We start from the raw sequence: 56,133 nt of genomic DNA on the forward strand, positions 1-56,133 counted from the left end.
GGGCGAGTTCGACGCCTACACGATCGGCTGGATCGCCGACTTCCCGGACGCGGACAACTTCCTCGCCCCGCTCGTCGGCCGCGACTCCTCCATGAACAACGGCTTCTCCGACAAGGCCGTCGACGACCTCATCACCCGCACCCAGTCCTTCTCCGACCGGGGCGCCGCGGCGAACGACTTCCGCGAGCTGCAGAAGCTGGTCGCCCAGCAGGTCCCGATGCTGCCGATCTGGCAGAAGAAGGACTACGTGATGTCCCGCGAGGCCGTCACCGGAGCGCAGTACCTCTCGGACGGCACCGGCGTGTGGCGCCTGTGGGAACTCAACTGGCTCTGAGCCCGACCGCGCGGCCCGGCCGGCGTCAGGAAGGGTCCGGGTCGGGGTCCGAGGCGCGCTTCTTGGAGACCGCCGTCTGGGCCATGCCCGGCAGGAAGTCCGCGAACAGCTCGTGGACCTCCCGCACCAGCGGCCGCAGCACCCGGAACCGGGCCAGGACGATGCCCCGGGTCGTCAGTTGCGCGCCGCGGTCGGCGAGCCGGCGGGTCTTCTCGCTGTTCGGGGAGCGGTCGAAGACCCAGTAGAGGACCAGGCCCATCTGCGAGAGCCACATCAGCTCCGGCAGTACGTCGGCCAGTTCCTCGGGGACCTTGGTCTTCGCTCCCGCCAGCACCTCGCGGTGCATGTCGATCGCCTGCTTGCGGGCCGGCTCCGACTCCTGTGAGAAGGGGCTGAGCGGGCTCTCGGGGTCCGCGGCGTTCTTGAAGAACTGCGAGGCGAACTCGTGGTACGGCTCGGCGATGTCGAGCCAGCTGGTGAGCACGCCCGCGAGCCGCTTCTGCAGATCGCTCTCGCTGTCCAAGATCGGCCGGACGGCCGCCAGGTGCGCGGCGCCGATCCGGTCGTAGAACCCCTGGACCAGGTGTTCCTTGGACTCGAAGTAGTAGTAGGCGTTGCCGACCGATACCCCGGCCTCCTTGGCGATACCGCGCATCGTCGTCTTGTCGAAGCCGCGCTCCTGGAAGAGGCGGAGCGCGGTCTCGAGGATGAGCGTGCGGGTCTGCTCGCTCTTTGGAGCCTTCTGATCAGTCACGGTGCATGAGCCTATCGGGGTGCCGGGCAGTGGTCGTCACAGGCCGGTTCCTCCGGCCCGTCCGAACCGTCCCGCACGGCCGCCCGCCACTTGGCGGCGGTGTACATGGCGGCCCGGGCGAAGGGCCGGCCGGCCGGTGTGGCCAGCCAGTTCGCCTTCGGCCGGTGCTCGGCCAGCGCCCACAGGCAGACGATGAAGGCGTCCGTTCCGGTCCACACCTGACCGGCGTCCCCGATGACGGTGATCTCCCGCAGCGTCGAGGCGTGGTCGAGCCGCGGGTAGCGGCGCTGCGCCTCGAAGGAGGCCGCGGGCAGGAGCCGTAGGGGCACCAGCCAGCGCTGGGCGAGGAGCCAGTGCCGGATGTGGACACAGAGCGGGCACCTCGCGTCGTAGAGCACCGTCAGGTGCCGCGTCACCGCGGTGGTCACGGTGATCAGGCCCCGGCGGGCGCGGTCCACCCCTGGGGGGCGACCGGCGGGGTCTGCTGGCGCTCCATGATGGTGCGCCGGCGCATCTTGTTCAGGACCCAGACGTTGCCGAGGTGCATGACGCCGAGCACCAGGAGCACGACGCCGATCTTGACCGAGAGCGCCTCGAAGAGCCCGCGGGCCTCGAGGATGGTCTCGCCGGCCCGCAGGTACAGGGTCACGAAGCCGATGTTGACGAGGTAGAACCCGACCACCAGGAGGTGGTTGACGGCGTCCGCGAGCTTCTCGTTGCCCTGCAGGACGTCGGCGATGAAGATGCGGCCGTTGCGGCTGAGCGTGCGGGCCACCCAGATGGTGAGTCCGATGCTGATGACCAGGTAGATGACGTACGCGACCACGGTGAGGTCCATTGCCCTCGCCCCCTTTGAACATGTTCAACTGCTGACAGCGCTGACTGTAGCCCCATTTTTGAACAGGTTCAAGCAAACGTCGCGGTCCGTCTCCCGGGCATCCGGGCAGCGCCGCACGCCTGCGCGTCAGGAGCTCGCCAGGAACTCCAGCAGCAGCCCGTTGGTCTCCTCCGGGCGCTCCAGGGACGGGAGGTGGCCCGCCCAGTCCAGCTCGACGTGGACGGCGCCGGGCACCAGGGAGGGGAGCGCGGCGGCGAAGTCCCGGAAGTCGGGGATGTCGTGCGCGCCGCCGACCGCGAGGACGGGGGCGGTGATGGCGGCCAGGTCGACCGGCGGCTCGGGGAGCTCGTGGTCCCCGGTGGCCGCGGGCTCGGACCGGAAGTTGCCCAGCTGCATGTCCCGTACGAGGCGGTGGGCCTCGGGGGCGGCCTCCGGGCCGAGCCACTGGCGGGCGTTGAGCTCGGCCGCGCCCTCCAGGTCGCCGGCGTCCAGCAGGGCGCCCTCGGCGGCGTTGAAGGCGAGCAGTTCGGGCCCGCGCCGCTGCGCGGGCCGGGCCGGGCAGAGCAGCGCCAGCGCGCTCACCCGGTCCGGATGCAGGGCGGCCAGCGTCAGCGCGACCCGCCCGCCGTAGGAGGCTCCGACGAACGCGGCCCGCCGGATCGAGAGGTGGTCCATCAACTCCCGGACGTCCCCGTAGTCGCTGTACGGGGCTTCGGCGGCGGGGGAGTCGCCGCAGGTCCGGAAGTCCGCCCGGACCACCCGGAACCCGGCATCGGCCAGGGGCCGCCACTGCGGCTCCCACATCCGCCGGTCGCATACGGAGGAGTGCAGCAGTACGACGGCCGGCGCGCCCGCGGGCCCGTCCACATCATGAGAAAGGATCATGCGCCGATAGTGCGCGACCGGCCCCCGACCCGCCACCGGGTTCCGGACCCGACCGCGTCACATGCTCAGCGCGCGGGCCTGGTTGAGCTGGCTCATGACCCACATGTACGTGCCCTGGTCGACGGCCGGGATCATCGTCGAGTGGTGGCGGCCGCCGCTGTTGACCGTGATCTGGATGTAGCCCGTGGTGCGGCGCTCCTTCATCAGGAGGAAGAACAGGCCGAGCAGGCAGAACAGGAAGAAGATGACCGCGAGGACGATCGCGTGCGCCGGGATCTTCTCCTCCGTCCGGGAGAAGTCGGTGGCGTTCCAGACCGCGCCCCTGAGCGGCATCGTGCCCGACGGGGTGATGATCTGGTCCCCCGCGATGGTGATGTCGCCGAGGGACAGTCCGGCCGGGTGCCCCGAGGGCGCCGCCGCGGGCATCGGGGCGGGCATCGGGGCGGGAAGGCCCGCGCCGCCGATGGTCGGCTGGTAGGCCGGGGGCTGCGGGTAGCCGTAGCCGGCCTGGGCCGGTCCCGGCTGCGGATAGCCGTAGCCGGGCTGTGCGGGGTAGCCGTAACTCGGCTGGCCCGGGATGGAGTTGTGGTCACCGTAGCCGCCGGGGCCGGGACCGCTCGTGTAGGGATTGGGCTGCTGCTCACTCATGCAGCCGATAATTCCACAGGCGTCCGCAGGCCAGTAGGCAGATTGTCGGTGCCCGGCCCTAATCTCCGGGCATGGGAAGTGTGATCTTCGTCGACGAGACGACTGCCGGGGGCCGTACCGACGGCTGGGGAATGGAAGTCGCCGAAGAGCGGCTGGCGCTGCGCGAGTTGATCCGCAGGCGGATATTCCAGGAAGTGGCCGAGTCCGAGGCCTCCGGCAGCCGCCTGGTGCGGCCCGCCGAGGAGGGCGGCCGGGTGGATCCGCAGGCGCAGACCGAAGCGGCGCTCGCCGCGTTCGGGCGCAACGGGTTCCTCGTCCTGGTGGGGGACCGTCAGATCACCGAGCCGGACGAGGAGATCGACCTCCCGCTCGGCACCGAGGTCACCGGAGAGGATGCCTCAGCCTTCAGGCCGAGGAGGAATCCGGCTTCCCGCCTGGTGGGGTAGGGGTAGCCGAGAGCGGCTGGTGCCGAGGCCGGCGATCGCCGGCCGCTGCACGATCGAGGTCCGACGGCGGCCCCGGGGCCGCTCCCCGGACGCGGGCTACCTGCCGTTCGAGGGTGACCGGACCCTGGCGGTCATCCTCAGCAAGGCGATGCTGCTGGCCGACGACACCGCCATCACGGACCCGACCATCACCAGCCAGATCCGCGGGGGCTGACACGCCGAAGGCCCCGCCCCCACGGATCGGATCCGGGGGAGCGGGGCCTTCGGCGTCCACCGGCCTCAGCCGAGGCCGGCGGACGGAGTCCGGCGCAGCGCCTCGAAGTGCGGGAGGCCCGCCAGGGCCGAGCGCTGCGAGAGGCGCGTCGAGATGGCTAGAAGCGGCGGGTGATGAGCGCCCGCTTCACTTCCTGGATCGCCTTCGTGACCTCGATGCCGCGCGGGCAAGCGTCGGTGCAGTTGAAGGTCGTGCGGCAGCGCCACACGCCGTCCTTGTCGTTCAGGATCTCCAGCCGCTGCTCGCCGGCCTCGTCACGCGAGTCGAAGATGAAGCGGTGCGCGTTGACGATCGCCGCCGGGCCGAAGTACTGGCCGTCGTTCCAGAACACCGGGCACGAGGACGTGCACGCGGCGCACAGGATGCACTTGGTGGTGTCGTCGAAGCGCTCGCGGTCCTCGGCGGACTGCAGGCGCTCGCGCGTCGGCTCGTTGCCCTTGGTGACCAGGAACGGCATGACGTCCCGGTACGCCTGGAAGAAGGGCTCCATGTCGACGATGAGGTCCTTCATCACCGTCAGGCCCTTGATGGCCTCGACGGTGATCGGCTTCTCCGGGTTGATGTCCTTGATCAGCGTCTTGCAGGCGAGCCTGTTCTTGCCGTTGATCCGCATCGCGTCGGAGCCGCAGATGCCGTGCGCGCACGAGCGGCGGAAGGTGAGCGAGCCGTCCAGGTCCCACTTGATCTTGTGGAGACCGTCGAGCACGCGCTCCTTCGGGTCGATCTCGATCTGGAAGTCCTGCCACTGCGACTCTTCCGAGATCTCCGGGTTGAAGCGGCGGATCCGGAACGTCACCGTGATGAACGGCGAGGCGGCGGCCGCCTCCTCCATCTTGTCCGTCTTGCTGAGGGTCGGGGTGGCCATCAGTACTTACGCTCCATCGGCTGGTAGCGGGTGACGACGACGGGCTTGTAGTCCAGGCGGACCGAGTCCTGGCCGTTGTCGTCGACCTCGCGGTACGCCATGGTGTGGCGCATGAAGTTGACGTCGTCGCGGTTCGGGTAGTCCTCGCGGTAGTGACCGCCGCGGGACTCCTTGCGCGCCAGCGCGGACACGGCCATGACCTCGGCCAGGTCGAGCAGGTTGCCCAGCTCGATGGCTTCCAGCAGGTCCGTGTTGAAGCGCTTGCCCTTGTCCTGGACGGACACGTTCTTGTAGCGCGCGCGCAGCTCCGCGATCTTCTCGACCGCGGTCTTGATGGTCTGCTCGGTGCGGAACACCATCACGCAGGCGTCCATCGTCTCCTGGAGCTCCAGGCGCAGGTCGGCGACCCGCTCGTTGCCCGTGGAGCTGCGCAGCTGCTCGACCAGGTCGATGACCTGCTGCGCCGGGTTCTCGGGCAGCTCGACGTAGTCGTTCTCGTGCGCGTACCGAGCCGCGGCGATGCCCGAGCGCTTGCCGAAGACGTTGATGTCCAGCAGCGAGTTGGTGCCCAGGCGGTTCGCGCCGTGCACCGACACGCACGCGACCTCGCCGGCCGCGTACAGGCCCGGAACGACGGTGGTGTTGTCCATGAGGACCTCACCCTCGACGTTGGTCGGGATGCCGCCCATGGCGTAGTGCGCGGTGGGCTGGATCGGGATCGGATCCGTGTACGGCTCGATGCCGAGGTAGGTGCGCGCGAACTCGGTGATGTCCGGGAGCTTCGCGTCGAGCTGCTCCGGCGGCAGGTGCGTCAGGTCCAGGTACACGTGGTCGCCGGCGGGACCGCAGCCGCGGCCCTCGCGGATCTCCGTGTAGATGGAGCGCGAGACGACGTCACGGGACGCGAGGTCCTTCATGACCGGCGCGTACTTCTCCATGAAGCGCTCGCCGTCCTTGTTGCGGAGGATGCCGCCCTCACCGCGGGCGCCCTCCGTCAGCAGGATGCCCATGCGCCAGATGCCCGTCGGGTGGAACTGGAAGAACTCCATGTCCTCGAGCGGCAGGCCGCGGCGGTAGCAGGCCGCCTGGCCGTCACCCGTGAGGGTGTGCGCGTTGGAGGTCACCTTGAAGAACTTGCCGGTGCCGCCGGAGGCGTAGATGACGGACTTCGCCTGGAACACGTGGATCTCGCCGGTGGCGAGCTCGTACGCGACCACGCCGGCCGACTTCTTGACGCCGTCCTCCTCGACCAGGAGCTGGTCCAGGACGTAGAACTCGTTGAAGAACTCCACGCCCTCCTTGACGCAGTTCTGGTACAGCGTCTGGAGGATCATGTGACCGGTGCGGTCCGCGGCGTAGCAGGACCGGCGGACCGGCGCCTCGCCGTGGTTGCGGGAGTGGCCGCCGAAGCGGCGCTGGTCGATGGTGCCGTCCGGAGTGCGGTTGAACGGCAGGCCCATCTTCTCCAGGTCGAGGACCGCGTCGATGGCCTCCTTCGCCAGGATCTCGGCGGCGTCCTGGTCGACCAGGTAGTCACCGCCCTTGACCGTGTCGAAGGTGTGCCACTCCCAGTTGTCGTCCTCCACGTTGGCGAGCGCGGCGGCCATGCCGCCCTGCGCGGCGCCCGTGTGGGAGCGGGTGGGGTAGAGCTTCGTCAGCACCGCGGTGCGGCTGCGCTTCGTCGATTCGATGGCGGCGCGCATGCCCGCGCCACCTGCGCCGACGATGACGGTGTCGTACTTGTGGATCTTCATTGGTTTCGCCTCAGCCCCGTTGCCTAGCGGATGTTCGGGTCGAAGGTGAAGATCACCAGCGTGCCCAGAAGAATGGTGAACACCGTGGCGGTGTAGAGCAGGCCCTTGAGCCACAGACGCGTGTTGGCGCGCTCCGCGTAGTCGTTGATGACGGTACGCAGACCGTTCGAGCCGTGCAGCATCGCGAGCCACAGCATCAGCAGGTCCCAGCCCTGCCAGAACGGGGAGGCCCAGCGGCCGGCCACGAAGGCGAAGCCGACCTTGGAGACGCCGCCGTCCAGAACGAGCTGGATCAGCAGGTGGCCGATGACCAGGACGACGAGCACGATGCCCGAGAGGCGCATGAAGAGCCACGCGACCATCTCGAAGTTGCCGCGGGTCGAGCGCGGGGTCTTGCCCGTGCGCTGGCGCGGGGCCTCGATGTACGGCGCCGGGTTGTCGACGTCGTACAGGGAGACGGCCTCGACGTCGCCGACGGCCTTGTTCATGTTGGCGGAAGAAGTGTCAGAAGACATGCGTGTCACTTCCCGAACAGTTCGAGGTACGCGTGGCCGAGGACGGGGTACAGGGCCCCGGCCATCAGTACGACCCAGATGCCCACGACGGACCAGAGCATCTGCTTCTGGTAGCGCGGGCCCTTGGACCAGAAGTCCACGGCGATGACACGGAGACCGTTGAGCGCGTGGAACAGGATGGCGGCGACGAGGCCGTATTCCAGCAGCGCGACGATCGGAGTCTTGTAGGTAGCCACGACATCGTCGTACGCCTCGGGGGAGACGCGGACGAGAGCGGTGTCGAGGACGTGTACGAACAGGAAGAAGAAGATGAGGACGCCGGTGACTCGATGAGCCACCCAGGACCACATTCCTTCCCGGCCGCGGTACAACGTTCCAGCCGGCACGGAAAACCCTCCGGAAGCGGGGCGGGGGCCAGCCGGCTTCTTTGTCGGTCGGGCCCGGCCGGGTACGGTCCTCCGGCCCCGGACATCGTAGCGACGCTTTGTCGGTTCCCTCGCGCGGGGGCCATCGGTGTGATCAAACAGGCACGGACGGACTATCCCACAGGGGCAAATAGCCCGAATTCGACAGCGGACACACCATCTGTCGAGGTCAGCCAGCGTGTCAGATCGGCCAGCCGGACCTGCGCGACACGTCGGAGCTCGTCCGCGGAGATCGCGCGCTCCTCGTCCACCTCCAGGTGCATCCGCCGCCGGATCGCCGCCAGCAGCTCGTCCGCCTGCTCCTCGGGGGTGTGCCCGTCGAGGCAGATCACGAAGGCGTGGCCGAAGGTCCGCTCGTACTCCGAGTGGGCGGCGTCCAGCGCCAGCAGCGCGGCGTAGGAGGCCCCCCGCTCGAGTTCGGGCGGGAACTCGCAGGCCAGCGCTTCGGAGAGGTCCGCCTGGGAGAGGTCGTAGGAGGCTTCGTCCGCGGCGGCGAGCAGCGTGGCGTGGTCGGGGTAGGGGCGGTGGGCGGCCACCCGGTGGGCCCAGCGCCGGCTGCCGCAGCAGTGCAGCAGGACGCCGTGGGCGGCTTCGGGGGACAGGGCGTTGAAGCGCGCGAGCCCCGTGCCTCGGGAAGGGTCGGAGCCTCCGCGGGCCTGTGCCGGAAGGTGGCTGGACAGCGGGGGGCTCCTCGTGGCGTGGCGCGGGTGTCCCGCCACGCTATCGACGTGGGGCCGGGAGTGTCGTACCCATCCCGGGGTTTTCACCCGGAAGTGAGCCGAAAGGATGACAAGGCCGCATGTGGGGGTCGCCTGCGGCGCGAGGGGGCGGCCGGGCATGATGGCCGTGGGACCGCCGGGAGGCGCCGGAAAGGGGAGGGCGACCGAGGCCGCCACCCCCCACAGGAGAGGCCCCGGCCGCCATCCGTCACGGACTCGTGCGACAAGCCCGTACCCCTGTCAGCGCCTCCGGTGCGTTTTGTGTCACACCTCGCTCCGCGCAGGAGTGGTTGCTCGTTGTACAACTCGTGGACGACGGTGCTTGAAACCCGTAACGTGCTGATTTGCGCCACACGTACAGGACAGTGAACGGGTTGGGGACTTTGCTGGGGGACGACGCGGAGCTGACCACCGCGGTGCTCGCGGCACAAGACGGCGACGAGAACGCGTTCCGTACTGTGTACCGCGCCGTGCACCCACGCCTGCTCGGATACGTCCGCACCCTCGTCGGCGACGGCGACGCGGAGGACGTCACCTCCGAGGCCTGGCTGCAGATCGCCCGCGACCTCGACTCCTTCACCGGCGACGCCGACCGCTTCCGCGGCTGGGCCGCCCGGATCGCCCGCAACCGCGCCCTCGACCACATCCGGATGCGCGGCCGGCGCCCCGCCGTCGGCGGCGACGAGACCGAGCTGTCGGGCCACGCCGCCGAGTCCGACACCGCCGTCGAGGCCATGGAGTCCCTCTCCACCTGCCGCACGATGGCGCTCATAGCCCAGTTGCCGCAGGACCAGGCGGAAGCCGTCGTCCTGCGGGTCGTCGTCGGCCTGGACGCCAAGAGCGCGGCCGAGACCCTGGGCAAGCGGCCCGGCGCGGTACGCACCGCCGCGCACCGGGGCCTGAAGAAACTGGCCGAGTTGCTCGGCGCGGAGGGCGGTTTCGAGCCCGGCTCCGACATCGGCTCCGGACCGGGGCGCCGCCTCGGCGATAATGACGGTGGCCAGGCACGGGACGCAGGGGGCGGGAGGGATCTCGACGGCGTCCCGGCGCAGCGCGGCCATGGCGGGGGACTCGTAGAACAAACCGGTGTGACGCATTCACGTTGGCGGACGCAGAAGGACATGTGATGGCCGACGAGCGCGACAGGTGGCTGGACAAGGCCGCGGCGGACAGACTGCTGCGCGGCGAACCCGCCGCACCTGGCGCCGAGCACCCGGCCGGAGCGCGGGCCGAGCGGCTGCGCGCCGCCCTCGACGCACTGGCGGGGCCGCCGACGGCCGGCGGGGAACTGCCCGGCGAAGCCGCCGCGGTAGCGGCCTTCCGTGCGGCGCGCGGCGACGTGCCCCGGGGCGGCGCCCTGGGCGCCGGAGGCTACGGAGGCGACACGCTGGTCGAGCTCGGCCGGCCTCCGGTCGCTGGCGGGGGATCGCGCAACCGCTCCGCGGGACCGGACTCGGACCCCGCCGCAGGTCGCCCCTCCACGTCCCGGCGTGCACGTCCGGCTCGTTTCGCCCTCGCCGCCGCCCTGGCGAGCGTCGCCGTGGGCGGCCTGGCGGCCGCCGCCGGAGCCGGGCTGCTCGACCGGGACAGCCACGAGAGCGCCGGGCACGTGCCCGCCGTGTCGGTGACCGGCGGGCTCTCCCCGGCGGCTTCGGGGGGCGCGGACCCGAAGTCGGTCCCGCAGCCCGGGCCGACGACCCCGCCGCGCGGCGGTGAGAGCCGGGGGGCCGGCCCGGATCCGCGGAACACCCCGGGCGGCGAGGAGCATCGCTCGACGCAGCCCGGTGACGGCTCGACCGGGGCGGACGGCACGGCCACGACGGGGCCCTCCGCGGGAGGTTCTCCCGGTGGGACCGGCTCGACGGGCGACCGGGAGGGCAGGGACCGCTTCGCCGAAGGCGGCACCGAGGGCGGCACCGAGGGCGCCGCGGAGAAGGAAGCGGGGACCCGGACCCGATCGGTGGCGCTGTGCAAGGAGTTCCGGGCGGGCCGGCTCGACAACGACGGCCGGGAGAAGCTCGTGACCCTGGCCAACGGGCTCCTGCGGGTCCCGCGCTACTGCCAGGTGGTGCTCGACGGGACCCCGGGCGGCGGTACGGGGAAGAATTCGTCCGTCTCGACGGGAGGCATACCGCCGATGACGACGCTGGAACCGTCGCGGCCGCTCACGGACGGGCCCGCGGGGTCGATCAAACGCCGCTGAGAGCGGCTCGGCCGACCGTAGGACCGGGTAACGGACACTGTCCTGAAACAGACCCCGACCCGGCTGTAACACTTTTCGAACCGACGGCGCAGTACGTTACGAGCCGACTGGTCATCGGCCGCGCATGAGCCGGGGTTCCCCCCGTACCCCTGGGCTCTGCGCAACCGGCGCGGGCGGGATTCGTTCCCCCGATCCCGCCCGCGCCCTCAACGTCCGACCCGTCGCCGACAGGCCGGCGGACGACCCGCCGGCAGACGGCCCACTCCACTCCGGCGGCCCGCCCGCGGCTCACCAGTAGACGACGACCTTGTCGCCGACCTGGACCGCGTCGAACAGCGCCGCCAGCTTGCCCTTGTCCCGGACGTTCACACAGCCGTGCGAGGCGCCGGCGTAACCGCGGGCGGCGAAGTCCGACGAGTAGTGCACGGCCTGGCCTCGGCTGAAGAACATCGAGTACGGCATCGGCGTGTGGTAGATCGTCGACGTCCAGTCCTTGGCCTTCCACTCGACCTTGAACTCGCCCTCGCGGGTCGGGGTGTTCTCCGAGCCGAAGCGGACGTCCAGGGTGGAGACGACCTTTCCGTCGATCATCCAGGCGAGGGTGCGGCTCTCCTTGCTGATGCACATGACGCGGCCCGTCATGCAGCGCGGGTCGGGCGCGTCGGCCTCGTTGACGGCCGGCGGGCGCAGCTCGTCGGCGGTCGGCTTCTTGGTGAGGCCCTGGATCTTCTTCCAGGTGGGCTCGTCCACCCCGCCGGTGGCGGTCAGCTTGTTCTTCGACTGGAAGGACTTCACCGCGGCGGTCGTCTTCGAGCCGTAGAAACCGGTCGGCGCGACCGACATCAGCTTGAGCTGACGCAGCCGGGCCTGAAGCTCGCGCACCTGCTCGCTGTCGTCGCCGTTGGCCATGACCTGCTTCACGGTCGGCGACGGCGAGGCGGAGGCCGAGGGGGAGGCCGAAGCCGACGGGGACGGCGAGGCGTCGCCGGGCTTGGGGTCCGCGGACGGCGAGGTTTCGGGAGAGGCGACCGCCGTGGGCGACGCGGGCGCGGAAGAACCGGAGCCCGTGGCTTCCGACTTCTGCGGACCGCAGGCGGTCGCGGCGAGTGCGACGGCGGTGGCCAGGCCCAGCGCGCGGACTATGACTTTCTGGCGGTGCATTGCGGTCCCCCGATTTCTCTACGTGTGTATCTAGGTGATGCCTGGCGGGCGTGGACAGTTGCATGGAAGCCCGCGATGTTGCGCCATTGTGACCAGCGGCCGTCGCGGGGACGTTTTATCAGCCCCGGGCCCCTCGGAGCTACGAAGGAGCGCGGCACATGGACCGGCACACCGAGAGCGGCATCCCGATCGAGCCGGTCTACCGGCCGAGCGACTTGACGGACTGGAACCCGGCCGTCGAACTGGGTGAACCCGGGGCATACCCATACACCCGGGGTGTGTACCCCACGATGTACACCACACGTCCCTGGACCATGCGCCAGTACGCGGGCTTCGGTACCGCCACAGAGTCCAACGCCCGCTACCGCCAGCTCATCGAAGGCGGTGCCGCAGGCCTCTCCGTGGCCTTCGACCTGCCCACCCAGATGGGCCACGACTCCGACGCCCCGCTCGCGCACGGCGAGGTCGGCAAGGTGGGCGTCGCGATCGACTCGGTCGAGGACATGCGGGTCCTGTTCGACGGCATCCCGCTCGACCGGGTCTCCACGTCCATGACCATCAACGCGCCTGCCGCGCTGCTGCTCCTGCTCTACCAGCTCGTCGCCGAGGAACGGGGGATCGAGGCCGGCCTGCTCACCGGCACGGTCCAGAACGACGTGCTGAAGGAGTACATCGCCCGGGGGACGTACATCTTCCCGCCCGGCCCCTCTCTCCGGTTGACGGCCGACACCTTCCGCTACTGCCGGGCCGAGATGCCCAAGTGGAACACCATCTCCATCTCCGGCTACCACATGGCCGAGGCCGGGGCCTCGCCCGTGCAGGAGATCGCCTTCACCCTCGCCGACGCCATCGCGTACGTGCGCACCGCGCTGGCCGCCGGCATGGAGGTCGACGAGTTCGCGCCCCGGCTCTCGTTCTTCTTCGTCGCCCGCACCACCCTCCTGGAGGAGGTCGCCAAGTTCCGTGCCGCCCGTCGGATCTGGGCCCGTGTCATGCGCGAGGAGTTCGGGGCCCGGGACCCGAAGTCGCTGATGCTGCGCTTCCACACCCAGACCGCCGGGGTGCAGCTGACGGCGCAGCAGCCCGAGCTGAACCTCGTACGCGTCGCCGTGCAGGGGCTCGCCGCCGTGCTGGGCGGCACCCAGTCGCTGCACACCAATTCCTTCGACGAGGCGATCGCGCTGCCCACCGAGAAATCGGCCCGCCTGGCGCTGCGGACCCAGCAGGTGCTGGCGTACGAGACGGACGTGCCGCACACCGTCGACCCCTTCGCGGGCTCCTACGCGGTGGAGCGCATGACGGACGGCGTGGAGGCGGCGGCGCTCGCCCTGATGCGGCGGGTCGAGGAGCTCGGCGGGGCGGTGGCCGCGATCGAGGCCGGCTTCCAGAAGGGGGAGATCGAGAAGAACGCCTACCGCATCGCGCGGGAGACGGAGGAGGGCGAGCGGGTCGTGGTCGGGGTCAACCGGTTCGCGCTGGCCGAGGAGGAGCCGTACGAGCCGCTGCGGGTGGACCCGGCGATCGAGGACAGGCAGCGGGCGGCGCTGGCCGCGCTGCGGGCGGGGCGCGACGGCGCGGCCGTGACCGCGGCGCTGGGGGCGGTGCGGGAGACGGCGGCGGGCACGGGGAACGTGCTGTACCCGATGCGGGAGGCGCTGCGGGCGAGGGCCACGGTGGGCGAGGTGTGCGGAGCGCTGCGGGAGGTGTGGGGGACGTACGTGCCGGCTGATGCCACCTGGTGACCGGCCGTGACCAGGGGTGATGCCGGGGTTGGGGCTCCGTGTCCAGCCCGTGGAACCCGTTGGCGCGACAGGTGCGTCCTCATGGGACACTCCTGCACATGCTGGGTGTCACAGATCTACCGACGTATCTCGCCGGCCTCGTGCTGGTCATATTGCTGCCGGGCCCGAACTCGCTCTACACGCTGTCCGTCGCCGCGCGCGGCGGCGTCCGCGCGGGGTACAAGGCCGCCTGCGGCGTGTTCACGGGCGACGCCGTGCTCATGACGCTGGCCGCGGTCGGCGCCGGGGCCCTGCTCCAGACCAGCCCTATGCTCTTCGGCGTCGTCAAACTGCTCGGCGCCGGATACCTGACCTGGCTCGCCATCGGCATGCTGCGGGGCGCCTGGACGATGTGGCGGTCGAGGCACGACCGCGCGGCGGCGCCGGCCGGGACGCAGGACGGGGCGCATTCCGGGGAGCCGGCCCCGGCGCCCGGCACCGGCGGCGAGGTGGAGCGGCCCTACCGGCGGGCGCTGCTGATCAGCGTGTTCAACCCGAAGGCCATCCTGTTCCTGATGTCCTTCTTCGTGCAGTTCGTGGACCCCTCCTACGCCTACCCGGCGCTGTCCTTCCTGCTGCTGGGCGGCCTGCTCCAGCTCGGCAGCTTCCTGTACCTGACCACGCTGATCTTCGGCGGGACCCGTCTGGCGGCCGCCTTCCGCAGCCGCAAGCGGCTCTCGGCCGGTGCCGGCTCGGCGGCGGGAGTGCTCTTCCTGGGCTTCGCCGCCAAACTCGCCGTCAGCTGACGGAGGCCCCGGCGGGACGGGGCGCGCGCCCCGGCCGGGCCAACTCCCCGCTCCCGCCCCCGACGCGCGGAGACTTCCTGCTCAGGAGGCTCCACCGGCCGCGTGAGCGCGCGAGTTTACCCCCGGGCGCATCCGGTCATGCGTCCAGAGGCCGGGTTTCTTTCCCCTAACGGCATGAACTTTTCGTGATCTCCAGCCAGTTGACCCATGGGTGCGCCTAACCTTGAACGGGTGAACCAGTTGATGTCCCGCGAGTCCCAGACCGCCCTGCCCGGCACGCCCGACCGGCCCGAGCTGCCCGGCAAGCTTCCGGACCACCTGCGTGCCGAACTGATCGCCTTCCGCCGGGACTTGCACATGCATCCCGAGCTGGGACACCAGGAGTTCCGCACCACGGCGGCGATCAAGGCCCGGCTGGAGAAAGCGGGCCTGTGCCCGAAGGTGCTGAAGTCGGGCACCGGGCTCATCTGCGACGTGGGGACGTGGGACGGCGTCCGGCCGATGCTGGCCCTGCGCGCGGACATCGACGCCCTGCCCATCCCCGACGCCAAGACGCACGTCTCGTACCGCTCCACGGTCGCGGACCGCGCGCACGCCTGCGGCCACGACGTCCACACCGCCGTCGTCCTCGGCGCCGGCCTCGTCCTCGCGGAGCTCGACCGGCAGGGGATGCTGCCCCGGCCGGTGCGTCTGCTCTTCCAGCCCGCCGAGGAGGTCCTGCCGGGCGGCGCCACCGAGGCCATCGACTCCGGCGTGCTGGACGGCGTCGGCAAGATGATCGCCGTGCACTGCGACCCGCGCGTCGACGCGGGCCGGATCGGTCTGCGCAGCGGCCCCATCACCTCGGCCTGCGACCGGCTGGAGGTCACCCTCGCGGGCCCCGGCGGACACACCGCCCGCCCGCACCTGACCACGGACCTCGTGACGGCGGCCGCCCGGCTCGCCCTCGACCTGCCGGCCGTGCTGGCCCGGCGGATGGACGCCCGCTCGGGCATGTCGGTCACCTGGGGCCGGATCGAGGCCGGGCACGCCTGCAACGTCATCCCGATGCACGCGGAGCTGTCCGGAACCGTTCGGTGCCTGGACCTGAACTCCTGGCACGAGGCCCCGGACCAGATCCACGCGGTCATCGACGAGATCGCCTCGATGCACCGCGCCAAGTCGGAGATCACCTACGTCCGCGGGGTCCCCCCGGTCGTCAACGACCCGGTGGTCACCGAACTGCTGCGCGAGGCGATGAGCGCCCGGCTCGGCATCGACTCCGTCGAGGACACCGACCAGAGCCTCGGCGGCGAGGACTTCTCCTGGTACCTGGAGCACGTGCCGGGAGCCATGGCGCGCCTCGGTGTCCGTACCCCCGGTGACACGGCCAAGCACGATCTGCACCGGGGCGACTTCGATGTGGACGAGGCCGCGATCGGGGTCGGCGTGGAGTTCTTCACGGCGGCCGCCCTGCTCGACGCCAGGCCGCTCGAAGGACGGCGCGGCAGGCCAGTGGCGTCCGCGGGGTAGAAATCCTTACCGCATCGGCCGAAGATGCGGCGGGAGCGTCCGGCCCTTGGTACGCAAGGGCTGGGCGTGTCGCGAGTTACCGGCCGGTCACTGTCTGGTTCACGACGATCCGATAACGACTCATGAACGGGCCTTTAACTGACATCTACGCGCGTTACGATCGCGGCGAAACCAGCGCCGGTCGTGGCGCTTCGGTCAGGTTTTGAAGGAGCCTCCCCTTGCGCCGGATCACCAGGATCGCCACCGTGGGCATCGCGTCCGCGGCGCTGGCCCTCTCGGCCACCGCCTGTGGCGGTAAGAAGTCGTCGGACACCTCCTCCAAGGAGGCCGGCGCTGCCATCGCGTACGACGTCGGCGGTCGCGGCGACCAGTCGTTCAACGACGCCGCTTACGAAGGCCTGAAGAAGGCCGAGACGGATCTGCAGGTCAAGGGCGCCGAAGCGGAGCCCACCGATGGTGAGGGCGAGGCCGACAAGGTCCAGCGCCTCACCGAGCTGGCCCGCAAGGGCAACAACCCGGTCATCGGCGTCGGCTTCGCGTACGCCCCGGCCATCAAGAAGGTCGCGGAGAAGTTCCCGAACACCACGTTCGGCATCGTCGACGACACCTCGGTGACCGCGAAGAACATCGCCAACCTGGTCTTCGACGAGGAGCAGGGCTCCTACCTGGCCGGCGTCGCCGCCGCCAAGGTGAGCAAGACCGGCACGGTCGGCTTCATCGGCGGTGTCGAGACCCCGCTGATCAAGAAGTTCGAGGCGGGCTACGTCCAGGGCGTCAAGGAGACCAACCCGAACGCCAAGGTCCTGGTCCAGTACCTGACCCAGCCGCCGAACTACGACGGCTTCTCCAAGCCCGACCTCGGCAAGGCCGCCGCGCAGGGTCAGATCGACCAGGGTGCCGACGTGGTCTACGCGGCCGCCGGTCTGGCCGGTTCCGGTGCCATCGAGGCCGCCGCCGCCAAGGGCAAGTGGGCCATCGGCGTCGACTCCGACCAGTACAACCAGGCCGGTCTGGCGAAGTACAAGGACCACATCCTGACCTCGGTCACCAAGCAGGTCTCGCAGTCCGTCTACAACCTGATCAAGTCGGTCAAGGACGGCAAGCCCGAGAGCGGCGAGGTCCGCTACGGCCTGGACACCAACGGCGTCGGCCTGGCCGACTCCAACCCCGAGTACAAGAAGATGGCGGACGTCATCGCCGCGGTGGAGAAGGCCAAGGCCGACATCATCGCCAAGAAGATCACCGTCAAGACCACGCCGTAAGGCACCGTCTGACATGCGGTCAGCGTGACTCCGGGGTCCGGGAAGCGGTCTCTATCGCTCCCGGGCCCCGATACGTGTCACGTGGTTTCATGTGATCTTGTGGCCGTTGGCCGCAAGTTTTCACTTTCGACAGTGCTACGCGCGTAGAAGCATCGTGGACGCGATACCTTCTCTCCCCCGCCCTGTCCCCCCTGCCTCCGCTCCTTCCGCGCCAAGGAGAGTGCGTCATCAACGCGTCCAGCCCGCCCCCCGCCGTAGAACTGCACGGCATCACCAAGCGCTTCCCCGGCGTCGTCGCCAACAAGGACATCGCGATCACCGTCCGCAAGGGCACGGTCCACGCCCTCGTCGGTGAGAACGGCGCCGGCAAGTCGACTCTGATGAAGATCCTCTACGGCATGCAGAAGCCGGACGAGGGCACCATCGCCATCGACGGGGAACAGGTCTCCTTCCACAGCCCCGGCGACGCCATCGCCCGCGGCATCGGCATGGTCCACCAGCACTTCATGCTCGCCGACAACCTCACCGTCCTGGAGAACGTCGTTCTCGGCGGCGAGAAGCTCTACGGCATCGGCGCGAAGGCCCGCAAGAAGATCAAGGAGATCTCGGACGCGTACGGCCTCGGCGTGCGCCCCGACGCCCTGGTCGAGGACCTCGGCGTCGCCGACCGGCAGCGCGTGGAGATCCTCAAGGTCCTCTACCGCGGCGCGCAGATCCTCATCCTCGACGAGCCGACCGCCGTGCTCGTGCCGCAGGAAGTGGACGCGCTCTTCGACAACCTGCGCGGGCTCAAGGCCGAGGGCCTCACCGTCATCTTCATCTCGCACAAGCTGGGCGAGGTCCTGAAGGTCGCCGACGACATCACCGTCATCCGGCGCGGCACCACGGTCGGCACCGCCGACCCGCGCACGACCACGACCAAGCAGCTCGCCGAGCTGATGGTCGGCTCCGAACTCCCGTCGCCCGAGACCCGCGAGTCGACCGTGACGGACGTCGCGATGCTCGAGGTGGCGAACCTGACCCTCGCCGCGGCCGACTCCGTCGTCGCCGAGCCGGAGGTGATGGTGCCCGCGGCCCCCGCGGACTCCGCCACCCACGAGAAGGTCGAGACCGGTCGCCTCCTGCTGGACGACATCAGCTTCACCATCCACAAGGGCGAGATCCTCGGCATCGCCGGCGTCGAAGGCAACGGTCAGACCGAGCTGATCGAAGCACTCATGGGCATGGCCGCCGCCGACACGGGCGCGATCACGCTGGACGGCAAGGACATCACCAAGGACCCCGTCCGCAAGCGCCGCGTGGCCGGCATCGGGTACATCCCCGAGGACCGCCACCGCCACGGCCTGCTGCTGGAGTCCCCGCTCTGGGAGAACCGCATCCTCGGCCACGTCACCGAGGCCCCCAACTCCAAGCGCGGCATCCTCGACCCGAAGGCCGCCCGCGCGGACACCGAGCGGATCGTGCGCGAGTACGACGTCCGCACGCCCGGCATCGAGGTCACCGCGGCCTCGCTCTCCGGCGGCAACCAGCAGAAGCTGATCGTCGGCCGCGAGATGAGCCACAACCCGAAGTTCCTCATCGCCGCCCACCCCACGCGCGGTGTGGACGTCGGTGCGCAGGCGCAGATCTGGGACGCGATCCGCGAGGCCCGCCGCGAGGGCCTGGCCGTCCTGCTGATCTCCGCCGACCTGGACGAGCTCATCGGCCTGTCCGACACCCTGCGCGTCATCTACCGCGGCCGCCTGGTCGCCGACGCGGACCCCGCGACCGTCACCCCGGAGGAGCTCGGCACCGCCATGACGGGCGCCGCCTCCGGGCACCTGGAAGCCACCGACAACCACTCCGCCGCCGGTACGGACGCCCGTACCGACTCTCCGGAGGACGAGGCCCGATGAAGAAACTCGACAAGGACCGGCTGCTCCTCGGCTTCGCCGGACCCGCGCTCGCGCTGGTCACCGCCTTCGCGCTGACCATGGCCGTGCTGGGCGCGACGGGCATCAACCCGATCGAACCCCTGCGCCTGATGGTGGAGAACGCCGGTTACGAGGACGTCCAAGTCCTCATCGTGAACCAGGCGGGCACCTACTACCTGGCGGCCCTGGCCGTTGCCATCGGCTTCCGGATGAACCTCTTCAACATCGGCGTCGACGGCCAGTACCGCCTCGCCGCGATGATCTCCGCGGTGGTCGGCGCGGCCGTGACCCTGCCCGGTCCGCTGCACATCCTGCTGATCGTGGTCGTCGCCATGCTGACCGGCGCCTTCTGGGCCGGCATCGCCGGCGTCCTGAAGGCCAAGCGCGGGGTCAGCGAGGTCGTCTCCACGATCATGCTGAACGCCATCGCGACCAGTCTGATCGCCTGGCTGATCCTGCCGAAGAACCTCGGCGTCCAGCCCGCGGGCTCGAACGACCTGACCACCGGCGAGATCGCCTCGTCCGGCTGGTTCCCGGCCGTCTCGCTCGGCAACGGCCTGGAGATCTACGGCTTCACGTTCATCGCGTTCGCGCTGGGCATCGTCTACTGGTTCGGGCTGAACCGGACGCGCTTCGGCTTCGACCTGCGCGCCACCGGTGCCAGCGAGTCCGCGGCGCAGGCCTCCGGTGTGGACGCCAAGAAGATGATCATCACCTCGATGTTCATCTCGGGCGCCGTCGCCGGCCTCTCCGGCATGCCGCAGCTGCTGGGCGAGACCCACACGTACAACCTGTCCTTCCCGGTCGGCGTCGGCTTCACCGGCATCACCATCGCGCTGCTCGGGCGCAACAGCCCGGTCGGCATCTTCTTCGCCGCGTTCCTGATGGCCTTCATCGACAAGGCCTCGGCCTCGCTCGACCAGGCCGGGTACGCCAAGGAAATCGGCACGATCATGAAGGGCCTGATCGTGATCGCGGTCGTCGTGTCCTACGAGCTCGTCCGCCGCTACGGGATCCGGCGCCAGCAGCAGAAGGTCGGCGAGGAACTCGCCGCCGGCGGCGCCATCAAGACCGACAAGGAGGTCGCGGCGTGAGCACCAGCACCGTTTCCGCGACGAGCGCCGCCCCCAAGAAGCAGGGCGGCCGCAAGAAGCTCACCCTCCCGTGGATCATGCTGATCATCGCGGGCGGCCTCGCGCTGGTCTCGCTGGTCCGCCTGATCAGCGGCGCCGACGACCTGACCTCGATCGGCCAGGTCTCCGGAGCGCTCTCCCTCGCCGTGCCGATCGGCCTCGCCGGCCTCGGCGGCCTGTGGGCCGAGCGCGCGGGCGTCGTCAACATCGGCCTCGAGGGCATGATGATCCTCGGCACCTGGTTCGGTGCCTGGGCCGGCTACCAGTGGGGCCCCTGGACCGGCGTCATCGCCGGCCTGATCGGCGGCGCCATCGGCGGCCTGCTCCACGCGATCATCACGGTCACGTTCAACGTCAACCACATCGTCTCCGGTGTGGCCATCAACATCCTGGCGCTGGGCTTCACCCAGTACCTGTCGAACTTCACGTTCGCCGAGGCGCCCGGCGGCTCCTCCAAGCAGTCCCCGCGCGTCGAGCCGATCTACGAGATCACCGTGCCGGGATTGTCGGACTGGATGGCGACCCTCCAGGGCAAGCACTGGTTCTTCGTCTCCGACCTCGCGGGCGTCATCGGCGGCCTGGTCACCGGCCTGTCGCTGCTGACCGTCATCGCGCTGCTGCTGATCCCCGGCACCTGGTGGGTGCTGTGGCGCACCACCTTCGGCCTGCGGCTGCGCTCCTGCGGCGAGAACCCCATCGCCGCCGAATCGCTCGGCGTCAACGTCTACAAGTACAAGTACATCGCCGTGATCGTCTCGGGCGCCCTCGCGGGCCTGGGCGGCGCGTTCCTGTCGATCGTGGCCAGCCCGATCTACCAGGAGGGCCAGACCGGCGGCCGCGGCTACATCGGCCTCGCCGCGATGATCTTCGGCAACTGGATGCCGGGCGGCATGGCGCTGGGCGCCGGCCTGTTCGGCTTCACCGACAGCCTCAAGCTGCGCGGCGGTGCCGAGAACGTCCACGCGATGCTGCTCCTCATCGCCATCCTGCTCGTCCTGGTCGTGGCCTGGCAGCTCTACAAGAAGCGCTACGTCCCGGCCGGCGTCTCGGCGGTCTTCGCCGCGCTGCTGTTCCTCTGGTACGCGCTGACCGACTCGGTGCCCAGCCAGTTCGTGGACGCCGCCCCCTACCTGACGACGCTGCTCGTGCTCGCGCTGTCCGCGCAGCGCCTGCGGATGCCGAAGGCGGACGGCATGCCGTACCGCAAGGGCGAGGGCAAGTGACGACGGCGCAGAGCGTGGACTGGGAGGCCCTGCGGACGGCCGCGCGGGACGCCATGTCCCGCGCGTACGCCCCGTACTCCGGCTTCCCGGTCGGCGTGGCCGCGCTGGTCGACGACGGTCGCACCGTCGTCGGCTGCAACGTCGAGAACGCCAGCTACGGGCTCGCCTTGTGCGCCGAATGCGGTCTGGTCTCCTCCCTCCAGGCCACGGGCGGCGGCCGGCTGACGCACTTCACGTGCGTCGACGGAAAGGGCGAGATCCTCGTCCCGTGCGGGCGCTGCCGCCAGCTGCTGTTCGAGTTCGGCGGCCCCGGACTCCAGGTGGAGACGCCGGAGGGCGTCCTGCCGCTGTCCGCGATGCTGCCGCAGGCCTTCGGGCCGGACCACCTCAGGTAAGCAGACCTCGTGACGGCCCTTCCGCCCGTGTGCGGAAGGGCCGTTGCCCTTCCCACCTCTCTCATTCCCGTCTCTATGCGCGTAGAGTTTTCGGACGTACGCAGCACCGCCGGAAGGAAAAGCCACCTCATGGACGTCATCTCCGTCATCCGCACCAAGCGCGACCGAGGCGAACTGAGCCCCGAGCAGATCGACTGGGTCATCGACGCGTACACGCGCGGTGTGGTCGCCGACGAGCAGATGTCGGCGCTGGCGATGGCCATCCTGCTGAACGGCATGAACCGGGCCGAGATCGCCCGCTGGACCGCCGCGATGATCGCGAGCGGCGAGCGGATGAACTTCGACTCGCTCTCCCGCCCGACCGCCGACAAGCACTCCACCGGCGGCGTCGGCGACAAGATCACCCTGCCGCTGGCCCCGCTCGTCGCCGCCTGCGGCGCGGCCGTGCCCCAGCTCTCCGGCCGCGGCCTCGGCCACACCGGCGGCACCCTGGACAAGCTGGAGTCCATCCCGGGCTGGCGCGCGCTGCTCTCCAACGAGGAGATGCTGCACGTCCTGGACACCACCGGCGCGGTCATCTGCGCGGCGGGCGACGGCCTGGCACCGGCCGACAAGAAGCTCTACGCGCTGCGCGACGTCACCGGAACCGTCGAGGCCATCCCGCTGATCGCCTCCTCGATCATGTCGAAGAAGATCGCCGAGGGCACCGGCTCGCTGGTCCTCGACGTGAAGGTCGGCAGCGGCGCCTTCATGAAGAACATCGAGGACGCGCGCGAGCTGGCGCGGACCATGGTGGGCCTGGGCACCGACTCGGGCGTCAAGACGGTCGCGCTGCTCACCGACATGTCCACCCCGCTCGGCCTCACCGCCGGCAACGCCCTGGAGATCCGCGAGTCGGTGGAGGTGCTGGCGGGCGGCGGACCCTCGGACGTCGTCGAGCTGACCCTGGCCCTGGCCCGGGAGATGCTGGACGCGGCGGGCATCAAGGACGCCGACCCGGCGAAGGCCCTGGCCGACGGCTCCGCGATGGACGTCTGGCGCCGGATGATCGCTGCCCAGGGCGGCGACCCGGACGCGGCCCTGCCGGTGGCGCGCGAGCAGCACGTGGTCACCGCTCCCGCGTCGGGCGTGCTCACGCGGCTGGACGCGTACGGGGTGGGCGTCGGCGCCTGGCGCCTGGGCGCGGGCCGCGCGCGCAAGGAGGACCCGGTGCAGGCGGGCGCGGGCATCGAGCTGCACGCCAAGCCGGGTGACACGGTCGCCGCGGGCCAGCCCCTGATGACCCTGCACACGGACACCCCGGAGAAGTTCGACTACGCCCTCGCGGCGCTGGACGGCACCTTCGACATCGCCGCGGCGGGCACGTCCTTCTCGGCGACCCCGATCGTGCTGGACCGCATCGCCTGATCCCAGGCCCCAGTCCCGTCGGCGCGGCTCCCCGTCCGGAGCCGCGCCGACGTCTTTTCACCGGCCCGGCCGTGCCTTCCCGGGGCTCCGGCTCGCAGCGGTCACCGGCCCGTTCCGTGCGCGCCGATGATTTCCGGCAGGCCAGACAGTCATCCCCTCGTGGAGACCGAACGACTTGCACTGCCCGGACCCAGCCCGAACCGCCAGGACGCGGCGCGGCTCTGCGCACGACTGGCCCGGCTCTACGACGGCGGGGCCACCGCGGTGGTGTGCGACGCCGCCGCGGTGACCGCGCCGGGCCTGGCCGCCGCGGAGGCGCTGGCCCGGCTGCGGCTCACCGCCCGGGGGCGGGGAGCCTTCGCCGTGACCGGGGCAGGGCCCCCCTTACGCGCCCTGCTGGACCTCGTGGGTCTCGTCGAGCTGCTCGGGGAGCCCGAACAGCGGGAACCACCGAGCGGTGTCCAGGAAGGCGTTGAGCCCGACGATCTTCCCCTGTGAGACCTCCAGGACCTGCAGCGCCCACGGGGTCCAGCCCGGCCGCCCGTCCTCGCGCGGCCGGTACTGGCCGAAGGCCGGCATGCCGTTCGCCGTGGTCGGGAGCAGGCGCGAGCCCTTGCACCCGATGCCCTGGTTCAGGTGCCAGGCCGCGATGTCCTCATGGCCCTGGAGCCACAGGTCGTACGGCGGCATCGACAGGACCGCGTCCTCGTGCAGGAGGGCGGTGAGGCGGGTGATGTCGTACGCCTCGAAGGCGGAGAGGTACTGCTCCAGCAGCCGCGCCTGACCGGTGTCCAGCGGGTCCGCGGACTCGCTCTCGCGGACGCGGGTGGCGGCGAGCGTCGCGCGGGCCCGCTGCAGGGCGCTGTTCACCGACGCGACGGTGGTCTCCAGCAGTGCCGCGACCTCGTCCGCCTTCCAGGCCAGGACCTCGCGCAGGATGAGCACCGCCCGCTGCTTCGCCGGCAGGTGCTGCAGGGCCGCCACGAAGGCCAGCCGCACGGATTCCTTGGCCAGCGCCATCTCCGCCGGGTCTGCGGTCTGCGGCAGCACCCGCCCGTCCGGGACGGGCTCCAGCCAGGTCACCTCGGGCCGCTCGTCGAGTACGGCGGAGGCCTGGTGCTGGGGGGCGCTCAGGTCCATCGGACGAGCCCGCTTGTTCCCCGCGCTCAGCAGGTCGAGGCAGACGTTGGTGGCGATCCGGTACAGCCACGAGCGCAGGGAGGAGCGCCCCTCGAACTTCTCGAAGCTGCGCCAGGCCCGGATGTACGTGTCCTGCACGGCGTCCTCGGCGTCGAAGGAGGAGCCGAGCATCCGGTAGCAGTAGCCGGTGAGCTCGACGCGGTACTGGTCGAGCGCCGCGTCCAGCTCGGGCGAGAGGCCGGCGGTATCCGTCATGTCGCTTGATCCCCCAGGTAGTTCCCGATACTCCGGAAACTACCCGAGGGCTCTGACAACCGCAGCCCGGAAACGCTGCACGGCACGCGGCGGAAACGCTGCACGGCACGCGGCGGCGGGACGTTCACCTACAGCTGCCACCGGGCCCGCACCACACCGTCCGCATCCGGCAGCACGCCGGTGAACAGGGGGTCGTACTCGTCGGCGTACACCGCCAGCAGGACTGCGGCCCGGGCGCCGGCGAGCACCTCCGCCAGCTCCTCGCGGTCGTCCTCGTCGACGAGACCGCTGGAGATCCGGCCTTCCGCGTCCTCCCACACGCACTCGAGCGAGAACTCCTCGGGGAGCGCCGCGATCACCCCGGCGGTGTCGGCGGACAGCCCCGGCCAGACGTTCAGCCGTGCGCGCGGCGCGAGCCCGGCCCGCACGGCGTCGAGCGGTCTGCCGCCGCCGTCGATCCGGTGCCAGCGGGTGCCGGCGTACTGCTCCTCGATCAGGCCCGCCTCGCCGCGGGCCGCGCTCGCCCGCACCTGCTCCCAGAACCCCTCGTCCGCGGGTCGCAGCTCGTACGGGTCGTCGAACTCGGGATCGTACGGCGAGACCTCGATCGGCTCCGCGAAGATCCCGAGCTCCCGGGTGCGGGCCACGGCCGCCCCGCAGGGCGTGCGGGTGGCGACGTAGACGTACTGGTCCCACCCCACGTGCACGGCGAAGGCGCCTTCCGCTTCCAGCCGGCACCAGGCGCCGTGGTCGCGGAGCATGCCGCGTACGAGTTCCAGCGCGATCGGCACGGCCACGGGCGCGCCGTCGTGGAAACCGGTCAGGTCGTCCGGGAACAGCCCGGTCAGCCCGTTCCCGTCCACCGTCGCCTCCCGCCCGAAGTGCACGGACCCGGACCCGCCGCTGACCCGCGGTTCCCGCAGGGTGAGCAGCTCGATCCCGCTCTCCTCGGCGAAGGCCGCGACGGCTGCCAGGTACGCTGCCTCGACCGGCCCGTGGTCGCTGACGGAGTCCTCCGCCCCCTGGTAGGTCCCGTCGGGCGCCCGGTCGGCGGGGTCGTACTTGGTCACCCGGTACGCGTGGGGCAGGAACGGCACGTCAGTCCTCGTCTTCAGTCGCAGGGGGCGCTTCGGCAAGCGCTTCGTCCGGGGCGTCGTCCGGGGCTTCGTGCGGCGGGATGGTCCACCGCAGGACGGCCTCACCCGCCCGCTCCTCCAGCGTGACGGGATACACCTGCCCGTACGCCCGCTCTCCCCGGTGCCGCACGGAGTGGTCCCCGGCGTCCCACCCGAGCCCGAGCACGCGGCACCCGCCGACCTCGACGACACCGGCCAGGACGGGGTGGCCCCAGCCGGCGCGCCGGAGGCGGTGGTAGTCGGTGTGGGCGTCCGCCGCGACCGTCAGGCCGTGGCCCGGGCCTTCACGGACCCACTCCTCCATGCGCCCGGCCAGGGCCCGCGCCTCGGCGAGCGGGAGGTCGAGGAACCCGCGCGGTCCGGAGCCGTCGGGGTGCTGCGCGGTCGGCCCGCCGCCGAACACCGCGTGGGCGTCTAGCGCGTACCGGCCCCAGTACGTGACGTCGGCCAGCCCGTCCACGGACTCGCCGCTCATGCCTTCGAAACCGTCGAACGCCCGGGCGTCGCCCAGGACCATGCCGCAGCGGTCGACCGGGAGGTCGCCGAGCGGGACGGGGCCGGCTCCGTGGGCGGCGTGGTCCCAGGGGAGTCCGAGGGATATCTCCAGGGACGAGATCACCGGTCGGCCCTCGAAGGGGGAGGGCGCGGTCCGGGCCCGCACCGGCAGCGGCCGGTCGGCGGCGGCCCGGACGGCGACCGCCTCGTACCCGTACGGCTCGGGCCCTTCGGCCCCTCCGTCGTGGAGGTGGCCGCCGCCCGCCGCCGCCACCGCGAAGGCGCTCCGGGAGCGGGGCGGGGCACCGTCCTGACGCTGGTCGATCCAGCCGGCCTTGCCCAGCACGAGCACGCCCGAGGGGGCGGTGACCGGCCCGAGGGGCAGTTCCGGGAGCTCCGGGAGGGTCCAGGAGGCGGGCGGGCGGAAATCGCACCACGTGCCGTCGAAGGGGTACGAGGCCGCTTCGACGAGAGCGGCCACGCGGACGCCCTCCGCGCGTATGGCGGCCGCCTCGGACGGGCTCCAGTACACCGGGTGGCCCGTCTTCGCGGCGAAGGACTCCTCGTCCTTCCACTCCCACGCCCGGTCCGGGGCGACCGTGATGTCCAGTTCCTGGTCGGTCACGTGGATGTCCGTGCCGGCCCGGGCGCGGGATTCGAGGTTGACGTACCAGCCCCGGAACTCCTGGTCCTGCGTGAAGGTCCACCACACCGCGTGCCCGGCTCCGGCCGGCTGGAGGATCAGCGCGCCCCCGCGCCGCCACCGGCTCGCCCGCAGCGGGTACGAGCCGCCCGGCGGCAGGTCCCGCAGGTGCGTGCCGGGAGGGAGGAGGGCGCGCCACACCGGCGTGGCCGGGGCGATCCACAGCAGCAGGCCGTCGGCGCGGTCCTCCACGACGCGGGCCGGACAGATCATGCTGACCGTGTCACCGAGGATCAGGTGAAAGTTGACTGTGGGCATGACCGGCGATCATGCCATCCGTGTCCCGCAGCGTCCCCGGCCGCTCCCCGACGGGTCAACGCCGCGTCCCCGGCCGCTCCCCGACGGGTCACCGGGCGGGCAGCGCCGCCGCGTGGGCCGCACGGGCCGCGTGGGACCCGTACAGAGTGATCGAGACGACGCCGACGACCGCCAGCAGGGCGATGCCGACCGTGGCCGCCCAGCCCGCCGAGTGGTAGGCGAGGGCGCCGAGCGTGCCGCCGGCGCTGGAGCCCGCGTAGTACGCCGACTGGTAGAGCGCGGAGGCTTGAGCGCGGCCCGTCCTCGCCGTACGGCTGACCGCCGCCGAGGCCACGGCGTGTCCCGCGAAGAAGCCCGCGGTGATCAGGACCAGGCCCAGCAGGATCGAGGCGAGCGAGTCCGCGAGGGACAGGAGCAGGCCCAGCGCCGTCGTGGTCACCGCCAGGTAGAGCGCGCCGCGCCGGCCCGTGCGGGCGACCAGCTGCCCGGCGGCCGCCGAGGAGACCGTACCCACCAGGTAGATCAGGAAGATCGAGCCGATGACGCCCTGCCCGAGGGAGAACGGCTCGTCCACCAGCCGGTAGCCGATGACGGTGTACACCGCCCCGAAGACGGTCATGAACAGCGCGCCGATCCCGTACAGCCGCAGCAGCAGCGGGTCGCGGAGGTGACCGGCGACGGTACGCCCCACCGCCCGCGGGTTCAGCGACGCCGGCCGGAAGAACCGGGCCCGGGGCAGGAGGACCAAAAAGGCCGCCGCGCAGGCCAGCGACATCAGGCCGACGGCCAGCAGCCCGGCGCGCCAGCCCCACACCTGGGCCGCCCAGCCGGTGACGAGGCGCCCGCTCATGCCGCCGATGGAGTTGCCCGCCACGAACAGGCCGATCGCGGCGACCAGGGCCTTCGGCTTGACCTCTTCCGCCAGGTACGCCATCGCGGAAGCCGGGATGCCGGCGATCGCCGCGCCCTGGACGGCGCGCAGCGCGATCAGCCACTCCAGGTTCGGCGCGAGGGGCACGAGGAGGCCGAGGCCGACCGCGACGGCCAGCGAGCAGGCCATCATCCGGGTCCGGCCGAAGCGCTCCGAGAGCGCGCTGAGGGGCAGGACGAAGAGCGAGAGGGCGCCGGTCGCCGCCGAGACCGTCCAGCTGGCCTGACCCGCCGTCACGCCGAAACCGGCGGAGATCGCGGGCAGCAGTGCCTGGGTGGAGTAGAGGAGGGCGAAGGTGGCCAGTCCGGCGGCGAAGAGCGCGAGGCTCAGACGGCGGTAGCCGGGGCGGCCGGGCGCGTGCGCTTCGACGGCGGCCGCCACGGAGGCGTGCGCTTCGACGACCGGTGCTTCGGTGGCAGGAGCATCGGGAAACGACGAGGTGGAGGCACCCGCGGTGACGGGTGCCCCGGTATGAGCGGGAGGCATGTGTACGACGGTAGAGCCGCCCCTTTCATGCGTCCAATGCACAGATTCGCGATAATCGATCCATCCCCGCATCACCACAGGTCAGATGGGTGCGTATCGATGAGTCGTTACGAAGAAGACATGGCCGTGACACACGCGCTGGCCCCGCGCCTCGTGTACTTCGTGGCCGTCGCCCGGCACGAGCACGTCACCCGGGCCGCCCAGGAGCTGGGCGTTCCCCAGTCCACCCTGTCGCGGGCGATGGTCCGGCTCGAACAGGACCTGGGCGTCACGCTGTTCGCCCGCAAGGGACGCGGCGTCGCGCTCACCACCGCCGGCCGCACCTTCCTCGCTTCCGCGGAGCGCTCGCTGGCCGAGATCGCCCGCGCCGCGGGCTCCGTGCAGCAGGACGCCGACCCGGCGTTCGGCAAGGTCGCCTTCGGTTTCCTGCACACCCTGGGCTCCGAGACCGTGCCGGGCCTGATCAGGGCCTTCCGGGCCGACCACCCGGGCGTACGGTTCTCCCTCGTCCAGAACTACGGCGAAGCCATGCTGGAGCGGCTGCGCGCCGGCGACCTCGACCTCTGCCTGACCTCGCCGCTGCCCGACGCCCCCGACCTGGTGGCCCGCCGCCTGGACGAGCAACGGCTGCGCCTGGTGGTCCCCGACGACCACCGCCTCGCCGGCCGCAAGCGGATCCGTCTGGCCGAGGCCGCCGAGGAAACCTTCGTCACCCTGGAGCCCGGCTACGGCCTGCGCCGGATCACCGACGACCTGTGCGCCGAAGCCGGGTTCACGCCCCGGGTCGCCTTCGAGGGGGAGGAGGCGGAGACCCTGCGCGGGCTCGTCGCCGCCGGACTCGGCGTCGCGCTGCTGCCGCCGCCCGCCGTGGCCCGGCCCGGGGTGGTCGAGCTGACGGTCACCGCCCCGCGCGCGGTCCGCGAGATCGGGGTCGCCTGGCTGGACGGACACCCGGACACACCGCCGGTGGCGGAGTTCAAGCGGTTCCTGCTGTCCCGTCGGGGCCGGCTGATCCCGGAGCTCGCGGATCCCCGCCCGGACGCGTGAACGGAGCCCCGACCGCCGCACCCGGGCCCGAGGTACCAGGGCCCGGCGCGCCCGCGCCTGCCGCGCCGCCTCCCGGCGCGCCCGCGCCTGCCGCGCCGCCTCCCGCCGCGCCGACCGCCGCCGCCGCCGAGAGCAGGAACCCCGCCTGGAAGCGGGACTTGGCGCCCACCGCGCGCATGACCTCGGCGATGTGGCGCTGACAGGTCCGCTCGGACATGCCGAGCCGCCGCGCGATCACCTTGTCCTCCAGACCCTCCGCGAGGAGCCGGACGATGGTCTGGCGCAGTTCCTCCGAGATGGAGCGGGCCTGATCCGGTCCGACGGTGGTGCCGAAGGGCTCCGCCTGGGCCCAGGAGCGCTCGAAGGTCTGCACCATGAAGTGCACGACGTTCGGCTCGCGCACCACCATCGCGGCCTTGTCGTCGTCGCGGACCTCCAGCAGGCCGGTGTGCTGGTCGACCACGATCATCCGCATCAGCCCGTCGCCGACGGTACGGACCTGCGAGCCGAGCGCGGCCACGCGCTCGACGTAGGCGGCCGTGGGCCGCGAATAGCGGGCGGTGTGCTGGTAGATCGTGCGCAGCCGGACGCCCCGGGCCAGCATCGCCTCGTCCCGGACGACCGCCTGCTCCAGGATCTCCGGGGACCGGCCGCCCCCCGGGTGGCAGGTCAGCACCTCGTCTTCGGCGGAACCGATCAGCTCGCGGATCAGGTTCTGCAGCGCGGTCCGGTCCGTGACCAGCTCCAGACCGTTCACGCCGTCCCGGTCGCGCTGGGAGCTGCCCGCCTCGTACTGGGGGATCAGCGACTCCAGCCGGGCGCGCAGCCGGTCCATCTCGTCGTGGGTCTCGCGCACCCGCACGGCCAGCGGTGCCAGCGTGCGGGCGGTGGCGGCCCGAGGGGACACGGCGCTCCAGCGAAGCTCCCGCACGGTGCCGTCGCCCTGGGTCTGGGGGTGGGGTTGGAGCAGGTGGGCTGCCGCGAGCTCGGCGACGGCGGCCGCGGCGGGTCCGCCGAGGGCCTCGGCGGCCTCCGCCTCGGTGAAGGTGTGCCGCTCGGCCGCGTACCCGTAAAGCCGCAGGGCCACGGGGCTCAACTGCTCCGCTTCATCCGCTGGCATGTGCATATTCGTCCCGGCCCGTACCGATTCGTAAACCCCTCGTGTTCCCGCAAGGCATCAAGACGATGCCTCTGGATCTTCGTGAGCTTATGTCGAACCGGCACAGTGGTACCACGGCGTTCTCGGGGGAGGGCGCGGGCGTCATTGGGTCCGCGCTTCGCCGTCACGGCGTCGCGCCCGCTCGCGGGCGCGTGCCTCCGGTGGTCGCGCCGGACGCGCCCGTGCCGTCCGACCGTGAGGGGACGGCGCGGCCGGCACGGACGGCCCGCGCGACCACCGGAACACCCGGCCGGCCGCCGGCCCGGCGCGAACGCTCCGCCGGCCCCCCCTCGCGCGGCCCGCCGGCGAGAGCCGCAGAGACGGCTCAACCGCGCAGCGAGCGTCCGTAGCCGGAAGCCAGGGGCATCCGAAGGCCCAGCGGTGGCGGAGCCGCCAGCGCGTCGGTGACCGGGCGGGAGTACCGGCCGGAGAACACTGAGCCCATGACGAAGTCCACGGACAGGGCGACGACTTCCGCCTGGTGCTCGCGCAGCCCGTGCCCGTCGGAGTGCACCTCGAAGCGGCACGTCGTGCGGTTGGCCTTCTTCGCCCGGGCCGCCAGCCGGAACGAGAGCTCCGGGTCGCTGCGCGCGTCGTTGGTGCCGTGCACGATGAGCACCTGTCGGCCCGACAGCTGCCTCACCGGTTCGGGGGAGTCCGTGGCTGACGGGTACGCCAGCGAAGGTGCCAGCGCCAGAACGGAGTTGACGGCGTCGTGGCCGGCCGCGGCAAGCGCCGCCCGCCCGCCCGCGTCGTATCCGGCCAGGCACACCGGCACGTCCCCGTACCGGCGGACCACCTCGTCCGCCGCCCATTCGGCGTCCGCCTCGCGGGCGCCCCCGCCGTGGACGACCTGGTGCGTGACCAGCCCGTCCGCCGCTCCCGCGCGGGCCAGCGCCCGAGCGAGCGGGCGCACCGGACCGGGGGAAAGTCTGGACGCTCCGGGAAGCAGGATCACCACACCGCTGACCGTGGGGACCGAGCCGGTCGCGCCTGCCGCCCGCCCCAGGCGGGCCCCGCGCGCCGACGGCGCATGCTGTGCCATGACGGAACAGTCTCAGACGCCGAGGTGTACGCCACCCGTCCGCGCGGTCACTGTTACATATCGGGTCCCCGCACCGTCTCACCGCTCTACGCGCGTAGGAGCTAGAGTGCGCAGATGACGAGCGAGACCCCCAACCTGCCCACCCCGGATCAGATCCGCCGCGCCCCGAAGGTGCTCCTGCACGACCACCTCGACGGTGGCCTGCGCCCCGGGACCATCATCGAGCTGGCCCACAAGGTCGGCTACGAGAACCTTCCCGAGACCGAGGCCGACAAGCTCGGCACCTGGTTCCGGGAAGCCGCCGACTCCGGCTCCCTCCCGCGCTACCTGGAGACGTTCGCGCACACCTGCGCCGTCATGCAGACGAAGGAGGCCCTCTTCCGGGTGGCCTCCGAGTGCGCCCAGGACCTGGCCGAGGACGGCGTCGTGTACGCGGAGATCCGCTACGCGCCCGAGCAGCACCTCGAAGCCGGCCTGACCCTCGAAGAGGTCGTCGAGGCGGTCAACGAGGGCTTCCGCGAGGGCGAGCGCCGCGCGCGGACCAACGGCAACCGCATCCGCGTCGGCGCGCTGCTGACCGCGATGCGGCACGCCGCCCGCGCGCTGGAGATCGCGGAGCTTGCCAACCGCTACCGCGACAACGGCGTGGTCGGCTTCGACATCGCCGGCGCCGAGGCCGGTTTCCCTCCCACCCGCCACCTCGACGCCTTCGAGTACCTCAAGCGCGAGAACAACCACTTCACCATCCATGCGGGCGAGGCCTTCGGCCTGCCGTCGATCTGGCAGGCGCTCCAGTGGTGCGGCGCCGACCGGCTCGGGCACGGCGTGAAGATCATCGACGACATCGAGGTCGCCGAGGACGGCTCCGTGACGCTGGGGCGCCTGGCCTCCTACGTCCGGGACAAGCGCATCCCCCTGGAGATGTGCCCGACGTCGAACCTCCAGACGGCCGCTGCCGCCTCGTACGCCGAGCACCCGATCGGCCTGCTGCGCAAGCTGCACTTCAGGCTGACCGTCAACACCGACAACCGGCTGATGAGCGGCACCAGCATGAGCCGCGAGTTCGAGCACCTGGTGGACACCTTCGGCTACTCGCTCGAGGACATGCAGTGGTTCACGGTCAATGCGATGAAGTCCGCGTTCATTCCTTTCGATGAACGGCTGGCCATGATCAACGACGTGATCAAGCCGGGCTACGCGGAGCTCAAGTCGGAATGGCTGTTCCGTCAGACCGCTTCCACCAGCGGTTCTGTCTCGGCCTAGGCCATGGCATGACGGACTGAAAGTGCCCGGGAGGAGCAATTCCCGGGCACTTTCTCATATTTGATGATGTTTGCGGGCGAGGGTTTGACGTGACTAGTTTGCGGAGCCGCTCATTTCCCCGTCGCAAGGACGATCCTTCATGAAGCAGTCAGCTGCCAAGACCCTCGGTGTCGCCGCTCTCGGTGCCGCCTTCGCCGCCGCCGCCGCCGGGACCGCCTCGGCCGCCGTTCCCGCCGTCGGCCTCGGAGACGCGCTGGGCGCCGTCCAGGGCCTCACCAGCCAGCAGCAAGTGAGCGCCGAGGAGGGCCAGCAGGCCCCCCAGGCCACCGACCCGGCCGCCGCGCTCGGCACGGTGACCGGTCTGCTCGGCGGTCTGCCGACCAGCGGCCTCGGCGCCTGATCCGCTCCGGAACCCCCCACGGATTCGTACGGGATCCGCACGGGATTCGCACGCACGCCCGCGCGGCGCACACCTCTTCGAGCAGGTGTGTGCCGCGTCGCGGCATGTGCCAGGATCACCGCCAACTGCCCGCCACACCCCTGGGTATGAGGTCTCGATCATGCGCATGAACGCACGAACGGCCGCGGCCGCGCTGCTCCCCGCTCTGCTGCTCGCGGCAGTGGGCTGCGGCAGTACGAACACGCCCGCACCCGGCAAGTCCCCGGACCCGAAGGGCTCCGCGAGCGCACCCGGCGAGACCGCGCCGGCCGGATCCTCGGCGGGAGCGGGCTCCGCCGGATCCACGGGGTCCTCCGCCGCGCCCCCGCGGGCCGGCAGCAAGCTGGAGCGATCGGCCCTGGAACAGGGCGACCTGGCCGGCTATCAGATCTCGGCGAACGCCAAGAACCCCGCCGCTCCCGACGGACAGCCGCAGTCCGACCGCAAGGCCTGTCAGCCGCTCGCCGACATCATGGGCGACAAGCCGGACCCGGCGGCGCGCGAGACCGTCAACCGGGGCGTCGGCTCCCAGAAGCAGATGGGCCTCGCCGTCTCCGCCTCCGTCAGCTCCTACGCCGCGTCCGACGCCAAGGGGCTGATCCGCCGGCTCAAGGACGCCGTCGCCGCCTGCGGCACGGGCTTCACCGCCACCGTGGAGAAGCAGAGCGGCGTCTACCGCGACGTGAAGGCGGCCGACTACGCGACCGGCGGTGACGAAAGCGTCAGCTGGACCACCACCGCCTCCGCCGAGGGCGCTTCCGCACAGGTGCACTTGGTCGTCGTTCGCCAGGGTGACACCGTCGCCCGCCTCATGGCCCTCAACGTGACGGGGAGCCGCCAGGCGCCCCAGGTCCCGCACGAGGTCACGGACAAGCAGCTGCAGAAGGTCCGCGCCGCCCGCTGAACGCCGTGCTGTCCGCGGCTACCAGCCGGCGGTGCCGGACGCGCTCGTCTTGTCGTTCGGCAGGAGCACCCACAGCGCCAGGTAGATCAGGAACTGCGGGCCGGGGAGCAGGCACGAGACGACGAAGATGGTGCGCATCGTGTTCGCGGATATTCCGAATCGACGCGCAAGACCGGCACAGACTCCGCCGATCCATCGTCCGTCACGGGGGCGGGCAAGGGCGCTCATGGTCTCTCCTCAGTCCTTTCGCGGGAAGTTTTCCCGCGATGCCTCAATACTCCCGCTGAACCACGGAGAGAACGTCGGTCCAGGGGCCGAGCCCGACCCTGGGAATTCTCGGGGTCGCGCCCTGAGATCCGGCCCGGGGGCCGGTGAGGGAGGGGGTCCCGGCGCCCCGCGGGGAAACGGCAGCGGTCCGGGACCGGCGCAGCCTGCCCCGCAGTGCCGGTACGACGACCACGTGCGCGAGCATCACGCCGAGGGTGTTCAGCAGCACCGAGTCCACGTCGACCACCTGCCCCGGGACCGCGGTCTGGAGCAGCTCCACGCCGACCGACACGAGCGCGCCCGCGGCGGCCGTCCGGGCGAGCGAGGACCAGGCCGCCAGCGGCGACAGCCGCACGCGCCCGCCGAGCAGCGGCAGCAGCACCCCGAGCGGGGCCAGCAGGGCCAGCCCCCCGCCGATGCGCCGGGCGGCCTCCAGGGGGCCGGCGGACAGGTCCGCCCGGATCCCCTCCAGCGGGGTCAAGTTGGCGGCGGCCGCCCAGGGCACGTCCAGTGGGCGCAGCATCAGCCAGCCGACGAGGAGGAGGTGAGCGGCCAGCAGGACCCTGGCGAGAAGCCGGATCCTCAGGAGATGAGCGGCGCTGCCGCTGCCCTTGAGACGGTGCACACCCGGGAGGACGCGCCCTGCGGTGCCCGCGGTTCCGGGGGAAAGGCCCGGTCAGCCCGTGGCGAGCAGCACGATCAGGATCAGCGCGCCGATCACGGCGGGCGCGATGATCTCGTACGACCAGGTGACCTTCACGCTGCCCTGGGCGCCGGCCCGCGAGGCGCCGCGCTCGTGCAGTTCGCGCAGTTCGTCCACGGTCTGGTCCGCCGCGGCGCGGCGCACCCCGTCCGGCTGCGTCCCGCCCTGCCCGGGCGGTGTCATGCTCCGGCCCAACAGTCCGCCGAGCCTGCTGGGCCCGCCCTGCTGGGCCCGGTTCGCCCGCTTGCGGTCCCGCAGGGAGACGGGCACCGACCACAGCTGGTACTTGGTGCCCTCGGCCCGCACCTCGGTGGAGAAGGTGGCGCGCACCGAGTCGACGGCGCCCCAGGGGAGCTCGATGATCCGGAACGGGTTGCGCACGCGCAACCGGTCGGCGTTGGCGAAGACGGCCGGCCGGATCGTGAACGCCACGACGAGCGGTACGAGGAACAGCGCGACGGCGAGGCCGATCCAGGGTGCGTTCCCGCTGCCGCGTACGACGGCGTCCCCGCAGAGCCACACGAGCAGTGCGAGCATCAGCACGCCCGTGACGGTGGCCATGGGTGAGCGGTAGACACGGTCTGCGTACGCCGGCTCGTCGGTGGGCTGCTCGCTGCTCATGCGCCGATTCTGCCTCACTGTGCCGCCTGGGTGGATCAGCCCACGAGATCGGCATACAAGATGATGTTGTCCGGGCGGTGGCCGTCCGTGATCTCGCCGCCGCAGGTGATCACGCGCAGCTCGGGGCGCGCGGTGTCCCCGTACACCTTCGCGGTGGGGAAGCTCTTCTTGTCCACCTGCTCCAGCTCGCGCACCCGGAAGACCGCATCGGTGCCGTCGGCCCGGGTCACCGTGATCTCGTCGCCCGTGTGGACGCGGGAGACGTCGCGCAGGACGGCCGGACCGCGAGCGGTGTCGAAGTGGCCGATCAGCACGGCCGGACCGGTCTCGCCGGGCGTGACGCCCTTGGTGTACCAGCCGATCTTGTCCCCGTCCGCCACGGAGGGCACCTGCACCGAGCCGTCGGCGGCCAGCCCCAGCCTGAGCACCGGCGAGGTGTCCACCCCGGCGGAGGCGATCCGTACGCGCACCGGCTCCGAGGCGGCCAGCGGTGCGGCGGGCGCGGCGGCGGCCGGCGCCGGAGCGGTTGCCGGGGCGGCGGAGGTCTCGGCGGCGATCTCGGCCCCGGCGGCCACCGGACCCTTCGGCACCACCGTCGTCTGTCCCGCGCTCTGCGGCTTCGCCGGGGCCGGGGCGCCGGGCTTCACCACCGGCTTGGTGTCGGTGAACTCGTAGCTCGGCTTGCACCCCTTGGGAAACGCGGGAAAGGAAGCCCGGCCGAACGGGGTGGAGCCACCCTGGGTCTTCCACTCGAGGACGGGCGCGGCGCCGCTGGGGTTCAGGATCCGGACGACAATGCCCGCAGAGTCGGGCAGCGCGGGGTGGGCGCGATCCAGGGTGGTCCAGGCGCCGTCGTCGCCGGAGTGGAAGAGAACGGCCTTCGGGCCGTTCTCGGTGACGTACAGCTCGGCACGCACGCCCGCGCCCAGCGGCTGCCCCTTCGGCCCCACCCTGCAGTCCGTGCTGGGCTTGCCCGCGGGCAGCGGGTAGGACTTGGCCACCCCGTCCTTGGTGGTGACGACGAGCACGGGGTCGGCGGTCGCGGCCTTGGTCAGCTCGAGCTTCAGGCCGTCGACCGTGTCGGAGGGCAGGGTCCGGTCCAGCTTCGTCAGGACCCGGAACATGTAGTTGTCGCCCGGCTTCCAGTCGGGGCCGACCACGCGGATCCAGGCCTCGGGGCCCTCGTCCTTGTTGCGCAGCACCGCGACCAGCCCCTGGCCGATCGCGACGGCCCGGCCCTCGTAGCGGTCGTTGTCCGAGGCGGACTTCGTCTGCGGCACGGCGGTGACCGGTGCGGCGAAGGCGCTGCCGGCGGCCGGCATGAGCATCGCGCCCGCGAGGGCGGCGGTGACGATCGAGGTGCGCAGGGCGAGGGCGGTACGCATAACGACTCCTGGAGCGTGGTCGGGCGGAAGGGCGGAGGAGAGTCGCATGCCGCGTCGAGTCTGTTCGGTCTCTTTCGGCCGGGTCAGGTGTGGCGGGCTGCTGAGGACAAATCTATGGATCTTGTTCGGCCGGACGATCCGCCTCCTGTCATGGCCGCGTAACGGTCGAACGCATGTCGGAACGGAGGTGCCGATTCCATGCCGGACGCCCCGGAACCGGGGGAGGAGGCCGATGGCTCCCGGGAGGCTCGGGGAGGCTCGGTGAAAGCCTCGGGAACGACCTTCGGCGGGCCACCGTGGAGGTAGCCCGCCGAGGGGGGAGCGAGGCGTCCGGGAGGGGGGAATCAGCCGCGGGCGCGGGTCTTGCGGGCGCGGACCATGAACGCGGTGCCCAGCCCGGCGAATATCGCGACGAGACCGGCGCCGGCGGCCGCGGTGGTGCTGTCGTCGGTGTCCGCGGCGGCGAGCTCGGCGCCCGCGGCGACGGGGCCCTTGGGGACGACGGCCGTCTGCGGCTTCACGTCGGTGGTGGGCGCGACGGCCGCCTTGGCGGAGGGCGCGGAGGGCGCGGAGGGCTTGGCGGTGGGCTTGACGCTGGGCGCCGCGGACGGCTTGACGCTGGGCTTCGTGGACGGCTTGGTGGCCGGCTCGGCCTTCGGCAGCAGGTAGAAGCCGTCGGAGGCGCCCTCGCCCAGCACACGGACGTTGAGCCCGTAACGGCCGTCGTTCGTCTTGGTGAGGTCGTACTGGGTGCCCTCGACCACGGCGCGGGGGTGGGAGGGGTCCAGCTTCGCCAGCACGCGGCCCGCCCAGCCGTCGCCCGGCTTCCAGTCCGCGGCCACGGCGCGGATCCAGGCCTCGGGGCCCTCCGACTTGTTGCGCAGCACCGCGATCCGGCCCTTGCCGACGAGGACGCTCTCACCGTCGTAGCGGTCGTCGTCCGACGTGTTCGCGGCCACCGGCACGGACGTCACGGCCGGTACGGAGGAAGCGGCGGGCGCCGCGAGCGCGGTCGCGGCGGGCGCCAGCAGCGCCCCGGCGAGGGCGGCGGTGACGATCGAGGTGCGGAGGGCGGTACGCATAACGACTCCTTGGAGCATTGTGTCGGAAGGGCGGGAGAGTCGCATGCCGCGGTGTCGCTGTCGGGGTTTCGTCCGGATCAGGTCTGCGGGGCTGCTGATGAGAAATCTACGGATCATGATCGGTCGGAAGGTGGGATTCCTGTCATGGTCGGGTAACAGCGCTCACCAGCACCGACGCCCCCTTCCGCCCCCTGTGATTTCGGCTGATTCGAGTAGGGGGGGGTGACAGGTCGCTACGCGCGTAGATATGCTCATGTGGTGACCATGCCCACCACCCTCACCGCATTCGCTGACGTGACGACGTCCGACAGTGCGCTGCGCCGCTTCCTGCACGGGCTGCCCGGCGTCGACGCTGTCGGCCTGGAGGCCCGCGCGGCCTCCCTCGGCACCCGCTCGATCAAGACGACGGCCAAGGCGTACGCCATCGACCTCGCCATCTCGATGATCGACCTGACGACGCTGGAAGGCGCGGATACCCCGGGCAAGGTCCGGGCGCTCTCCGCCAAGGCCGTGCATCCCGATCCGACCGACCGCACCACGCCCATGACGGCCGCCGTCTGCGTGTATCCGGACATGGTGGCCACCGCCAAGGCCGCCCTGAACGGCGCCGACGTCAAGGTCGCCTCCGTCGCCACCGCCTTCCCGGCCGGCCGCGCGGCCCTGCCCGTCAAGCTCGCCGACACGGCCGACGCCGTGGCCGCCGGCGCCGACGAGATCGACATGGTCATCGACCGTGGCGCCTTCCTCGCCGGCCGCTACCTCGACACCTACGAGCTGATCCGCTCGGTCAAGGAGGCCTGCGTCCGCCCCGACGGCAGCGCGGCCCGCCTCAAGGTGATCTTCGAGACCGGCGAGCTGTCCACGTACGACAACATCCGCCGCGCCTCCTGGATCGGCATGATGGCCGGGGCCGACTTCATCAAGACGTCCACCGGCAAGGTCGGCGTCAACGCGACCCCCGCGAACACCCTCCTCATGCTCGAAGCCGTCCGCGACTTCAAGGCGCAGACTGGAATCCAGATCGGCGTGAAGCCGGCGGGCGGCATCCGGACCACCAAGGACGCGATCAAGTTCCTGGTCCTGGTCAACGAGACCGCGGGCGAGGACTGGCTGAGCAACCACTGGTTCCGCTTCGGAGCCTCCAGCCTGCTCAACGACCTGTTGATGCAGCGCCAGAAGCTGAGCACCGGCCGCTACTCCGGTCCCGACTACGTGACGGTGGACTGATCACCATGGCATCTGTATTCGAGTACGCGCCCGCCCTGGAGTCGCGTTCCGTCGTCGACATCGCCCCCTCCTACGGGCTGTTCATCGACGGCGAGTTCACCGAAGCGGCGGACGGCAAGGTCTTCAAGACCGTCTCCCCGGCCTCCGAGGAGGTCCTCGCCGAGATCGCGCAGGCCGGCGCCGCCGACGTGGACCGTGCCGTCAAGGCCGCCCGAAAGGCCTTCGAGAAGTGGTCCGCGCTGCCCGGCTCCGAGCGCGCCAAGTACCTCTTCCGCATCGCCCGGATCATCCAGGAGCGCAGCCGCGAGCTGGCCGTCCTGGAGACCCTCGACAACGGCAAGCCGATCCGGGAGACCCGCGACGCGGACCTCCCGCTCGTCGCCGCGCACTTCTTCTACTACGCGGGCTGGGCCGACAAGCTCGACCACGCCGGCTACGGCGCGAACCCGCGCCCCCTCGGTGTGGCCGCCCAGGTCATCCCGTGGAACTTCCCGCTGATGATGCTCGCGTGGAAGATCGCCCCGGCGCTCGCCACCGGCAACACGGTCGTGCTGAAGCCGGCCGAGACGACCCCGCTGTCCGCGCTCTTCTTCGCGGACATCTGCCGCCAGGCGGGCCTGCCCAAGGGCGTCGTCAACATCCTCACCGGGTACGGAGACGCGGGCGCGGCCCTCGTCGAGCACCCGGACGTGAACAAGGTCGCCTTCACCGGCTCCACCGCCGTCGGCAAGGCCATCGCGCGCCAGGTCGCCGGCACCGACAAGAAGGTGACCCTGGAGCTGGGCGGCAAGGGCGCCAACATCGTCTTCGACGACGCCCCCCTCGACCAGGCCGTCGAAGGCATCGTCAGCGGCATCTTCTTCAACCAGGGCCAGGTCTGCTGCGCGGGCTCGCGCCTCCTGGTCCAGGAATCGGTCCACGACGAGCTGATCGGCTCGCTCAAGCGCCGCCTGTCCACGCTGCGCCTCGGCGACCCGCTCGACAAGAACACCGACATCGGCGCGATCAACTCCGCCGAGCAGCTCGCCCGGATCACCGCGCTCGCGGCGACCGGCGAGGCGGAGGGCGCCGAGCGCTGGACCGCGCCGTGCGACCTGCCGTCCTCGGGCTACTGGTTCGCCCCGACGCTCTTCACGAACGTCTCCCAGGCGCACACCGTCGCCCGCGACGAGATCTTCGGCCCGGTGCTGTCCGTGCTGACCTTCCGTACGCCCGACGAGGCCGTCGCCAAGGCCAACAACAGCCAGTACGGCCTGTCCGCCGGCATCTGGACGGAGAAGGGCTCGCGCATCCTCGCGGTCGCGAACAAGCTCCGCGCCGGTGTCGTCTGGGCCAACACGTTCAACAAGTTCGACCCGACCTCGCCCTTCGGCGGCTACAAGGAGTCGGGCTTCGGGCGCGAAGGCGGCCGTCACGGCCTGGAGGGCTACCTCGATGTCTGATTCGTCGTCGACGCGTCTGAGCGTCTTCAAGACCTACAAGCTGTACGTCGGGGGCAAGTTCCCCCGCTCCGAGAGCGGCCGGGTGTACGAGGTGAGCGACTCGAAGGGCAAGTGGCTGGCGAACGCCCCGCTCGCCTCCCGCAAGGACGCCCGTGACGCGGTCGTCGCGGCACGCAAGGCCTTCGGCGGCTGGTCGGGCGCGACCGCGTACAACCGCGGCCAGGTCCTCTACCGCGTCGCCGAGATGCTGGAGGGCCGCCGCGAGCAGTTCGTCCGCGAGGTCGCCGAGGCGGAAGGCCTGTCGAAGTCCAAGGCCGCCGCAGTCGTCGACGCGGCGATCGACCGCTGGGTCTGGTACGCGGGCTGGACCGACAAGATCGGCCAGATCGTGGGCGGGGCCAACCCGGTCGCGGGCCCGTTCTTCAACCTCTCCACCCCCGAGCCGACCGGTGTCGTCACGGTCGTCGCCCCGCAGGACTCCTCGTTCCTCGGCCTGGTCTCGGTGATCGCCCCGGTGATCGCCACCGGCAACACCGCCGTCGTCATCGCCTCCGAGAAGGCGCCGCTCCCGGCGCTCTCCCTCGGCGAGGTGCTGGCCACCTCCGACCTGCCGGGCGGCGTGGTCAACATCCTGTCCGGCAAGGCCGCCGAGATGGGCCCGCACCTGGCGTCCCACCAGGACGTCAACGCGATCGACCTGGCGGGCGCCGACCCGGCGCTGGCCAAGGAGCTGGAGATCGCGGCGGCGGACAACCTCAAGCGCGTCCTGCGTCCACAGCCTGTGGACGACTGGAGCGCCGGCCCCGGTACGGCGCGCATGACGGCCTTCCTGGAGACCAAGACGGTCTGGCACCCCACCGGGTCGCTGGGCGCGGGCGGGTCCTCGTACTAGACCCCGTACGAGGCCTTGCCTTCGAAGACCGGCCCCGGCAGCGTCCCCCGCGCTGCCGGGGCCTCTTCGTGCCCCGAACGCCCCGCGCGCTACTTCACGGCGCCCGGCAGCAGCGGACCGAGCAGCGAGGACGCCGCCGCGGTGGGCAGCTCACCGATCGACGAGCCGCGGGTCAGGCTGCCCGTCACCATGCTCGTGCCCACCGAGGGGAAATCGGCGACCTTCGTGGCGATTCCGTTGTTCAGCGGGTCCACACCGGTGTTGGCCAGCGGGTTCACCTTGAGGTTCGCGATCGGATCGGCCACCCCGGCCAGGGCCGCCGGGACCGACAGCTCACCCGCCTGGGCGCCGCCGGCGGCCATCGCGAGGGCGGCGCCGGCCATCGAGAGCGTCAGGCCTGCGGTGCGCAGCGCCTTGGGGTGGGGTGCTTTGGGGGCTGCGTGACGTGCCATGGATTCCCGCCTGTGGTCGTAGTCGCGTGTGCACGCAGCGTAGTGGAGGTGTGATCCTGGATACCAACGGGCCTCCGGGTGGGTCCCCTGCGCGAGCCAATAGTTCAGACTGGTGTCTCGTGAGCTGCTCCTCTGCTGTGCCTACGCGTGTCGTTCTGCTGACCGGACCCTCGGGGTCCGGCAAGTCTTCGCTGGCGGCCCGTTCGGGGCTGCCCGTGCTGCGCCTAGACGACTTCTACAAGGAGGGCGACGACCCCTCCCTCCCCCTGGTCGAGGGCAGTGCCGACATCGACTGGGACTCCCCGCTGTCCTGGGACGCGCAGGCGGCCGTGGCCGCGATCGCACAGCTGTGCGCGACCGGCCGGACCGATGTCCCCGTCTACGACATCGCCACGTCCTCGCGGACCGGGACGGAGGCGCTGGACATCTCCCGGACGCCCCTGTTCATAGCCGAGGGGATCTTCGCTGCGGACGTTGTGGAACGGTGTCAGGAGCTGGGGCTGCTGGCGGACGCGATCTGCCTGCGCGGGCGGCCGAGCACCACCTTCCGCCGCCGCCTGGCACGCGACCTGCGCGAGGGCCGCAAGTCGGTGCTCTTCCTGCTGCGGCGGGGATGGCGGCTGATGCGCGCCGAGCGGGGCATCGTGGCCCGCCACACCGAGCTGGGCGCGCACGCTTGCGGCCGTGACGAGGCCCTCGGGCGCCTCGCCGCCGCCGCGGCCGGGCGGCACCGGGCCACCGCCGCCACCCTGAGCTAGGTCGTCTGCGCGATGCCCGGCCCGCCCGGACGTCGCCGAGCACGCCAAGAGGCGGGACCAGGCGGCACTGTGGCCGCTCGATCCCGCCTCTCGCCCCCGCGACCCCCGTCCCACCCCCGTAGGACGGGCCCCCTGGCCCTTGGTCTGTTCGTTCCGTGTGCCCGCGCCCCGGCGGGGACTACGCGACGAGGTCCTCGAAGGACTCCGCCTCGTCGCGGCCGAAGCTCAGGGCCTCGTCCTCGCGCATCCGCCGCAGCGAGCGCCAGATGCTCGACTTCACCGTGCCGACGCTGATGCCGAGGATCTCCGCGATCTCCGGGTCCGTGCGGCCCTCGTAGTAGCGCAGGACCAGCATCGTGCGCTGCGGCTCCGGGATGCGGGTGAGCGCCTGCCACAGCACCGCGCGCAGCTCCGTACCGCCCATCGCGTCCGTGTCCGAGGCCGTCTCCGGCAGCTCTTCCGTCGGGTACTCGTTCAGCTTGCGCCGGCGCCAGGCGCTGATGTGCAGGTTCGTCATGGTGCGCCGCAGGTAGCCGCCGACGGCGGCCTTGTCGGTGATGCGGTCCCAGGCGCGGTAGGTGGAGAACAGTGCGGTCTGCAGCAGGTCCTCGGCCTCGTAGCGGTCGCCCGTGAGGTGGAAGGCCGTCGCGTAGAGGGCGGCCCTGCGCTCCTGGACGTACGCCGTGAACTCGGCCTCGGCGTCACAGGACGGGTTCGCCGTGCGCTGTGCGGGAACGGAGGGGCGCTCGTAGGTCTTCGCGTCGATGGCCACCACGTGCGACGGCCGCCGGGACGGGGCCGTCGTCGTACGGACGGCCGTCCGGCGGTTCACATCGTGCAGCCGCGTGACAACCGCGCTGGTCGTGGTGCTGTGCAGCGTGTTCATCTCGCGCCCCCCGTCGTGGAGTCTGTCTGTTCCGTTGCCAGAAGACTGCCCGCCCGAGATAACCGGGGTGTCCTTCGACTGTCACAGGCCTGTCACAGGCACCCGCCGGACCTCCCGCCGGACCTCCCGCCCGGATTGGGGGTGCAGGGCGGTCGAAGTCCCGAGGGGCGATGGGACAGAATGAGCCCGTGCCCTTCCTGTTGCTCATCGAGGACGACGACGCCATCCGCACGGCCCTCGAACTCTCCCTGTCACGCCAGGGCCACCGTGTGGCCACCGCGGCGACGGGCGAGGACGGCCTGAAGCTGCTGCGCGAGCAGCGGCCGGACCTCATCGTGCTGGACGTGATGCTGCCCGGGATCGACGGCTTCGAGGTGTGCCGGCGCATCCGCCGCACCGACCAGCTGCCGATCATCCTGCTGACCGCGCGCAACGACGACATCGACGTGGTGGTCGGCCTGGAGTCGGGAGCCGACGACTACGTCGTCAAGCCCGTCCAGGGACGGGTGCTCGACGCCCGCATCCGGGCCGTGCTGCGCCGCGGCGAGCGCGAGTCCACCGACTCCGCCGTCTTCGGCTCGCTCGTCATCGACCGGTCCGCCATGACCGTGACCAAGAACGGCGAGGACCTCCAGCTCACGCCGACCGAGCTGCGGCTGCTCCTGGAGCTCAGCCGCCGGCCCGGCCAGGCGCTCTCCCGACAGCAATTGCTGAGGCTCGTCTGGGAGCACGACTACCTCGGCGACTCGCGCCTCGTCGACGCCTGCGTGCAGAGGCTGCGCGCCAAGGTCGAGGAAGTGCCCTCGTCGCCCACCCTGATCCGCACGGTCCGGGGTGTCGGCTACCGACTGGACTCCCCTCAGTGATCAAAGCCCTGTTCGCGGGCCGGCGCTGGACCAGCCTGCGGCTGCGGCTCCTCGTCGTGTTCGCGCTGGTAGCCCTGACGGCCGCGGTCTCCGCGTCCGGGATCGCGTACTGGCTCAACCGCGAGGCCGTGCTGACCCGGACCCAGGACGCCGCCCTCGGCGACTTCCGGCAGGAGATGCAGAACCGGGCCGCGGCCCTGCCCGCCGACCCGACGCAGGACGAGCTGCAGCACACCGCCGAGATGATGGCGGGCAGCAGCCCCGGTTACAGCGTGCTGCTGGTGGACGAGCTGAAGGACGGCCGCAAGGTGTCCGGCGCGGCCGGTCCCGACCCCTTCTCGCTGGCCGACGTACCGAAGTCGCTGCGGCGAGCGGTCGACGACCGGCAGAAGACGACCTCGGCCAACGACGCCGAGTACCACATGTACTGGCAGCGGACGAAGCCGAACGGCAACCCGTACCTGGTCGGCGGCACCCGGATCGTGGGCGGCGGGCCCACGGGCTACATGTTCAAGTCCCTCGCCCAGGAACGCGACGACCTCAACGCCCTGGCCTGGTCGCTGACCATCGCCACCGGACTCGCGCTGCTCGGGTCCGCGCTGCTCGCGCAGGCAGCGGCTCGTACGGTGCTCCGGCCCGTGCAGCGGCTCGGCGACGCGGCGCGGCGGCTCGGCGAGGGAGAGCTGGACCACCGGCTGGAGGTGTCGGGGACCGACGAACTCGCCGACCTGGCGCACACCTTCAACAAGACGGCGGAGGCGCTGGAGAAGAAGGTCGCCGACATGAGCGCGCGGGAGGAGTCCAGCCGGCGGTTCGTCGCGGACATGTCCCACGAACTGCGCACGCCGCTGACGGCGTTGACGGCGGTCGCCGAGGTGCTGGAGGAGGAGGTCGACGACCTCGACCCGATGATCGCACCGGCGGTGGCGCTGGTCGTCAGCGAGACCAGGCGGCTGAACGACCTGGTGGAGAACCTGATGGAGGTCACCCGCTTCGACGCGGGGACGGCCCGCCTCGTGCTGGACGACGTGGACGTCGCCGACCAGGTGACGGCCTGCATCGACGCCCGGGCGTGGCTCGACGCGGTCGAACTCGACGCGGAGCGCGGGATCGTGGCGCGGCTCGATCCCCGGCGCCTCGACGTGATCCTGGCCAATCTGATCGGCAACGCGCTCAAGCACGGCGGTTCGCCGGTACGGGTCTCCATCCGGGTGGAGGGGGAGTGGCTGGTCATGGCGGTACGGGACAACGGGCCGGGCATCCCCGAGGACGTGCTGCCGCACGTCTTCGACCGGTTCTACAAGGCGAGCGCCTCGCGGCCCAAGTCGGACGGCAGCGGTCTGGGCCTGTCCATCGCGATGGAGAACGCGCACATCCACGGCGGGGACATCACCGCGGAGAACGGGCCGGAGGGCGGCGCGCTGTTCACGCTGCGGCTGCCGGTGGACGTAGGGAAGGTGATCGCCGGTGACGAGGCGTAGCGCGGCCGTGCTGGCGGCCCTCGGCCTGCTCGTCCTGGGCACCCTGCCGGGGTGCGGGATCCGGGCGACCACCGTGCCGGTGGACGTGGGCGCGGCGCCCTCACGGGTGTCGTGCAAGAAGCCACCGGCGGCCCCGACGGGGCTGAGCGGGGTGCAGGGCATCCGGGCGACGGTGGAACTGGTCTGCGGGGCCCAGCTGGTGGGCGTCGAGCGACTGGTGCCGATCCCGGAGAAGAAGCCGTCCCGGGACGCGGTCGTGCTGGTCGTCCAGGCCCTGCTGGAGGCGCTGCAGCGGGAGCCGTCGGCGGAGGAGCGCGAGGCGGGCTTCTCGACCGACGTCCCGGCGGGGCTGACGGCGGGAGCACCGCGGCCGGGCGATCCGGCGGGGACGGTGCGGCTCAGCCGCAAGCCCGAGGACCTGCCGCCGGTGGCGCTGTCGCAGATCGTGTGCACGCTCGCGGAGAGCGACGCGGTGTCGGCGGGGCCCGGGCCGGTGGTGCTGGGCGGGCCCGACTCCGATCCGCCGAGGGCGTGGGAGTGCAGCGACGCCGTCCGCTCGCGGCCGGAGGCGGTCCCGACGCTGGGCGACGTGGTGCGGCCTTCTCCTTCCCCTTCGCCTTCCTGACGCGGATACGAAGGCGGCCCCCCGAGCCGCAGCTCAGGGGGCCGTACCGGCCGGTCCGCCCGTCAGGTCGACGGACGGTCCGGCGCCGGGAAGATCAGATGCCGGCCGCCGCAGCGAGGTCCTTCTTGATCGCGTCGAGGACTTCCTGCCCGCGGGCGCGGGCCGGGAGCAGGTCGCAGGCCTCCGCCACCGGGACGACGACCTCCAGGTAGCACTTGAGCTTCGGCTCCGTGCCGGACGGGCGGACGATCACCCGGGCCTTGTAGTCGCCCTCCAGGTAGTAGCGCAGCCCGTCCGTGGGCGGGAGCGTCGCCGTGCCCTCGTTCAGGTCCTCCGCCGAGGTGACCCGCAGGCCGGCCAGCGAGGCCGGGGGCTCCGCGCGCAGCGCCGCCATCGCCGAGGCGATGACCGACAGGTCCTCGACGCGCACCGACAGCTGGTCCGTGGCGTGCAGGCCGTGGGCCATCGCCAGGTCGTCCAGCAGGTCGGTCAGGGTCCGGCCCTGCTCCTTGAGCTCGGAGGCCAGTTCGGCGACGAGCAGGGCGGCCGTGACGCCGTCCTTGTCGCGGACGCCCTCGGGGTCCACGCAGTAGCCGAGCGCCTCCTCGTACCCGTAGCGCAGGCCCTCGACCCGGGAGATCCACTTGAAGCCGGTGAGGGTCTCCTCGTAGCCGACGCCCGCCGCCTCCGCGATCCGGCCCAGGAGGCTGGAGGAGACGATGGACTCCGCGAAGACGCCCTGCGCGCCCTTGTGCACCAGGTGGGCGGCGAGCAGCGCGCCGACCTCGTCGCCGCGCAGCATCCGCCAGCCGGTGGGGGACGCGCCGTCCGGGACGGCCACCGCGCAGCGGTCGGCGTCCGGGTCGTTCGCGATGACGATGTCCGGGTTCACGCGGGCGGCCGTCGCGAAGGAGAGGTCCATCGCGCCGGGCTCCTCCGGGTTGGGGAAGGCCACGGTCGGGAAGGACGGGTCCGGCTCCGCCTGCTCGGCCACCAGGACCGGGGCGGGGAAGCCGGCGCGGGCGAAGGCGGCGAGGACGACGTCCTTGCCGACGCCGTGCATGGCCGTGTAGACGGTCCGCACGCCCCGGGGGGAACCGGGGGTCAGGACGGCGTCCGTGCGCTCCAGGTAGGCCTCCAGGACCTCGTCGCCGAGGTCCTGCCAGCCGCCGTCCGGCCGCGGTACGTCGGCCAGCGCGGCGATCGCGTCGATCTCCGCGGCGATCCGCGCGTCCGCCGGGGAGACGATCTGCGAACCGTCGCCGAGGTAGACCTTGTAGCCGTTGTCCCGGGGAGGGTTGTGGCTCGCGGTCACCTCGACGCCGGCGACGGCGCCCAGGTGCCTTATGGCGTAGGCGAGGACGGGCGTCGGCAGCGGGCGGGGCAGGACGGCCGCGCGCAGGCCGGCGCCGATCATCACGGCGGCGGTGTCGCGGGCGAAGTCCGCGGACTTGTAGCGGGCGTCGTAACCGACGACGACGAGCCCGCCGGCGTGCCCCTGGGCCTTGAGGTAGGCCGCGAGACCGGCCGCGGCCCGGATGACCACGTTGCGGTTCATCCGCATCGGGCCCGCGCCCAGCTCGCCGCGGAGCCCGGCGGTGCCGAACTGGAGCATGCCGCGGAAGCGGTCCGCGAGCTCGGTCGTGTCACCGGCCGCGATGAGCTCGGAGAGCTCGTGTGCCGTCTCCGGGTCGGGGTCCTCGGCCAGCCAGGCCCTGGCCCGTGCGATCAGATCGTCCTGCGCGTCCTGCACGTCCTGCACTACCTCTCGTCGGTGGTCGGGTCCCTCGATCAGATCCGGGCGAGGACCTGGGTCAGGAGCTTGCCCATGCGCGCGGCCGAGTCGCGGCCGGCCTGCAGGACCTCTTCGTGGTTCAGCGGCTCGCCGGAGATGCCCGCCGCCAGGTTGGTGACCAGGGAGATGCCGAGCACCTCGGCGCCGGCCTCGCGGGCGGCGATGGCCTCCAGCACGGTGGACATGCCGACCAGGTCGGCGCCCATGACGCGGATCATGTTGATCTCGGCCGGGGTCTCGTAGTGCGGGCCGGGGAACTGCACGTAGACACCCTCTTCGAGGGTCTCGTCGATCTCCTTGCACATCGCGCGCAGGCGCGGCGAGTACAGGTCGGTGAGGTCCACGAAGTTCGCGCCGACGATCGGCGAGGCGGCCGTCAGGTTGAGGTGGTCGCTGATCAGCACGGGCTGGCCGGGCTTCATGCCCTCGCGCAGTCCGCCGCAGCCGTTGGTCAGGACGACGGTCTTGCAGCCGGCGGCGACGGCGGTGCGCACGCCGTGGGCGACGGCGGCGACGCCGCGGCCCTCGTAGTAGTGGGTCCGGCCGAGGAAGAGCAGCGCGCGCTTGTCGCCGATCTTGTACGAGCGGATCTTGCCGCCGTGGCCCTCGACTGCGGGCGGCGGGAAGCCGGGCAGGTCGGTGACCGGGAACTCGGCCTCGGGCGCACCGAGCGCCTCTGCGGCGGGGGCCCAGCCGGAGCCCATCACGAGGGCGACATCGTGGGTCTCGGCTCCGGTCAGCTCACGGAGGCGGGCGGCTGCGGCGTCGGCGGCGGCGAAGGGGTCGGTAACAGATGCGTTCACGCAGAAGAGCGTAGCCGGTGATGGCCTACGCGCGTAGATGGCGCAGCTCACGGTGTTCGGATCGTTGCCTTGTCGTTTCCGACGAATTGTCCGCGCAGGGGTGGTGGCCGCCGCGGCGCGGCCGCCGGGGGCTGCGCCCGGCCCGTCTCCCGGACCTGCGGCGACGGTCTCAGGGCTGTCCCGTGATCCCCGGCGGGCCGGGGATCACGGGACAGGCCTCAGCAGGGCCGCTTGCGCAGTTCCATCACGTAGTCGTGCGGGGCGCCCGCGGATTCCGCCGCGTCGGCCAGTTCGCCCAGGTACCGGGCGGAGGGCAGGCCGCCCTCGTAGCCGTTCAGGACGTACACCCAGGCGGCTTCCTCGCCCTCGAGCGTGTGCACGCGCACCCGCATGCGGCGGTAGATGTCGAGCCCGACGCCCTCCCACCGGTCCATGGACTCCTCGTCCAGCGGCGCGACGTCGTACAGCGCGACGAAGACCTGGTGGCGCGGAGCTTCGACGATCGTCGCCAGCGCGCCCTCCCAGCCCATCTGCTCGCCGCCGAAGGTCAGCCGCCAGTCGTTGAGCCAGCCCGTGCCGCGCAGCGGCGAATGCGGAGCGCGGCGCGTCATCAGCCGCGGGTCGAGGTTGCCGGCGTACGCGGCGTAGAGCGACATGGGGTCGAGAGTACGGGAGGGGCGGCCCGAGCCGCGTGTTCACGCCTTTCCCCGGACACGCACCGCCCTTGGCCAGGGCCGGACCCCGGATGGCGGACCGGGCGTGAAGCACCTTGATGCGTGCGGGACAATGGGGCACGGAATGCATCCCCCGGGGAGACCCCCGGAAGCCCCGGCCGGGGCGGCAGCCGGCCGGGTAGACGTGAGGCGGAGTTTTCGTGACCCGGATCGTGATCATCGGCGGCGGACCAGGTGGGTATGAGGCGGCCCTCGTGGGGGCCCAGCTCGGCGCGGAGGTGACCGTCGTCGACTGCGACGGTCTGGGAGGCGCGTCGGTGCTCACCGACTGCGTCCCGTCCAAGACCCTCATCGCGACCGCCGAGGTCATGACGACCTTCGACTCGTCGTACGAGGAACTCGGGATCGTCGTCGCGGACGACACCCCGCACATCGAGCAGGCCGCGCGCGTCGTCGGCGTGGACCTCGGCAAGGTGAACCGGCGTGTCAAGCGCCTCGCCCTCGCCCAGTCGCACGACATCACCGCCTCCGTCACCCGGGCCGGAGCCCGCGTCGTACGGGGCCGCGGCAAGCTCGGCGGCCCGCAGGGCATCGACGGCACGCGGGACGTCATCGTCACCGCCGCCGACGGCAGCGAGACGATCCTGACCGCCGACGCCGTGCTCATCGCGACCGGCGGGCACCCCCGCGAGATCCCCGACGCGATGCCCGACGGCGAGCGGATCTTGAACTGGACCCAGGTCTACGACCTCGACGAGCTCCCCGAGGAGCTCATCGTGGTCGGCTCCGGTGTGACCGGCGCCGAGTTCGCCGGCGCCTACCAGGCCCTCGGCTCCCGCGTGACGCTCGTGTCGTCCCGCGACCGGGTGCTGCCCGGCGAGGACCCCGACGCCGCCGCCGTGCTGGAGGACGTCTTCCGCCGGCGCGGCATGAACGTCATCGGACGCTCCCGCGCCGAGTCCGCCAAGCGGGTGGGTGACCGGGTCGAGGTCACCCTCTCGGACGGCCGGGTCATCACGGGAACGCACTGCCTGATGGCGGTCGGCGCGGTGCCCAACACCACCGGCATGAACCTGGAGGAGTCCGGGGTCAAGCTCAAGGAGTCTGGGCACATCTGGACCGACAAGGTCTCCCGCACCTCCTCGCCCGGCGTGTACGCGGCCGGCGACGTGACGGGGATCTTCGCGCTGGCGTCCGTGGCCGCCATGCAGGGGCGCATCGCGATGTACCACTTCCTCGGCGACGCGGTGGCCCCGCTGAACCTGAAGACGGTCTCCTCGAACGTCTTCACCGACCCCGAGATCGCCACCGTCGGCTACACCCAGTCCGACGTGGACTCCGGCAAGATCGACGCCCGGGTCGTCAAGCTCCCGCTGCTGCGCAACCCGCGCGCCAAGATGCAGGGCATCCGGGACGGCTTCGTGAAGCTGTTCTGCCGCCCCGGCACCGGGATCGTCGTCGGCGGCGTGGTCGTCTCGCCGCGCGCGAGCGAGCTCATCCATCCGATCTCGATCGCCGTCGACAACAACTTGACGGTCGAGCAGATCGCAAACGCGTTCACCGTGTACCCCTCGCTGTCGGGTTCGATCGCCGAGGTCGCCCGCCAGCTGCACACGCGGAAGGCCGCGGGCGAGGCGTAAGCACCCATAACGACCCTTGTCCGCAGGGGTTTTGAAGCTGACGGCCGGCCCGTCGCGGAGCAGGTGCGCGACGGGCCGACGACGTATACCACTAGTTGACACACGGTATGGACAACTTCGGAATTCCGGTGCAAGGAGCTGAAAGCAGACGGTCGTTGGGGTTACTGTCAGTTTCGTGTTCGCTGCAGAACGTCGCCAATTGATCCTCGAAATGGTGCGGGCCAACGGAGCGGTATCGCTCCGGGAGCTCGCCCGCGTCGTCCAGACCTCCGAAGTGACCGTACGGCGGGACGTGCGGGCACTGGAGGCAGAAGGACTCCTCGACCGCCGGCACGGCGGTGCGGTATTGCCGGGCGGTTTCACGCGGGAATCCGGCTTTCCGCAAAAGTCCCATCTCGCTACGGCGGAGAAGACCGCCATCGCCGATGTCGCGGCCGGTCTCGTCGAAGAAGGCGAGGCCATCGTCGTCGGCGCCGGCACCACGACCCAGGAGCTGGCCCGCCGGCTCGCCCGGGTGCCCGGCCTCACCGTCGTCACCAACTCCCTGCTCGTCGCCCAGGCGCTGGCCCACGCGAACCGGGTGGAGGTGGTGATGACCGGCGGAACCCTGCGGGGCTCCAACTACGCGCTGGTCGGCAGTGGTGCCGAGCAGTCCCTCCAGGGGCTGCGGGTCTCGCGGGCCTTCCTCTCCGGCAGCGGGCTGACCGCCGAGCGCGGCCTGTCCACGTCCAACATGCTCTCCGCGAGCGTGGACCGGGCGCTGGTGCAGGCGGCCGCGGAGGTGGTGGTCCTGGCCGACCACACGAAGCTCGGGACGGACACCATGTTCCAGACCGTGCCGACGGACGTGATCACGCGGCTGGTGACGGACGAGCCGCCGCCGCACGACGACCGGGCCGGTACGGAGTTGCAGGCGCTGGCGGACCAGGGCGTGCAGATCACCGTGGCGGGCGGGGCGGGTGCTGCCGGCGCCGGCGTCGGCTCCGGCTCGGGTTCCGCCTCCGGCGACGGGATGGCCGGGCGCCGTCCGCGCCGGGAGTCCCCGCTGCCGGTCCAGCGGCGGGGCGGGCCGACGGCGCAGCTCCGCAGCGCGGGGCCGTTGCACGAGCAGCAGGCGGGTGAGAGGGCCCGCGTGGCCGACATGCGGCGCCGGTAGCCCGGCCACCCCAGCCCGCACGCGAGCGGCGCCCTGCCCCGGACCTCTGCCCGGGGCAGGGCGCCGTCGGCGTTGCCCTAGGTGGCGGTGCCGCCGTGGAAGAGGTGTCGGACCCCGTCGGCGCGTACGCACCGGAGGTCGTCGGTAACGTGCCCGATCAGCGCGGGCGTAGTGCCCACGAGTCGGTGGTGCTGTTCCCGCAACGCGCGCGCGACCGTGGTGCGGATTCCCCACCCCGCGGAGCCGGCTGCCGAACTCGGAATGGAAAAGAAGCGCGAGGAGCCGCCGGAACTCGCTTCGTATTCGACGCACGCCTCATGCGTACCCGACGCATTGTCATTCCCCTCCCCGGGGAGAACGCCGCCACCGACAAGTGCGCGCGACGCCCGGCACCGGCCAGGGCCCGCCAGTCCCAGCGTCGGGTGCCGCTTCGCCGGCCGCGGCCTCTCGTCCCTCGCGACGAGGAGGTGTGAACAGCCGCCGTCCCGCGCAGTCGTCAGCGCGTCGACGCCCGGCCGGGAACGCCACTGGTCAGCGACCCCGCCGACGGGCGGGCCGCACGGCGCGAAGCCTGCTCGGCGCCGGCCGAGCCGCCACTTGAGAAGTCCCTCCCGTGCGAGCGCAGCCTTCGGTACGCATGAACGAAAAACGGCATGTCCCTCGCTCATCGAGGGGAGTTTCCATCGATTGCCCCAAGATGCGCACACCGCTCAGTGATAAAGAGCACATAAAGATGGCGGGATTGGTGTTTCCGATCGAGGAGCCACAGAATCGGCGGGCTAATGCCAAATTCCTGCCGCGCACGCGCCTAGCCGTCGCGGCAGAGCGTGGGGGGTCCACATGTCGCCGTTGTCGGCGGACAGTTTTCGCCTGCCCGGAAACAGAGGGGCGCGCGCTCAACGCGCGCGTCTCGCCGGGCGCGTCGGCATCACGGTCTCCGTGATGCTGGTCGCATCTCTCTTGCCTTCCCAGACCTGGGCCGCGCCGCCCGGCAGCCGCACCGGGGTCGACCTGCCGGGCCTGCAAGTGGACTTGAAGGCCAAGCTCGACACGATCGAGGCCGCCAAACTCGAAGGGTGGTCCGGCGATCCGGCCCAGCCGCCCGCCGATTACGAACCGTCCAAACTGAACCCGCCCGCCGCGGGAACGGTGGCCGTCGCCCTGGCCGGCGACCAACTCGTCCAAGCCGGGTCCCTCCCCGTCAGCATCGGCAAGGCCTCGCCGACCGAGAGCAACCCGACCCCGCCTGCCCCGTCGGGCACCTGGTCGGTGGCGGTCGAAGCCCGCGCCGCGACCGAAGCCGCCAACATCGACGGCGCGCTCATCACGGTCACGCCGCCCGCCGACGCCTCCACTCCGGTCGACGTCCAACTGGACTACAAGCAGTTCAAGGACCTCTACGGAACCGACTGGGCGACCCGCCTGGAGATCAAGCAGCTCCCCGAGTGCTTCCTGACCACTCCGCTGCTCCCGGAGTGCAATACGACTAAGACGGTGCCCAGTACCAACGACCCGGCGACGGGCACCGTCCGTGCGACGGTCGACCCGGCGACCACTCCGGGCCTGGGCATGCGCACGATGGCCCTCGGGGGCGGCGGGCCGATGGTCCTCGCCGCCTCCGACTCCGGTTCGGGCCCGGGTGGAACGTACAGCGCGACCCCGCTCGCGCCCTCCGGAAGCTGGTCCGCAGGCGGCAACAGCGGCGACTTCTCGTGGACCTACCCGCTCGGCATCCCCGAAGCTCCCGCCGGGCCCGCTCCGAAGCTGGCCTTCACCTACTCGTCGCAGTCCGTCGACGGGAAGACGTCCGTGGCCAACAGCCAGGCCTCATGGATCGGTGACGGCTGGGGCTACGAACCCGGCTACATCGAGCGCCGCTACCGCACTTGCTCGGCCGACCTGAAGGCCGTGCCGAGCAAGCCGAACAACGACAACACCACGGACAAGAAGAAGGGCGACCTCTGCTGGGCCGGCGACAACATGGTGATGTCGCTCGGCGGCAGCACCACCGAGCTGGTCCGTGACGCCACCTCCGGCCAGTGGGTTCCCGCATCCGACGACGGGTCCAAGGTCGAGCGCAAGACGGATGCCACCGTCGTCAACGGCGCGAAGGACGGCGAGTACTGGGTCGTCACCACCCATGACGGCACCCGGTACTTCTTCGGCCGCCACGACGTGGACGGCGCCGGCGCCCGCGCGGTGACCGACTCGGTCTTCACCGTCCCGGTCTTCGGCAACCACTCGGGTGAGCCCTGCCACCAGACCGCGTTCGCGGACTCCTCCTGCACCCAGGGCTGGCGCTGGAACCTCGACTACGTCGAGGACCTCCACGGCAACGCGATGATCGTCGACTGGAAGAAGGAGACCAACCACTACGCCAAGAACGAGAAGTTCCAGGCGAAGGTCCCCTACACCCGCGGCGGCTACCCGAGCCAGATCACCTACGGCCTGCGCGCGAGCAACCTCTCCGGTGCCCCGGCGGCCAAGGTCGAGTTCACCATCGACGAGCGCTGCATCAAGGAGGGCTCCGCGAAGTGCACGGACACTGAGTTCGAGTCGAAGAACTACGGTGACAAGCAGCCCTGGTGGGACACCCCGGCGGCCCTGCACTGCAAGGTCGACGCCAAGGACTGCTTCACTACCTCGCCGAGCTTCTGGACCCGCAAGCGCCTGACGGCGGTCACCACCTGGGGCCAGCGAACCGAGGGCTCCACGGCTCTCTCCATGGTGGACCGCTGGAGCCTCACCCAGTCGTTCCCCAAGCAGCGCACCGACACCCACCCGCCCCTGTGGCTGGAGTCCGTCACGCGCACCGGCTACGGCACCCAGAAGGACGAAGCGGGCAACCAGCGGAGCATCACGTTGCCGCCGACGACGTTCCAGGCCAACGTCCAGGACATGCCCAACCGGGTCGCCACCGGCCC

At 71.4% G+C, this 56,133-nt stretch carries 56 protein-coding genes (2 of these 56 only partly in view); 29 read left to right on the forward strand and 27 right to left on the reverse strand.

All coding sequences use genetic code 11. The features are described 5' to 3' along the window. Positions 1-334: the end of an ABC transporter substrate-binding protein gene (locus ACFWBY_RS09020; RefSeq protein WP_385340983.1), read on the forward strand. It extends 1,223 nt beyond the left edge of the window; only the last 334 of its 1,557 coding nucleotides appear in the window; its start codon lies off the left edge, out of view; the stop codon is at positions 332-334. A gap of 25 nt (positions 335-359) precedes the next feature. Here ACFWBY_RS09020 and ACFWBY_RS09025 read toward each other — a convergent pair whose 3' ends face one another. From ACFWBY_RS09025 to ACFWBY_RS09045, 5 genes are all read right to left on the reverse strand, one after another. Next, positions 360-1,088: a TetR family transcriptional regulator gene (locus ACFWBY_RS09025; protein ID WP_385340967.1), complete on the reverse strand. Its 729-nt coding sequence runs from the start codon at positions 1,086-1,088 to the stop codon at positions 360-362. An 11-nt stretch (positions 1,089-1,099) separates the two neighbouring features. Then, complete coding sequence (locus ACFWBY_RS09030) at positions 1,100-1,546, reverse strand: thiol-disulfide oxidoreductase DCC family protein (RefSeq protein ID WP_385340969.1); 447 nt, start codon at positions 1,544-1,546, stop codon at positions 1,100-1,102. Next, positions 1,522-1,926, reverse strand: a complete 405-nt coding sequence (locus tag ACFWBY_RS09035) for a hypothetical protein (protein WP_385340971.1) — start codon at positions 1,924-1,926, stop codon at positions 1,522-1,524. Before ACFWBY_RS09035 ends, ACFWBY_RS09030 begins: the two co-directional genes overlap by 25 nt. 126 nt (positions 1,927-2,052) lie before the next feature. Further along, positions 2,053-2,811 carry an alpha/beta fold hydrolase gene (locus ACFWBY_RS09040; protein WP_385340973.1) on the reverse strand — a complete coding sequence of 253 codons (759 nt, stop codon included), beginning with the start codon at positions 2,809-2,811 and terminating at the stop codon, positions 2,053-2,055. A 57-nt stretch (positions 2,812-2,868) separates the two neighbouring features. Then, positions 2,869-3,459 (reverse strand): hypothetical protein, encoded by a 591-nt coding sequence (locus ACFWBY_RS09045; protein WP_385340975.1) that lies wholly within the window; start codon positions 3,457-3,459, stop codon positions 2,869-2,871. A 71-nt stretch (positions 3,460-3,530) separates the two neighbouring features. Here ACFWBY_RS09045 and ACFWBY_RS09050 point away from each other — a divergent pair, with 71 nt between their 5' ends. Beyond that, positions 3,531-3,905, forward strand: a complete 375-nt coding sequence (locus ACFWBY_RS09050) for a hypothetical protein (RefSeq protein WP_385340977.1) — start codon at positions 3,531-3,533, stop codon at positions 3,903-3,905. Between the two features lie 19 nt (positions 3,906-3,924). After that, on the forward strand, positions 3,925-4,119 hold the full coding sequence (locus ACFWBY_RS09055) for a hypothetical protein (protein WP_385340978.1): 195 nt from the start codon (positions 3,925-3,927) through the stop codon (positions 4,117-4,119). Positions 4,120-4,276: 157 nt separating this feature from the next. On the opposite strand, the gene ACFWBY_RS09060 is transcribed toward ACFWBY_RS09055, so the two are convergent. From ACFWBY_RS09060 to ACFWBY_RS09080, 5 genes are all read right to left on the reverse strand, one after another. Beyond that, complete coding sequence (locus ACFWBY_RS09060) at positions 4,277-5,044, reverse strand: succinate dehydrogenase iron-sulfur subunit (protein ID WP_385344027.1); 768 nt, start codon at positions 5,042-5,044, stop codon at positions 4,277-4,279. After that, positions 5,044-6,798, reverse strand: coding sequence for a succinate dehydrogenase flavoprotein subunit (gene sdhA / locus ACFWBY_RS09065; protein WP_385344030.1), 1,755 nt, complete (start codon positions 6,796-6,798; stop codon positions 5,044-5,046). The genes ACFWBY_RS09060 and sdhA overlap by 1 nt, the downstream gene beginning before the upstream one ends. A 23-nt stretch (positions 6,799-6,821) precedes the next feature. Continuing rightward, entirely contained in the window at positions 6,822-7,313 is a 492-nt protein-coding gene (locus ACFWBY_RS09070; RefSeq protein WP_385344033.1) for a succinate dehydrogenase hydrophobic membrane anchor subunit, read from the reverse strand. 5 nt (positions 7,314-7,318) lie between these two features. Continuing rightward, a complete protein-coding gene (sdhC, locus tag ACFWBY_RS09075) occupies positions 7,319-7,699 on the reverse strand; it encodes a succinate dehydrogenase, cytochrome b556 subunit (RefSeq protein ID WP_385344036.1) in 381 nt (126 codons plus the stop codon). A 152-nt stretch (positions 7,700-7,851) separates the two neighbouring features. Next, complete coding sequence (locus ACFWBY_RS09080) at positions 7,852-8,457, reverse strand: 2-oxo-4-hydroxy-4-carboxy-5-ureidoimidazoline decarboxylase (protein WP_385344039.1); 606 nt, start codon at positions 8,455-8,457, stop codon at positions 7,852-7,854. A gap of 383 nt (positions 8,458-8,840) precedes the next feature. On the opposite strand from ACFWBY_RS09080, the gene ACFWBY_RS09085 reads away from it, so the two are divergent. Together ACFWBY_RS09085 and ACFWBY_RS09090 are read left to right on the forward strand one after the other, a co-directional pair. Next, positions 8,841-9,584, forward strand: coding sequence for an RNA polymerase sigma factor (locus ACFWBY_RS09085; RefSeq protein ID WP_385344065.1), 744 nt, complete (start codon positions 8,841-8,843; stop codon positions 9,582-9,584). Then, entirely contained in the window at positions 9,584-10,660 is a 1,077-nt protein-coding gene (locus ACFWBY_RS09090; protein WP_385344041.1) for a hypothetical protein, read from the forward strand. Before ACFWBY_RS09085 ends, ACFWBY_RS09090 begins: the two co-directional genes overlap by 1 nt. 288 nt (positions 10,661-10,948) lie before the next feature. On the opposite strand, the gene ACFWBY_RS09095 is transcribed toward ACFWBY_RS09090, so the two are convergent. Beyond that, positions 10,949-11,821, reverse strand: a complete 873-nt coding sequence (locus ACFWBY_RS09095) for a L,D-transpeptidase family protein (RefSeq protein ID WP_385344044.1) — start codon at positions 11,819-11,821, stop codon at positions 10,949-10,951. Between the two features lie 158 nt (positions 11,822-11,979). Here ACFWBY_RS09095 and ACFWBY_RS09100 point away from each other — a divergent pair, with 158 nt between their 5' ends. From ACFWBY_RS09100 to ACFWBY_RS09145, 10 genes are all read left to right on the forward strand, one after another. Next, on the forward strand, positions 11,980-13,563 hold the full coding sequence (locus ACFWBY_RS09100) for a methylmalonyl-CoA mutase (protein WP_385344047.1): 1,584 nt from the start codon (positions 11,980-11,982) through the stop codon (positions 13,561-13,563). Positions 13,564-13,661: 98 nt separating this feature from the next. Then, a complete protein-coding gene (gene leuE / locus ACFWBY_RS09105; RefSeq protein ID WP_385344049.1) occupies positions 13,662-14,348 on the forward strand; it encodes a leucine efflux protein LeuE in 687 nt (228 codons plus the stop codon). Between the two features lie 243 nt (positions 14,349-14,591). Beyond that, positions 14,592-15,860: an amidohydrolase gene (locus ACFWBY_RS09110; RefSeq protein ID WP_385344068.1), complete on the forward strand. Its 1,269-nt coding sequence runs from the start codon at positions 14,592-14,594 to the stop codon at positions 15,858-15,860. A 218-nt stretch (positions 15,861-16,078) separates the two neighbouring features. Then, a complete protein-coding gene (locus ACFWBY_RS09115) occupies positions 16,079-17,122 on the forward strand; it encodes a BMP family protein (protein ID WP_385344052.1) in 1,044 nt (347 codons plus the stop codon). 227 nt (positions 17,123-17,349) lie between these two features. Beyond that, complete coding sequence (locus tag ACFWBY_RS09120) at positions 17,350-19,017, forward strand: ABC transporter ATP-binding protein (RefSeq protein WP_385344071.1); 1,668 nt, start codon at positions 17,350-17,352, stop codon at positions 19,015-19,017. After that, a complete protein-coding gene (locus tag ACFWBY_RS09125; protein WP_385344054.1) occupies positions 19,014-20,129 on the forward strand; it encodes an ABC transporter permease in 1,116 nt (371 codons plus the stop codon). Before ACFWBY_RS09120 ends, ACFWBY_RS09125 begins: the two co-directional genes overlap by 4 nt. After that, on the forward strand, positions 20,126-21,391 hold the full coding sequence (locus ACFWBY_RS09130) for an ABC transporter permease (RefSeq protein WP_385344057.1): 1,266 nt from the start codon (positions 20,126-20,128) through the stop codon (positions 21,389-21,391). The genes ACFWBY_RS09125 and ACFWBY_RS09130 overlap by 4 nt, the downstream gene beginning before the upstream one ends. Beyond that, on the forward strand, positions 21,388-21,786 hold the full coding sequence (locus ACFWBY_RS09135) for a cytidine deaminase (RefSeq protein WP_385344060.1): 399 nt from the start codon (positions 21,388-21,390) through the stop codon (positions 21,784-21,786). The genes ACFWBY_RS09130 and ACFWBY_RS09135 overlap by 4 nt, the downstream gene beginning before the upstream one ends. 129 nt (positions 21,787-21,915) lie before the next feature. Further along, the gene (locus ACFWBY_RS09140; RefSeq protein ID WP_385409640.1) at positions 21,916-23,193 is read left to right on the forward strand and encodes a thymidine phosphorylase; all 1,278 of its coding nucleotides are present in this window, start codon (positions 21,916-21,918) and stop codon (positions 23,191-23,193) included. A 126-nt stretch (positions 23,194-23,319) separates the two neighbouring features. Beyond that, positions 23,320-23,691: an STAS domain-containing protein gene (locus ACFWBY_RS09145; RefSeq protein ID WP_385340907.1), complete on the forward strand. Its 372-nt coding sequence runs from the start codon at positions 23,320-23,322 to the stop codon at positions 23,689-23,691. Here ACFWBY_RS09145 and ACFWBY_RS09150 read toward each other — a convergent pair. The 4 genes from ACFWBY_RS09150 to ACFWBY_RS09165 form a co-directional block, all read right to left on the reverse strand. Beyond that, the gene (locus tag ACFWBY_RS09150) at positions 23,578-24,588 is read right to left on the reverse strand and encodes a sigma-70 family RNA polymerase sigma factor (RefSeq protein ID WP_385340905.1); all 1,011 of its coding nucleotides are present in this window, start codon (positions 24,586-24,588) and stop codon (positions 23,578-23,580) included. The two genes, ACFWBY_RS09145 and ACFWBY_RS09150, sit on opposite strands and share 114 nt — an antisense overlap. A 128-nt stretch (positions 24,589-24,716) precedes the next feature. Beyond that, positions 24,717-25,685 carry an RNA-binding protein gene (locus ACFWBY_RS09155; protein WP_385340903.1) on the reverse strand — a complete coding sequence of 323 codons (969 nt, stop codon included), beginning with the start codon at positions 25,683-25,685 and terminating at the stop codon, positions 24,717-24,719. Between the two features lies 1 nt (position 25,686). Next, entirely contained in the window at positions 25,687-27,180 is a 1,494-nt protein-coding gene (locus ACFWBY_RS09160; RefSeq protein WP_385340901.1) for a DUF402 domain-containing protein, read from the reverse strand. A gap of 88 nt (positions 27,181-27,268) precedes the next feature. After that, positions 27,269-28,597, reverse strand: coding sequence for an MFS transporter (locus ACFWBY_RS09165; protein WP_385340899.1), 1,329 nt, complete (start codon positions 28,595-28,597; stop codon positions 27,269-27,271). 99 nt (positions 28,598-28,696) lie between these two features. Here ACFWBY_RS09165 and ACFWBY_RS09170 point away from each other — a divergent pair, with 99 nt between their 5' ends. Next, positions 28,697-29,644: a LysR family transcriptional regulator gene (locus ACFWBY_RS09170; RefSeq protein ID WP_385340897.1), complete on the forward strand. Its 948-nt coding sequence runs from the start codon at positions 28,697-28,699 to the stop codon at positions 29,642-29,644. Here ACFWBY_RS09170 and ACFWBY_RS09175 read toward each other — a convergent pair. Next, positions 29,574-30,764 carry a LuxR C-terminal-related transcriptional regulator gene (locus ACFWBY_RS09175; protein WP_385409641.1) on the reverse strand — a complete coding sequence of 397 codons (1,191 nt, stop codon included), beginning with the start codon at positions 30,762-30,764 and terminating at the stop codon, positions 29,574-29,576. The two genes, ACFWBY_RS09170 and ACFWBY_RS09175, sit on opposite strands and share 71 nt — an antisense overlap. 364 nt (positions 30,765-31,128) lie before the next feature. Further along, on the reverse strand, positions 31,129-31,848 hold the full coding sequence (locus ACFWBY_RS09180) for an alpha/beta hydrolase (RefSeq protein ID WP_385340893.1): 720 nt from the start codon (positions 31,846-31,848) through the stop codon (positions 31,129-31,131). Positions 31,849-31,962: 114 nt separating this feature from the next. Between ACFWBY_RS09180 and ACFWBY_RS09185 the strand changes: the two genes are divergently transcribed. The 3 genes from ACFWBY_RS09185 to ACFWBY_RS09195 all read left to right on the forward strand — a co-directional run bounded on the left by ACFWBY_RS09185 (position 31,963) and on the right by ACFWBY_RS09195 (position 34,454). Then, the gene (locus ACFWBY_RS09185; RefSeq protein ID WP_385340891.1) at positions 31,963-33,111 is read left to right on the forward strand and encodes an adenosine deaminase; all 1,149 of its coding nucleotides are present in this window, start codon (positions 31,963-31,965) and stop codon (positions 33,109-33,111) included. Positions 33,112-33,250: 139 nt separating this feature from the next. Continuing rightward, positions 33,251-33,511, forward strand: coding sequence for a hypothetical protein (locus ACFWBY_RS09190; RefSeq protein ID WP_385340889.1), 261 nt, complete (start codon positions 33,251-33,253; stop codon positions 33,509-33,511). Between the two features lie 166 nt (positions 33,512-33,677). Beyond that, positions 33,678-34,454, forward strand: coding sequence for a hypothetical protein (locus tag ACFWBY_RS09195; protein ID WP_385340887.1), 777 nt, complete (start codon positions 33,678-33,680; stop codon positions 34,452-34,454). 18 nt (positions 34,455-34,472) lie between these two features. Here ACFWBY_RS09195 and ACFWBY_RS09200 read toward each other — a convergent pair whose 3' ends face one another. From ACFWBY_RS09200 to ACFWBY_RS09220, 5 genes are all read right to left on the reverse strand, one after another. Next, on the reverse strand, positions 34,473-34,682 hold the full coding sequence (locus ACFWBY_RS09200; RefSeq protein ID WP_385340885.1) for a PspC domain-containing protein: 210 nt from the start codon (positions 34,680-34,682) through the stop codon (positions 34,473-34,475). A gap of 43 nt (positions 34,683-34,725) precedes the next feature. Next, positions 34,726-35,346 (reverse strand): VanZ family protein, encoded by a 621-nt coding sequence (locus tag ACFWBY_RS09205; protein ID WP_385340883.1) that lies wholly within the window; start codon positions 35,344-35,346, stop codon positions 34,726-34,728. A 51-nt stretch (positions 35,347-35,397) separates the two neighbouring features. Further along, on the reverse strand, positions 35,398-36,045 hold the full coding sequence (locus tag ACFWBY_RS09210; protein WP_385340881.1) for a PH domain-containing protein: 648 nt from the start codon (positions 36,043-36,045) through the stop codon (positions 35,398-35,400). 35 nt (positions 36,046-36,080) lie between these two features. Then, positions 36,081-36,635 carry a class F sortase gene (locus ACFWBY_RS09215; protein ID WP_385340913.1) on the reverse strand — a complete coding sequence of 185 codons (555 nt, stop codon included), beginning with the start codon at positions 36,633-36,635 and terminating at the stop codon, positions 36,081-36,083. A 1,139-nt stretch (positions 36,636-37,774) separates the two neighbouring features. Further along, positions 37,775-38,512, reverse strand: coding sequence for a hypothetical protein (locus tag ACFWBY_RS09220; protein ID WP_385340879.1), 738 nt, complete (start codon positions 38,510-38,512; stop codon positions 37,775-37,777). 264 nt (positions 38,513-38,776) lie between these two features. Here ACFWBY_RS09220 and deoC point away from each other — a divergent pair, with 264 nt between their 5' ends. From deoC to ACFWBY_RS09235, 3 genes are read left to right on the forward strand one after another with little or no spacing between them, the layout of a single operon-like run. Further along, a complete protein-coding gene (gene deoC / locus ACFWBY_RS09225) occupies positions 38,777-39,739 on the forward strand; it encodes a deoxyribose-phosphate aldolase (RefSeq protein ID WP_214946974.1) in 963 nt (320 codons plus the stop codon). A gap of 5 nt (positions 39,740-39,744) precedes the next feature. Then, complete coding sequence (locus ACFWBY_RS09230) at positions 39,745-41,181, forward strand: aldehyde dehydrogenase family protein (protein WP_385340877.1); 1,437 nt, start codon at positions 39,745-39,747, stop codon at positions 41,179-41,181. After that, positions 41,174-42,073, forward strand: a complete 900-nt coding sequence (locus ACFWBY_RS09235; protein ID WP_385340875.1) for an aldehyde dehydrogenase family protein — start codon at positions 41,174-41,176, stop codon at positions 42,071-42,073. The genes ACFWBY_RS09230 and ACFWBY_RS09235 overlap by 8 nt, the downstream gene beginning before the upstream one ends. Before the next feature lie 89 nt (positions 42,074-42,162). Here the strand turns inward: ACFWBY_RS09235 and ACFWBY_RS09240 are convergent, their stop codons facing one another. Next, positions 42,163-42,525, reverse strand: a complete 363-nt coding sequence (locus tag ACFWBY_RS09240) for a hypothetical protein (protein WP_385340873.1) — start codon at positions 42,523-42,525, stop codon at positions 42,163-42,165. A 53-nt stretch (positions 42,526-42,578) separates the two neighbouring features. Here ACFWBY_RS09240 and ACFWBY_RS09245 point away from each other — a divergent pair, with 53 nt between their 5' ends. Further along, a complete protein-coding gene (locus ACFWBY_RS09245; RefSeq protein ID WP_385340911.1) occupies positions 42,579-43,283 on the forward strand; it encodes a uridine kinase in 705 nt (234 codons plus the stop codon). A gap of 178 nt (positions 43,284-43,461) precedes the next feature. Here ACFWBY_RS09245 and ACFWBY_RS09250 read toward each other — a convergent pair whose 3' ends face one another. Further along, complete coding sequence (locus ACFWBY_RS09250) at positions 43,462-44,169, reverse strand: SigE family RNA polymerase sigma factor (RefSeq protein ID WP_385340871.1); 708 nt, start codon at positions 44,167-44,169, stop codon at positions 43,462-43,464. 188 nt (positions 44,170-44,357) lie between these two features. On the opposite strand from ACFWBY_RS09250, the gene afsQ1 reads away from it, so the two are divergent. Genes afsQ1 through ACFWBY_RS09265 form a run of 3 tightly spaced genes read left to right on the forward strand, consistent with a single transcriptional unit; the run spans position 44,358 to position 47,141 of the window. Continuing rightward, positions 44,358-45,035 (forward strand): response regulator transcription factor, encoded by a 678-nt coding sequence (gene afsQ1 / locus ACFWBY_RS09255; protein ID WP_204358054.1) that lies wholly within the window; start codon positions 44,358-44,360, stop codon positions 45,033-45,035. Beyond that, positions 45,032-46,516 (forward strand): ATP-binding protein, encoded by a 1,485-nt coding sequence (locus ACFWBY_RS09260; protein WP_385340869.1) that lies wholly within the window; start codon positions 45,032-45,034, stop codon positions 46,514-46,516. Before afsQ1 ends, ACFWBY_RS09260 begins: the two co-directional genes overlap by 4 nt. Further along, the gene (locus ACFWBY_RS09265) at positions 46,503-47,141 is read left to right on the forward strand and encodes a hypothetical protein (protein WP_385340867.1); all 639 of its coding nucleotides are present in this window, start codon (positions 46,503-46,505) and stop codon (positions 47,139-47,141) included. Before ACFWBY_RS09260 ends, ACFWBY_RS09265 begins: the two co-directional genes overlap by 14 nt. Positions 47,142-47,235: 94 nt before the next feature. Here the strand turns inward: ACFWBY_RS09265 and ACFWBY_RS09270 are convergent, their stop codons facing one another. From ACFWBY_RS09270 to ACFWBY_RS09280, 3 genes are all read right to left on the reverse strand, one after another. Continuing rightward, complete coding sequence (locus tag ACFWBY_RS09270) at positions 47,236-48,894, reverse strand: phospho-sugar mutase (RefSeq protein ID WP_385340909.1); 1,659 nt, start codon at positions 48,892-48,894, stop codon at positions 47,236-47,238. 38 nt (positions 48,895-48,932) lie between these two features. Further along, positions 48,933-49,739, reverse strand: coding sequence for a purine-nucleoside phosphorylase (locus ACFWBY_RS09275; protein WP_385340865.1), 807 nt, complete (start codon positions 49,737-49,739; stop codon positions 48,933-48,935). Positions 49,740-49,957: 218 nt separating this feature from the next. After that, on the reverse strand, positions 49,958-50,395 hold the full coding sequence (locus ACFWBY_RS09280; protein WP_385340863.1) for a gamma-glutamylcyclotransferase: 438 nt from the start codon (positions 50,393-50,395) through the stop codon (positions 49,958-49,960). Between the two features lie 218 nt (positions 50,396-50,613). Between ACFWBY_RS09280 and ACFWBY_RS09285 the strand changes: the two genes are divergently transcribed. The 3 genes from ACFWBY_RS09285 to ACFWBY_RS09295 all read left to right on the forward strand — a co-directional run. Next, positions 50,614-52,053 (forward strand): NAD(P)H-quinone dehydrogenase, encoded by a 1,440-nt coding sequence (locus tag ACFWBY_RS09285; protein WP_385340862.1) that lies wholly within the window; start codon positions 50,614-50,616, stop codon positions 52,051-52,053. A 175-nt stretch (positions 52,054-52,228) separates the two neighbouring features. Continuing rightward, positions 52,229-53,209, forward strand: coding sequence for a DeoR/GlpR family DNA-binding transcription regulator (locus tag ACFWBY_RS09290; RefSeq protein WP_385340860.1), 981 nt, complete (start codon positions 52,229-52,231; stop codon positions 53,207-53,209). 942 nt (positions 53,210-54,151) lie between these two features. Then, positions 54,152-56,133, forward strand: the 5' portion of a protein-coding gene (locus tag ACFWBY_RS09295) for a polymorphic toxin-type HINT domain-containing protein (RefSeq protein ID WP_385340859.1). The gene runs 5,299 nt beyond the window's last position; 1,982 of the gene's 7,281 nt are visible here — the first part of the coding sequence; its start codon is at positions 54,152-54,154; its stop codon lies beyond the right edge, outside the window.

It is taken from the genome of Streptomyces sp. NPDC060049, assembly GCF_042736715.1.
Classification (GTDB): domain Bacteria; phylum Actinomycetota; class Actinomycetes; order Streptomycetales; family Streptomycetaceae; genus Streptomyces.

Bases quoted from the DNA above. Each gene is read 5' to 3' on its own strand.
- ACFWBY_RS09050 (WP_385340977.1), top strand. From the start codon at position 3,531: ATGGGAAGTGTGATCTTCGTCGACGAGACGACTGCCGGGGGCCGTACC.
- ACFWBY_RS09090 (WP_385344041.1), top strand. From the start codon at position 9,584: ATGGCCGACGAGCGCGACAGGTGGCTGGACAAGGCCGCGGCGGACAGA.
- ACFWBY_RS09280 (WP_385340863.1), bottom strand. From the start codon at position 50,395: ATGTCGCTCTACGCCGCGTACGCCGGCAACCTCGACCCGCGGCTGATG.
- ACFWBY_RS09170 (WP_385340897.1), top strand. From the start codon at position 28,697: ATGAGTCGTTACGAAGAAGACATGGCCGTGACACACGCGCTGGCCCCG.
- ACFWBY_RS09190 (WP_385340889.1), top strand. From the start codon at position 33,251: ATGAAGCAGTCAGCTGCCAAGACCCTCGGTGTCGCCGCTCTCGGTGCC.
- ACFWBY_RS09185 (WP_385340891.1), top strand. From the start codon at position 31,963: ATGACGAGCGAGACCCCCAACCTGCCCACCCCGGATCAGATCCGCCGC.
- ACFWBY_RS09250 (WP_385340871.1), bottom strand. From the start codon at position 44,169: ATGAACACGCTGCACAGCACCACGACCAGCGCGGTTGTCACGCGGCTG.
- ACFWBY_RS09175 (WP_385409641.1), bottom strand. From the start codon at position 30,764: ATGCCAGCGGATGAAGCGGAGCAGTTGAGCCCCGTGGCCCTGCGGCTT.
- ACFWBY_RS09160 (WP_385340901.1), bottom strand. From the start codon at position 27,180: ATGCCCACAGTCAACTTTCACCTGATCCTCGGTGACACGGTCAGCATG.
- ACFWBY_RS09145 (WP_385340907.1), top strand. From the start codon at position 23,320: ATGATTTCCGGCAGGCCAGACAGTCATCCCCTCGTGGAGACCGAACGA.
- ACFWBY_RS09150 (WP_385340905.1), bottom strand. From the start codon at position 24,588: ATGACGGATACCGCCGGCCTCTCGCCCGAGCTGGACGCGGCGCTCGAC.
- ACFWBY_RS09095 (WP_385344044.1), bottom strand. From the start codon at position 11,821: ATGCACCGCCAGAAAGTCATAGTCCGCGCGCTGGGCCTGGCCACCGCC.
- ACFWBY_RS09035 (WP_385340971.1), bottom strand. From the start codon at position 1,926: ATGGACCTCACCGTGGTCGCGTACGTCATCTACCTGGTCATCAGCATC.
- ACFWBY_RS09110 (WP_385344068.1), top strand. From the start codon at position 14,592: ATGTCCCGCGAGTCCCAGACCGCCCTGCCCGGCACGCCCGACCGGCCC.
- deoC (WP_214946974.1), top strand. From the start codon at position 38,777: ATGCCCACCACCCTCACCGCATTCGCTGACGTGACGACGTCCGACAGT.
- ACFWBY_RS09165 (WP_385340899.1), bottom strand. From the start codon at position 28,597: ATGCCTCCCGCTCATACCGGGGCACCCGTCACCGCGGGTGCCTCCACC.
- ACFWBY_RS09200 (WP_385340885.1), bottom strand. From the start codon at position 34,682: ATGAGCGCCCTTGCCCGCCCCCGTGACGGACGATGGATCGGCGGAGTC.
- ACFWBY_RS09180 (WP_385340893.1), bottom strand. From the start codon at position 31,848: ATGGCACAGCATGCGCCGTCGGCGCGCGGGGCCCGCCTGGGGCGGGCG.
- ACFWBY_RS09230 (WP_385340877.1), top strand. From the start codon at position 39,745: ATGGCATCTGTATTCGAGTACGCGCCCGCCCTGGAGTCGCGTTCCGTC.
- ACFWBY_RS09040 (WP_385340973.1), bottom strand. From the start codon at position 2,811: ATGATCCTTTCTCATGATGTGGACGGGCCCGCGGGCGCGCCGGCCGTC.
- ACFWBY_RS09235 (WP_385340875.1), top strand. From the start codon at position 41,174: ATGTCTGATTCGTCGTCGACGCGTCTGAGCGTCTTCAAGACCTACAAG.
- leuE (WP_385344049.1), top strand. From the start codon at position 13,662: ATGCTGGGTGTCACAGATCTACCGACGTATCTCGCCGGCCTCGTGCTG.
- ACFWBY_RS09045 (WP_385340975.1), bottom strand. From the start codon at position 3,459: ATGAGTGAGCAGCAGCCCAATCCCTACACGAGCGGTCCCGGCCCCGGC.
- ACFWBY_RS09240 (WP_385340873.1), bottom strand. From the start codon at position 42,525: ATGGCACGTCACGCAGCCCCCAAAGCACCCCACCCCAAGGCGCTGCGC.
- ACFWBY_RS09220 (WP_385340879.1), bottom strand. From the start codon at position 38,512: ATGCGTACCGCCCTCCGCACCTCGATCGTCACCGCCGCCCTCGCCGGG.
- sdhA (WP_385344030.1), bottom strand. From the start codon at position 6,798: ATGAAGATCCACAAGTACGACACCGTCATCGTCGGCGCAGGTGGCGCG.
- ACFWBY_RS09070 (WP_385344033.1), bottom strand. From the start codon at position 7,313: ATGTCTTCTGACACTTCTTCCGCCAACATGAACAAGGCCGTCGGCGAC.
- ACFWBY_RS09060 (WP_385344027.1), bottom strand. From the start codon at position 5,044: ATGGCCACCCCGACCCTCAGCAAGACGGACAAGATGGAGGAGGCGGCC.
- ACFWBY_RS09140 (WP_385409640.1), top strand. From the start codon at position 21,916: ATGGACGTCATCTCCGTCATCCGCACCAAGCGCGACCGAGGCGAACTG.
- ACFWBY_RS09195 (WP_385340887.1), top strand. From the start codon at position 33,678: ATGAACGCACGAACGGCCGCGGCCGCGCTGCTCCCCGCTCTGCTGCTC.
- ACFWBY_RS09100 (WP_385344047.1), top strand. From the start codon at position 11,980: ATGGACCGGCACACCGAGAGCGGCATCCCGATCGAGCCGGTCTACCGG.
- ACFWBY_RS09210 (WP_385340881.1), bottom strand. From the start codon at position 36,045: ATGAGCAGCGAGCAGCCCACCGACGAGCCGGCGTACGCAGACCGTGTC.
- ACFWBY_RS09125 (WP_385344054.1), top strand. From the start codon at position 19,014: ATGAAGAAACTCGACAAGGACCGGCTGCTCCTCGGCTTCGCCGGACCC.